Here is a 42,436-nt window from a genome sequence, read left to right on the forward strand (position 1 = left end):
TGAGGTTGCGGCGGTTGTGTGTGTCGCTGGCTGACACCACCACCTCGATCTCCTTGAAGCCCGCCCGGATCGCCCGCTCGGCGCCGCGGGTGTTGGGGATCAGCGCCGAGTAACGGACCTCGGGGTTGTGCCAGGAACGCGCCCAGACCTCGTCCGCGTCGGCCATCTGCGGTATCGCCCTCGGGTGCACGAACGACACCGCCTCGATCCGTCGCACCCCGGTGCGGGAGAGGGCGTCGATCAACCGGACCTTGTTGTCGGTCGGGATCGGCTCCTCGTTCTGCAGTCCGTCGCGGGGCGCCACCTCGCGGATCGAGACGGTGTTCGTCATGTCAGATCACCCCTTCTTGGGCTTCGCACGCATGCGACCGACGATGCCGGTGTCGTAGTCACCGGAGAGGAACTCGGCGTTCTCCAGCAACTCGGTGAAGAACGGCAGGTTGTTCTTGGGTCCGACGATCTCGAAGCCGGCCACCGCCGTCCGGGCCTTGGCGATCGCGTCATCGCGATCCGCGCCGACAATGATCAGCTTCGCCATCAGCGAGTCGTAGAACGGCGTGACGGTCGTGTCGGGCCCGTAGCCGGAGTCGACCCGGACCCCCTCGCCGGAGGGCTCGATCCAGGTCGCGACCTTGCCCGGGCCGGGCAGGAACCGCTTCGGGTCCTCGGCGTTGACCCGCAGCTCGATGGCGTGACCGGCGGTGGCGTGCACCGTCGCGGTGTCGAACGTCGGCGCCTCGCCGGACGCGATCCGCAGCTGCTCCTCGACCAGGTCGATGCCGTGGATCAGCTCGGTGATCGGGTGCTCGACCTGGAGCCGGGTGTTCATCTCCAGGAAGAAGAATTCGCCGGTCGCCGGGTCCAGCAGGCACTCGACGGTTCCCGCGTTGCGGTACCCGACGGCCTCGCCGGCCTTGACGGCCGCGGCCAGGAACCGCTCGCGCAGCTCGGGCCCCACCGCGGGCGACGGCGCCTCCTCGACCAGCTTCTGGTTGCGGCGCTGCACCGAGCACTCACGCTCGCTCAGTGCGACGACGCGGCCGTCGGCGAGGCCCAGGATCTGCACTTCGACGTGGCGTACCCGGGGGAAGTAGCGCTCGATCAGCACCGAGGGGTCGCCGAACATGCGCTCGGCGAACGCGCGGACCTTGTCGTACTCGGTGCGCAGGCCGTCCTCGTCGTCCGCGACGGCCATGCCCATGCCGCCACCGCCCGCGGCGGCCTTGACCATCACCGGGTACCCGATGGTCGCGGCGGCCTCGATCGCGGCCTCGACGGTCGCCGCCGGGTCGTGGGTGCCGGGCGCGACGGGAACGCCGGCCTCCGCCATCAGGTTCCGAGCATTGATCTTGTCGCCCATCGCGGTGATCGCGTCGGCGGACGGACCGACCCACACCAGGCCGTTGGCCTCGACGGTACGGGCGAATTCGGCGTTCTCACTGAGGAAGCCGTAGCCGGGGTGAATGGCCTGCGCGCCGGTCGACTTCGCGGCGGCCAGGATCGCCTCGGTGTTGCGGTAGCTCAGGGCCGGATTCGCCGGGCCAACGCAGATCGCCTCGTCCGCCTCGGTGACGAATGGCATGCCCTCGTCCGCCTCGGAGTAGACCGCGATCGACCGGATCCCTAGCCGCTTTGCGGTGCGGATGATCCGGCGGGCGATCTCACCCCGGTTGGCGATGAGCAGCGACTCGATCATTTCTCTCCCCTCGTACTTCCCATTCTCCGCGCCGGGGCAGGCCCTCGCCGGGCGCACGACGGTAGGGCGGAGCCGGATTCCTCTCGGGAGACTCTCGCTACCGTCCCGCGGGCCCGTCGGGCCGGGCCCGCGCCTATCTGCCGATGAGGGCGTGGGCCGTGGCCTCGCGCAGCAGGACCGCGCGGCGGCGGCGGTCGACCTCGCCACCCAGGAAGGGGGTCGAGTTCATCAGGCCGAACGCCGAATGCGCCAGCACCCGCGCCTCGCCCGCCTCCAATTCGGGGCGAAGCGTCGCCAGCACGCCCACCCACTCCTCGACGTAGAGGCGCTGCAGGCGGCGGATCTGCCGGCGCGGCTCCTCCGGCAGGCGGTCCAGCTCGTGCAGGTGCAGGGCGATCACCGCCGGGTTCGCCAGCGCGAACTCGACGTGGAACTCGATCAGATCGGTGAGCGCGGCGTGCGCGTCCTCGCGGTGCCGGCCGACCCGTTCCTTGCCGCCGTGCAGCAGGCCCTCACTGACGGGGATGAGCGCGGCCACCAGCATGGCCTCTTTGCCGGCGAAGTGGTGGTACAGGGCCGGGCCGGTCACGCCGGCGGCGGAGCCGATGTCGTCCATCGACACACCGTGATATCCCCGGGCGGCGAAGAGGCCGACCGCGATCTCGAGGATCTCGTCCCGGCGCGAGCGCCGGCGGGGGGCCGGCGGGCCGGGACGCTGCTGCTGATCTACCGTCACTCGGCAACTCTAACCCGCTGTCAAGCCGGAGCCTTAACGGCCGTTCAGCCGATTACTCCTCCTCCACGCCTTCCGTCCGGCGCAGCCGCGCCGCCTGCTCGTCGGCGCCCCGGGCCTCCAGGGCGTCGGCGAGCACCCGGGCCGCGACCTGGCGCGACGGCGCGTCCTGAGCCATCTCCCCGAGGATCGGCCAGAGCAGGTCCTCGGCCTCCTGCGGGCGGCCGGAGCGCAACAGGGCCTCGCCGTGCATCGTCGCGACCTGCTCAGCCTCGCTCCGGGCGCCGATCCGGCGCAGCCGCTCGGGCGCATCCGTGACGTACGGCACAGCCTCCGCCGCCCGGCCGCGGGCCAGCAGCAGCCGGCTCATCTCGAACCCGAGCATGGCCCGCTCCCAGATCGTGTCCGGCTGCCCGGCGGCATCGGCGGGCAGGCCGGCGTGCCTGCGCTCGGCCAGCTCGAAGGTCTCCTCGGCCGCCGCGACGTCGTCGGCCCAGTGCAGGGCCATCAACCGCCGTCGCAGCAGCCGCAGCTCACCGAGCGGATCCCCGGCGACGCGCAGGTCCTCGGCGCCGGCGCCGAACCACTCCGCCGCCTCGGCGTCGCGGTCCAGCCGAAAGAGCAGGTCGCCGCCGTTCTCGCGGATCTGACCGCGACCGGCCAGATTGTCGCCCAACCGGTCGACAAGCGTCTCGTAGAGCGCCAGCGAGCCGGCGCTGTCGCCGAGTTCACGGTAGAGACCGGCCAGCAGGAAGCGGGTGTTGTCGGCGGCCTCGTCGTGCCCGAGCCGCTCGAACGCCGCCAGGGCCTCCTCGCCCACCTCGGCTGCCTCGACGATCCGGCCCGCCTGCCGGTATGCGTCGGCCAGCTCCTGCCGGACGAACGCGCCGCCCTCGTCGAGGTCCTGCTCGGTGCAGAGGGCCACGGCCTCGACCAGGTCGTCGACGGCCTCGGCGGCCCGGTCGAGCTGGACCAGCGCCCGCCCGCGGCCGAGCCGCGCCGTCAGCGCACCCTCGGGATCGATCGCCGCGAGCACCTCGCCGAACGCCGTGACCGCCGCCTCGGGGTTCTGGGTGAGCTGTCCGAAGAGGACCGAGGCGTCGGCCAGCCGCGCGGCGGGCCCATGCTCCAGGAAGTAGGCCCGGGCCTCGGTCGCCGCGGCCAGGGCCTCCTCGATGCGGCCGGCCGCCGCCCGGTTCGAGGCGCGCCGTGCCAGGTAGAAGGCCGCCAGCCGGGCGTCGCCGGTCTCGGCCGCGGCCTGCTCCGCCCTGTCGTGCGCCTCGTTGGCCTCCGCCGGGCGGTCCTGCACGAGTTCGACAAGCGACAGCCGGGACCAGGCGGCCGCGCGCCTGCGGGCGTCGCCGTGCTCCTGCTGGTAGGCGGTGTCCGGCTCGACCAGGGCTCGGCCCTCGTCGGGCCGGCCGGCCAGGGCGAGCGAGACGCCGAGCCGGCCCCTTGCGACCGAGGCGTCGATCTCGCTGCCGGCCTCGATGAACAGGTCGATCGCCCGCCCCCAGGCCTCGGCCGTGCCCTCACGATCGTCGGCGCGCCAACGCTGGCCGCCCAGCAACATGGCCCGCCGCGCCTCGCGCATCGCATGCGGCTCGGCCTGGCCGGGGCCGCTCTCGGCGCGGCCGTGGCGGGCGTCGTAGATCGCGAGGATAGCGTCCGCGGCGTCGTCACGATCCTCGTTCTCGTGCTCCTCGGCCAGGTCGAGCAGCGCGTCCGCGTCGGCATCGGCCGGCACGTCCACCAGCGTCACCTTCGCCCCCGCCTGCGGCTTCGGCCTCGGCTCCGGCCGGCGACGGGTAGACGGCGAGAGCGGGAGCACGACGTCATACGGCTCGGCGGAGATCTCCTGTTCGATCTGCCGGCTCTGTGTCGTCGTGCCGTTGCGCGCGTCGAAGCGCAGCGCCAGGCCGGTCGCATGCGCCGCCAGTTCCTCGGCCAGCGCCGCGGCGGCGATGTCGCCCTTCTCCCGGCGATGCACGATCGTGTCGCCATGGCCGAGCGCGACGAGCCGGCGGAGCAGCAGCGCCGACGACGCGGCGAAGTTCATCCCCGCCGCCGGCGACGGCGCCCGCTCGAGCCAGTCGACGTGCCGCTGGAGAATCTCCAGTCCGCGGTGCTCGTTGCCGGTGCGCGCGCAGAACGCCACGTGGTCGCCGATGTCCCACAGATCCGCGAGGTTGCCGCGCATCAACCGGTACGACCGGCGGTGTGCGTCCGCGGCCTGCTCCAGCCGCCCGGTGCGCAGGTAGGGCACCATCAGTCCACGAAGGATCGTCTGCGGCTGCTCGTTGCAGGTGAGCCGGCCGGCCAGCACCGGCTCGGCGAGCGCGACCGCGTCCTCGTCCCGCCCCCGGCTGGACAGGTAGGTGACCTGCGACGACGGGTCGCAGCCCGCACAGTCCGAGAGGTTGTCGCGAGGCGTGGTGTTCCACCGCTCGTAGAGCGCGTCGGCCTCGTCCTCGAGACCCACGTGCCGGGCCACCACGTAGCGGTGCTTGTGCACGGCCTGCAGGCTGTGGCCGCCCTCGCGGTAGCGGCGCTCCATGTCGTCCAGCACCGCGTAGGTCCGGGCGAGCGGCACCTCCGGGAACTTCGTCAGCGCCGACACCATGTATTTGAAGTGCCAGTACAGCGTGTGCCGGCTGCGCGCGTGGAACGGCGCGGGGTCGCGGTCGAAGTCGCTCAGGCACCAGGAGAAGGTCACGAACGACTTGGCGACCTCGCCGCCGTAGGTGTAGGCGGTGGTGGCGAGGATGCGCGCCTCGTAGCCGAGCTCGCGCTCACCCAGGGCGTCGGCGTGCCGGACGACCTGCTCGATCAGGGCGATCTGCGCGGCGCCGTACGGCATCCGGTGCGCCTCGCGGAGCAGCGTCCACAGCTCCTCGATCGACCTGCTCACCTGTCCTCCCCGGGGACGGCCCGGCCCAGCAGTCCGAGGAACGACGTGTTGAGCAGCGCCGCGTCGGCCGGCCTGATCGGGTGGTAGCCGAGCAGGAGCGCCTGGCCGTACAGCGCCTCGACGGCGAGGGCCGTCAGGTCGGGATCGCCGAGCGCGGTCACCCGGCGCACGAGCGGGTTGCGGTGGTTGAGCACCAGCTGGGGCCGCTCGGGCGCCTCGGTGTCGGCGAGCGCGTCGAGCACGCCGCCCCACAGGTCGTCGGCCTTGGCGCGGGTGGCGGTGAACTCCTCGTGCAGATGCGCCGACCGGCTGACCAGATAGAGGGCGGGCAGGTTCGCCGGCTCGAAGGTGCGCACGACGACCTCGCAGCCGAGCCGGTCGAGCCGCCGCTGCGCCGCCGACAGGAACGGGCGCAGCCGCAGCTCGACTGCCGCGTCCAGGGCCTCGAACCGGGTCGCCAGGTCGGTCGGCTCCAGCCGCTCGACCTTGATCTCCCGGTCCAGCTGCGGCAGCCGTTCGATGATCTCCGCGTCGTAGGTGTAGCCGCCGTTGATCAGACCGACGTCCTGCGCGGCGGCGACCGCCGCGAGCTGCCGGAACTGGTCGGTCGTGGCCGCGTAGCGAAGGAGTCCGTGCCGGGCCCGGAACTCGGCGAGCGTGGTCTGGCCGGCGTTGGTCTCCATCGGCCACCACTGCTCGACCAGGCGCAGCATCTCGTCGTCGTGCAGGGCCAGCGCCTTGACGCCGAGGTGGTGGATGCGCAGGAACTCGGCGAGCCGCCGCGGGTCGGACGACGACAGCCGCACCAGCCAGCCGCGCAGCTGATCCGCGATGGCCTCCCGGGTGGCCTCGAGCAGGCTGTCGTCGTAGAGGGCCTCGCGGCTGGCGGTCGGCCTCAGCTCGGTGCTGTCGACGATGCAGCGGGCGAAGAACGCCCACTCCGGGAGCAGTCCCTCGACGGCCTCGGCGAGCAGCATCCGCTTGAGGTAGACGCGATGGCCGCCGCGGGTCGCGGGATTGACCGGCGTGGGAAGCACGAACGCGGCCCCGGTGAGCCCCGCCTCGGGCACGTCCAGCTCGATCACGTCGAACGGGGTGAAGCCCAGGGTCCGCTCCGCGTACGCGATCGAGGCACGGCGGCCGGCCGCCCAGGGCACCTCGCCGGCGGTGACGGCCGCGCCGTCGACGGTGACCTCGACCGGCAGGAGCGATCCGTAGAGCGTGGCGAGCTGGGTGACGGTCGCGCCGACCAGGTACATCTCGGCGCCGCGGCGCGGCAGCAGGGTGACGGTGGTGCCGGGCTCGCGGGCGGGGCCGGGCCGGACGTCGTAGCGGCCGTCGGCGTAGCCGGTCCACAGCACGGGCGGGGAGCCGGCCCGGCAGGTGTGCACCCGGATCTCATCGGCCACGAGGAAGCAGGAGAGCAGGCCGATGCCGAACTGGCCGAGGAACTCGTGGCGGACGAAGCCGAGCTCGTCCCTTTTGGAGCTGCGGCCGATGGTCGCGAGCAGCTCGTGCACCTGGGCCTCGGTGAGGCCGATGCCGTTGTCGGTGATCCGCAGGCTGCCGTCGCCGGTCGCGGCGGAGGACTCGATGCCGACCCGCCCGACGGTGGCCGGCTCGTCGTGCTGGACGGCGGTGATCGCATCGACGGCGTTCTGCAGCAGCTCGCGGACGTAGACCCGCGGGCTGGCGTAGAGGTGATGGCTGAGCAGGTCGACGATGCCCCGAAGATCAACCTGAAAGGTGTTGCTCACTTGTGGTTCTCGCCCTCCCCGTCGGCGCTGTGGTCGCTCAGGCTACAGGCAGGCTCCGACGTTTTGGAGCTGATTCCTCCGCCGCCCACCAGCGCCGGAAGACGGCGGCGGCGAGCATCGCGCCGGCGGTGTTGACGAGCACGTCGTCGATGCTGGACACCCGGCCGATCGCGAGCGCCCATTGCAGGGTCTCGATCAATACGGCCGACGCGACGGCGAGGCCGAGGATGCGCGGCATGCTCGCGAGGACGGGGAAGCGGATCGGCAGCAGGCCGAGGCCGGCGAGGACCAGCAGGTTGCCGACGATCTGGGCGAGCGCCGTGCCCGGGTCGCCGGTGAACCAGGAGGGCAGGTCGTGCAGGGGTACGAGGTCGACCGACCGCGGCGCGGGCTGCGGCGTGAAGAGCATGCCGATGAACGGCAGGGTCATGACGAGAAAGCCGACCTCGGCGAAGGCCTCGCGCGGGGTCCGGGTCCGGCGCCGCCAGAGGTACGCCACGACGCCACCGGCCGGCAGCAGCAGCGCCGCCAGGATGATCGTGGTCCCGTGGTCCCGCCAGGCCGCTTCCATGCCTGCCGACCCTAGGCGTCGGCGACAACCGGGCCGGGCTACGGGAGCTTGCCGGGCTCCGTGCCCTTGACGATGGGCGCACGGACGAGATTGCCCCACTCCGTCCAGGACCCGTCGTAGTTGCGGACCTGCGGATATCCGAGCAGGTGCTGAAGCACGAACCAGGTGTGGCTCGACCGCTCACCGATCCGGCAGTACGCGATGATGTCGTCGCCGGTGTCCAGCCCGAGCTCGTCCCGGTAGATCCTGGTGAGCTCGTCGGCCGTCTTGAACGTGCCGTCGTCGTTCGCCGCCGACTTCCACGGCTTGCTGACCGCGCCGGGGATGTGCCCGCCGCGCAGCGCACCCTCCTGCGGGTACGCCGCCATGTGGGTCAGCTCGCCGGTGTACTCCTGCGGCGAGCGCACGTCGACCAGCGGATGGCCGCTCGCGACGTGCCCGCCGACCTGGTCGCGGAAGGCGCGGATCTGGCCGTCCTCACGGACCGGCACCGGATAGTTCGCCGCCGGGCGCTCGGTGCGGTCGCGGGTCAGCTCCCGGCCCTCGGCGGCCCACTTCTGCCGGCCGCCGTCCAGCAGCCGGACATCGCGATGCCCGAAAAGACTGAAGACCCAGAGGGCGTACGCGGCCCACCAGTTGAAATTGTCGCCGTAGAAGATGATCGTGTCGTCGCGCCCGATGCCCTTGCGCTCGCACATGGCGGCGAAGGCGACGGGGTCGAGGTAGTCGCGGACGAGCTGGTCGTTCAGCTCGAGATGCCAGTCGACCTTCACCGCGCCGGGGATGTGGCCGCTCTCGTACAGCAGCACGTCCTCGTCCGACTCGACGACCACCAGGCCGGGAGCACCGAGGTGCGCGGCGAGCCACTCGGTGGTGACCAGCTTGCCGGGATGGGCGTACGCCTGCAGGTACGGCGCCGGATCGTTCTCGACTGACATGCACTCACGCTATCGCGGATAACCGGATGTTCCGGGCGGCGCTCCTACCTAGGCTGCGTTTCATGCTGTTGCGAATGTCGACGATGCTGCTCAAGACCCTGCGCGAGGAGCCGGCCGAGGCGGAGGTGCCGAGCCATCGGCTGCTGCTGCGCGCCGGCTACATCCGGCGCTCGGCGCCGGGCGGATTCACCTGGCTCCCGCTCGGCAGGCTGGTTCTGGACCGCGTGACCCGGGTGATCCGGGAGGAGATGACCGCCATCGGCGGCCAGGAGGTGGCCTTCCCGGCCCTGCTGCCCCGCGAGCCGTACGAGGCGAGCGGCCGCTGGACGGAGTACGGCGACGAGATCTTCAAGCTGCGGGACCGTCGTGGCGCCGAGTTCCTGCTCGCGCCAACGCACGAGGAGATGTTCGCCCTGCTGGTGCAGGACATGACGAGCTCGTACCGCGACCTGCCCCTGATCCTGTTCCAGATCCAGACGAAGTTCCGCGACGAGGCCCGCCCCCGCTCCGGTCTGCTGCGCGGCCGCGAGTTCCTGATGAAGGACTCCTACTCGTTCGACCTCGACGACGCGGGCCTCGGCGCGGCCTACGCCCGGCACCGGGCCGCCTACCAGCGCGTCTTCGAGCGCCTCGGCCTGGAGCACACCATCGTGTCGGCGACCTCCGGCGCCATGGGCGGCTCCGCGTCGGAGGAGTTCCTGGCGGCCGCGGAGGCCGGCGAGGACACGTTCGTGGGCTGCACCGCCTGCGCGTACGCGGCGAACACCGAGGCGGTCGTCACCCGCGCCCCCGCGGTCCCCGAACGCGAACACCCCCGGCCCACGGTGCACGACACCCCGGACACCCCGACCATCGCCTCGCTGGTCGACCTGGCCAACGAGCGCGCCCTCGACGGCCGCACCGACTGGACGGCCGCCGACACGCTCAAGAACGTCGTCTTCACCGTCCACCACCCGGGCCGGGAGGACGAGCTGCTGGCGGTCGGTGTGCCCGGCGATCGCGAGATCGACACCAAGCGCCTCGACGCCGCGCTGAGCCCGGCCACGGCCACCGTGTTCGACGACTTCGAGGCCCGTCCCGACCTGGTCAAGGGCTACATCGGGCCGCAGGGCATCAAGATCCGCTATCTGGCCGACCCGCGCGTCGCGACCGGTACCGCGTGGCTCACTGGGGCCAACGAGCCCGGCCGGCACGCGACCTCGGTCGTTGCGGGCCGGGACTTCACCCCCGGCGGCAGCGTCGAGGCCGCCGAGGTGCGGGCCGGCGACCCCTGCCCGGCGTGCGGGACCGGCGAGCTGACCATCCGGCGCGGCATCGAGATCGCGCACATCTTCCGGCTGGGCCGCCGCTACACGGACGCCTTCAAGGTCGACGTGCTCGGCGCGGACGGCAGGCCCGCGCGCCCGACCATGGGCTCCTACGGCATCGGCGTCTCGCGCGCGGTCGCCTCGATCGCCGAGCAGCATCACGACGACCGCGGCCTGCTCTGGCCGGACGAGGTCGCACCCGCCGACGTACACGTGATCGCGGCCGGCAAGGAGGGTCAGGTCGAGGCCGCCCTCGCACTCGGTGCCGCCCTGCTCGCGGAGGGCCTGCGGGTGCTGGTGGACGACCGGCCGCAGCTGTCGGCGGGCGTGAAGTTCACCGATGCCGAGCTGATCGGCGTCCGCCGGATCGTCGTGGTCGGCCGCCGCCTCGCCGAGGGGTACGGGGAGGTGCGCGACCGGCGCACCGGTGACCGGCGCGACGTTCCACTCGCGGACGTGCCGCGTGTAATCAAGGAGCAGGCCGGGTAAGCGGCCGGGAACGGCATGCACGCGGGGTTGGGGAGGCTACGACCAAATGGCGAGGACAGCGGTCGCTGATGTGATGACCCGGCGGATCGTCTACCTGCCGGGCGACACGTTGCTGGACGAGGCCGCGCAGGCCATGCGCGACCAGGCGATCGGCGATGTCGTGGTCACCGAGGGCCCGACGCTGTCCGGCATGGTGACCGACCGCGACATCGTGGTGCGGGCGATCGCCGCCGGCCTGCCGACGCGGACGACGACGCTGGCGTCGATCGCCTCCCGCGAGCTGATCATGATCGACCAGACGGCCACAGTGGAGGAGGCGGTACAGGCGATGCGCGACCGCGACGTCCGCCGGCTGCTGGTGTGCGACGCGGACCGCAACCTCGTCGGCATCCTCAGCCTGAGTGACGTGGCTCTCCTGCCGACCTCCGCGCCGCAGACCTCCACGCCGGGACGGGCGAGGCCGACGTAGGGTCGAGAACGTGAGCGACATGCCGCCCAAGCTGGCCGAGATCGTCGACGACTTCGCCTCCGCGCCGCGCGAGGTCGTGCTGGAGATGCTGCTCGAGTTCTCCGACGCCGTGCCGCCCCTGCCCGACGGCCTCAAGGGCCACGAGGGCATGGAGCAGGTGCCGGAGTGCCAGACGCAGTTCTTCCTGCGCGCCGAGGTGCGGCCCGACGACACGGTGCAGACCTACTTCGACTGCCCGCTCGAGGCGCCGACGACCCGCGCGTTCGCCGGCATCCTCGCCGAGGGGCTCGAGGGCGCGTCGGCCGGCGCGATCCTGGCGGTGCCCGACGACCTCTACAACCGGATGGGCCTGGCGAACGCGATCAGCCCGCTGCGCATCCGGGGCGGCACGGCGATCCTCGGCCGGCTCAAGCGCCAGATCCGCGAGCAGGAGGAGGCGAAGCCGTGAACATCGAGGTCTGGTCCGACGTCATCTGCCCGTGGTGCTACATCGGCAAGCGCCGCCTCGAGACCGCGCTGAGCGACTTCGGCGGCGACGTGACGATGACCTTCCGGGCCTACCAGCTCGATCCCGCTCCGGTCCCGCACCCGGTGCCGATCCGGCAGGCCCTGGAGGCGAAGTTCGGCGGCCCCCAGCAGGCCGAGCGGATGTTCGCGCACGTCACCGCCATCGCCGCGGCGGACGGCCTGACCTTGAACTTCGACCGGGCGATCGCCGCCAACACGTTCGACGCCCATCGGTTGATCGCCTGGGCCGCCACCCAGGAGTTGCAGCTCAGCATGATCGAGACGCTGCAACGGGCGCACTTCACCGACGGCATCGACCTGGGCTCGCAGACCGAACTGGCCCGGCTCGCCGGCTCGATCGGCCTCGACGGTCAGGCCGCGCTCGCCTACCTGGCGACCCCGGCGGGCACCGACGCGGTGAACGCCGACCTGGCCGAGGCCCGGGAGCTGGGCATCACCAGCGTGCCGACCTTCGTGGTCGACCGGAAGTTCGCGATTCAGGGCGCACAGGAGCCGGCCGTGCTGCGCTCCGCCCTCGACGAGATCGCCCGCCGCGAGGCCGTCGACGCCCCTCGATGAGGTTCCACGTGAAACGTCATCGACGAACCCGACTGTCCCGCCGCATTGCGATCCGCTGCGCCGGATCCAGCCCGTGCTCGGCCTCCTCGGCCATGAGCCGGACCAGCTCGGGCCCGCGCTCACCGGGGTCGAGGGTGACGAAGCCGATCCGCTCGTAGTAGGGCCCGTTCCACGGCACGCCGCGGAACGTGGTCAGGGTCAGCGCGCCCAGCCCTTGCCCGGCCGCCCAGGCGTCGACGTGGTCGATCAGCCGGCGGCCGATGCCGCGGTGGGCGTACGAGGGCAGCACGCTGACCTGCTCGATGTGCGCCAGCCGGTCGACCAGCATGACCAGGACGAACGCGATCGGGGTGTCCGCGTCGTCGACGAAGACCCAGCTACGACCGGGCCGCAGAAACTCGGCGAGGGCCTCGGTGCTGGGAACCGGATGGTCGGCGATGTCCGGCATCCCGACGTCGCGGAAGAGCTCGCCGGCCGCCAGCTCGATCCGCTGGATGACGGTCAGATCGGCGGGCCGGGCCGGCCGGATGTCGTTCATGCCCCGAACGCAACCAGCCCGGCCCGAAACCGTCCAGGGAATTAGCGGACGTCAGGCCTCGCGGGCCAGGCCCTCGATGACCTCGGCGCCCGGCAGCGCGCCCAGCGCCGGCCCCGGAATGGCGATCTTGCTGTGCCGTACCCCGGACCCGATGATCACGTGCGGCATCGCGACCACCCGGGCGTCGACGAGCACCGGCCACGACGGCGGGAGCCCGATCGGCGTGATTCCGCCGTACTCCATGCCGGTGTGCCGTACCGCGTCGTCCATCGGCGCGAAGCTGGCCTTCCGTGCGTCGAGGTGGCGCCGCACGACCCCGTTCACGTCGGCGCGGGTCGTCGCGAGGACGACGCAGGCCGCGTACCGGGTGACCTCGCCGCGGCGTCCGGCGACGATCACGCAGTTCGCCGACTCCTCGAGGCGTACGCCGTACGCCTCGCAGAAGGCGGCCGTGTCGGCCAGGTCGGCGTCGATCGGCGCGACCATCACCTGGTCGCGGTCGATCAGAGCCTCGGCGGGCCACACCTGCAAGGCGGCCGCGACCGGCGCGGCGAGCAGGTCGGGCCGGGAGGTCGCGGGATCGAGCTTCAGGGTTCCGGGCACGCCCGTCATCCTCCCCCGAGAGCCCTCCCGCCAACCATCCGAGTCACCCCGTTCCCTAAGTCCAGGTGTGATCTTGCCGAACTTTCCTTAGATGTGGAGGAGAGACGCAACCCGCGGGTGGGTACCGTCAGCGGCCTCGCACTGCTGGCCGGCGGCACGGCCATCGCCGCCGTGGCCGGCGACACCACGATCTTCTCCACCACCCTGCTCGGCCTGCTCGCGGCCGGAATGGGCCACGCGCTGCTGACGGAGATCCGGCGCCAGGCGCGCCGGCGATCGCTGGGCGGCTGGGCCGTGCAGGACACCGTCAACTCGGTGCTGCTCGCATGCCTGGCGGCGGGCGCGCTGATCGTGACGGTCCTGGCCGTGACCCCGCCGATGGCCCGGGCCGTCGGCCTCCTGCTGACCATCGGGTACGCCGTGAGCTGCGTCTACTTCATTCGGGAACGCCGTCGGGCAATAGCCGCGCTGGCCACCGACTCGACTTCCGCGCCCTCCGAGTCCGCTTGACGCACGAGACCTCAACGCCTCCGGGGGCGCGCAGGCTTCCCTCCACGCCTCTGGGCGTTGGCTCACGAAACGGTCGTGGTCAGCGACTTGAATGCGGTGTCCAGCTTGACGTCCCACTCGGTGCCGGCGGCGTCACGGACCTCGACCTCGTAGGCGACGCCCGGGTCGTCCCCGGCGTCGATGTCGGTGACGGTGCCGCCACCGACGGCCGCCAGGGCCGCCTGCCCGGCCGAGGAGCGCTGGTCCGCGGTCAGCACCAGGTCATCGCCGTCGGGGGTGTCGGGGGTGTCGACGTGCTGGCCGATCACCTTGAGGTCCGCGTCGAGGACGACCTCGACCTCGGTACCGTCCGGCTTGCGGATCTCCACCTCCCAGGCGGGCTCTCCGGGCTCGTCGCCGGCGTCGATGTCGATGACCGTCCCGCCGCCGACTGCCCGCATGGCGGCGGCAGCAACCCGGTCGTGGTCTTCACCCCGCGCGTCGGCGTTCGCGGCGGTGGCCCAGACCCCGCCGCCGGCGGCGAGGACGGCGATGACGCTGGTGGTGACGATGACGCGCTTGCTGCGGAGCTTGGCGGTGTTCACGGGAATCGCTTCCTTCCGGTCTGTGAACCTGCTTGCCGGCCACAGCCTGCGGGTTCGTCCCTGAACCCCCGCTGAACGCGGCTGAAGATCCGTTCAGACCGGGATCCGTACGGTGAAGCGGGCGCCGCCCAGGGCCGAGGTTGAGACGGCGACCGTCCCGCCGTGCGCGGCGACGATCTCCTTGACGATCGCCAGGCCGAGTCCGCTGCCGCCGGCGTCACGGGCGCGGGCCTCGTCGAGCCGGACGAAGCGGTCGAAGACCCGCTCGCGCTGGTCCGCGGGGATGCCGGGACCGTCGTCGTCGACGGTGAGCTCCACCGCGCCGCCGGTCTCGCGGACGCCGACGGCCACCGCCGCGGTGGCGTGCCGGACGGCGTTGTCCGCGAGGTTGCGGACCACCTGGGCGAGCGCCGCCGCGTCGCCGCGGACCCGGCCGGCGCCGACCCCGGCGGTGTCGACGGCGACGCCGGCGCGGGCGACGCGCCGGGCCTCCGCCAGGGCCAGATCGTCGACGTCGACGTCGGCGCGCGCCTGCCGAGCCCCGCCGTCGTCCGCCCGGGTGAGCAGCAGCAACTGCTCGACGAGGCGTTGTAGGCGGGCCGACTCGGCCAGCACGGTCTCGGCGAGTTCGCCTTCGGGCAGGGCGCCGGGGTGCGCCTGGGCGACCTCGGCCACCTGGCGGATGCCGGCAACCGGCGAGCGCAGCTCGTGCGAGGCGTCGGCGACGAACTCGCGCTGCCGGTCCCGGCTGTCCTGCAGCCGGGCCAGCATCCGGTTCATGGTCCGGGCCAGGCGGCCGATCTCGTCGCCGGGGCGCGGCTCGGGCACCCGGCGGTCCAGCCGCTCCCCGGTGATCTCCTCGACCTCACGCCGGATGCGTTCCACCGGGGCGAGGGAGCGGGACACCACCACCCAGGTCGTGCCGCCCACCAGCAGGACGAGCACCGGCAACCCGACGAGCAGCGGGGTGACGAGCGCGGCCGTGGAGTCGTCGACCTCCTCCAGGGAGACGGCGACCGAGACCCGGTACCCGTCGTCGTCATCGGTGACCACCAGGTAGGGGTGGTCGGCGCCGGGCAGCCGCACCTCGTCGGCGGACCTGGTGGGCAGCGGCACCGAGGACCGGACGACGGCGCCGTCGGGCCCGGTCACCTGCCAGACCTGCTCGTCGAGGTCGAGGTCGTCGTCCGGCTCCACCGCCGCCAGCGACCCGGCCGACGCCTGCGCGATCAGGTCCGACGCGCGCTGCTCGGCGCTGCTCTCCAGACCGTCGCGCAGCGACTCGCGGACCGTCGCCACCAGCAGGAACGCGCCCGCGGTCAGCGCGAACGCCACCACCAGGACGGCCGCGGCCGTGGTGCGCACGCGCACCGACGAGGCACCCGGCCACCGCTCAGCCACCGTCGCTGCCCAGCCGGTAGCCGGCACCGCGCAGGGTCTGGATCGCCGCGCGGCCGAACGGCCGGTCGATCTTGTTACGGAGGTGGCGGATGTAGACCTCGACGATGTTCGGGTCGCCGGCGAAGTCGTCGTCCCACACCGCGTCGAGGATCTGCCGCTTCGACACCACGTCGCCGGGGTGCCGGAGGAGAAAGGCGAGCAGCGAGAACTCCCGGGCGGTCAGCTCGACCTCGGTGCCGCCGCGCCAGACCCGGCGCGCCGCCGGATCAAGCCGGAGGTCGCCCACCTCCAGCTGGGTGGGCCGTTCGCGCGCGCCGCGCCGCGTCACCGCGCGCAGGCGTGCCACGAGCACCGGGAAGGAGCACGGCTTGGTCAGGTAGTCGTCGGCGCCGGTGTCGAGCCCCTCCACCTGGTCCCACTCGCCGTCCTTGGCGGTGAGCATGAGGATCGGCGTCCAGTCCTTCTCGGCGCGCAGCGCCGCGCAGACCTGGTAGCCGTTGATCCCGGGCAGCATCAGATCCAGCACGATCGCGTCGTACCGGTTCTCCCGGGCCAGCCACAGCCCGTCGGTGCCGTCGTGTGCCACGTCGACGGCGAAGCCCTCCGCCTCGAGCCCGATCCGCAGGGACCGGGCGAGGCGCTGCTCGTCGTCCACGACGAGTACCCGCATCGCACTCCCTCCGGAAGGGTCGCCGACCGCCATCCTCGCGCATCCGTCCTGAACCCACGCTGAAGCGGAGACCTGCCGGGAGAGTCGGGCCAGCCTTCGGTTCGGGCCTAGCCTTCGAGTCGGGCCTAGCCTTCGACTGGGGCCTAGCCTTCGAGCAGGGGCAGCGCGACGATCATCGGCGGGATCGGCACGCCCGGCCCGTCCGGGCTCACCTCGGGCAGCGGCACCCAGTCGAGGCCGACCGGCAGCGGCCCGCCGACGTGCGCCCCGAGCTGCGGCTCCCCGTCGGCCACCGTCACCGCGAAGACCGACGTCATCCCCGACGGGTACGGCGTGTCCAGCAGAAAGCGCGCCTCCTTCACCACCAGGCCGACCTCCTCGAGCACCTCGCGCCGGACCGCGTCCTCGGGTGTCTCGCCGGGGTCGATGCCGCCGCCCGGCAGCGTCCACCATTCGCGGTTGCCGTCGCGCAGGCTCCGCTCGTGCACCATCAGTACCCGGCCGTCCCGCACGATGATGGCCGCGGCTCGCTTCCGTCCACTCACGAGTGAAGGCTAGCTGCCTCACCGTGGCCGCAAGGTCACGGGGAGCCGACAGCGACATCGACGGCGGGTGCACGCATGGACCCGAGAACGATCAATGCCTCGTCGCGGACAAATCGCCGCCGAGCTTCGCGCCGAGCGGCGCCCGGCCGGGGTCGCGTCGGGACTACTCAGCACCCAAATGCCGGTCTGGAGGCCGCGGAATCAATCGCGCAGCCGGCCGGCCGGCTCGGTTTCCATAGCGTCTCGGTTCGGGGCCCGGTTTCCGCACCCCTGAAGCCGGTGCCGGTCACACGCTGCGCAGCACCCGCTCGAACCTTTCCGGTCGCATCGGGCGCGCATGGTCGCGGCGACTGTCAGCGAGTGCCGCCAATACCATTGCGCGCTCCCGTTCCGGGAGAATCCCCGCGAATGGGGATGTCTCCCGCAATTCAACCGCGTATGCGGCGGACGACGTGAGCGCTTCGAGCACCGCCTCGACCCCCTCGTCGAGCACGGCGTCCCACCGGTCGAGCCACTCCCACGCCCGGCCCACGGGATGCATCCGCCGCAGCCGCCGCAGGTTGATCTCGGCCGCCGCCATCACCGCACGCGGGTCCCGGACCAGCCGGCCCGCGACCGCTCGATGCAGCCACAGCTTCTCGAGCTGCTCCCGGTTCATCCTCGGGCGGATCAATGCCTCCACGTCGCAGCGGCGGATGCGCCGCTGCTGGTTGATCGTGACGTACGGCAGCAGCCCGCGCAGGCAGAGGTCGGCCACGCGCGCCCGCGACGAGCGCAACAGCACGGCGGCCTCGCCGGTCGTCAGCAGCTCTCGGGTGCGCATCGCCACACGTGGATATTGACGTTCCACCGAACCCTGACGCAACAACCGAACGGCTCTTGACTCTTTCACGATCGCGGCGCGGAGATCATCCGGGCGGTGACTTCGTCACGCGTGCGGACCCACGGTGACGGGACCGATGATCAGCTCCGCCCGCCCCTCCAGGATCTCGGCGATCCGCTCGGCCTCGGCGTCCAGCAGCCGCCGCTGCCGCGCGCCGAGCCGCGCGAACGGCTCGACCGTCACCGTGATCCGGCGGCCCGACCTGCGCTGATGCCAGACGCCCGCGACGACCCCGTCGACCAGCAGCGCCGGCACGTTGCCCGCCTGGCCGTTGGTCAACGCCCGCTCGGCCGCGCGCCCGGGAAACAGGATCGCCCGGGGAAAACACCCGATCAGGTACGCGTCGAAGTACGGCAACAGCCGCACTGGGCCGTACCCGCGCTCCTCGAACGTGGTGTCGCCCAGCGCGACCCAGGCCTCGACGCCGTCGAAGTCGACCGGCTCGATCATGCCCGCGAAGCGGGCGAAGAGCTCCGCCGCCCAGGCCGGCGAGGCGCCCAGCCAGCGCGCGAAGTGTGCCGGGGTGGCCGGCCCGTAGGCCCGCAGATACCGGGTGACCAGCGCCGGGAGCGCCTCCTCGGCGGGCGCCGGCCGAAAGCCGGCATGCCGCCGCGCGGGACTCATATACGTGGCCCGGCGCGCGCGGTCCGGCCCGAAACACATGGCGCCGCGATGCATCGCCGCGGCCTCCGCCTGCCGCCAGCGCGGCCACAGGTCCTGGAACGCCGGCATGACCCGCTCTCCCGCCCAGGGCCCGGCACGCTCCACGATCGCCGCCGTTAACTCGTCCACGGTCAACGACGTGTCCGCCGCCGCGACCGCATCGGCGATCGCGGCGATCACCTGGTCGGTCTGTGTGCCGGTCATCCGTACCCCGGGCGCGAACGGACCCGGGCCGGTCGGCACGGCCTGCAACGCACCCGTCCACATCGAGAGATCCGCGGCCGCCAGCAGGTGCACCGTCCCACGCGGACCGCGCGACTTGATCAGTGACTGGTTTGCCCAGAGGGCGTCGCGGACGCCGGCCCGGGTCACGCCGCCGGTCCGGATGCCGATCGACACCTCGGCCGCGGACATCACCTGTGCGTGGATCCCGAGCGCACCGGCGGCGGCCGCGGCGGGGTCGCCGGCCCGGTCGACCTCCGTGAGGTGGTGCCGGGCGAGCCGCCGGGCGGACACTTCGTCCCAGGTCATCCGCACTTGTGTCACCGTACGCGGCAGGCGGTGCCCGCGTCCGGGACGGCGAACGGCCGGAATCGCGATCGACCCGCGCCGAAGTCGCCGTCTAGGGTCGCCCGATGACCAGCCTCGAGTGGCTCCACGAGCGGCACGCCACCGCGCTGCTGCGTTTCGAGCGGGAGAACCGGGCGTTCTTCACACGCTCCGTGCCGGACCGGGGCGACGACTACTTCGCCGGCTTCGCCGCGCGTCACGCGGAGTTGCTCGCCGAGCAGGCCACCGGGCTGATCCACCTCCACGTCCTGGTCGACGGGCACGGCGCCGTGCTGGGCCGCTTCAACCTCGTCGACGTCGCCGACGGCAGCGCCGAGCTGGGCTTCCGGGTGGCCGAGCGGGCGACGGGGCGGGGACTGGCGACCGACGGCGTGCGCCGGGTCATCGAACTCGCCGCAGACGACTACGGCCTGCGCACGCTGGTCGCCTCGGCCGCTCTCGACAACGCGGGCTCCCTCGGCGTGCTGCGCCGTACCGGCTTCACCGCGGTCGGCGAGGTGACGCTCGACGGACGCCCCGGCCTGCGGCACGTCCGCTTGCTGACCCGCGCCTGCTCAGAGCGGTGAACCCGGAGATGCCGGGCCGATCTACAGTGTGGATCTCGGTCCGCCCGGCGGAAGGAATGCTCGATGGAGGTTGCGATCGCGCGCCGAAGCGTCGCGCATCGACGCCCGGACGACTACGCGCTCTCCCCCGTCCGGGGCACCCGGCCGGCGACCGGCCGGGCCACCGCTCTGGTCGAGTGCGAGCACTGCGGGCAGGCGGTGCGGTGCAAGGTCTACAGCGTGGAGGACACCCATCGGCTGCGTGCCCGCTGGCGGCTGGTGACACGCCTCTGCGTGATCGCGGTCGTCGCCATGCTCGTGGCGGACACGATCACGATCGCCGGCCTCATGCCGGACAAGCCGGCCTCCCAACCGGTGGCGATCCTGCTCGGCCTCTCCTCTGTCGCGATTGCCGGGGGTGTCCTGCTGGCCATCCGTGCGCACCGACTCGCACGGGAGGACGACGGCGTGCGCCTGGCCTGGTGGTTCGGCCCGCACCGCCTGCGCTGGACCTCGACCCTGCCGGACGACTGATCGGCGGAGCCCTGAGGCAGTCCGGATCTTCCGGCGAGAAGCCCATCGCCAGGATCGCGTAGCGGCCGGCCGCCGCCAGTTCCAGGATCCCGGACCTGCCGGATGGTGCCGCGTTCAGGCCGATTCCGCCGTACTGGCCGTCGTCGTACCGGCCGGTGCTGTCTTCGGCGCCCAGTCGCACGATCACCGGAGCCAGCAGCGCGCCCGCCACGGCGACGATCGCACCGCCGAGGTAGCCCCACCGCGTGGACCGGTGGCCGCGCAGCCGGCTCGTTCAGCGGACGGCGAGTCGCTGTCCTGACCGGCTTGCCGTTGCTCCTCGATCCTGCTTCCCCGCCGAGATCGCCCGGTTCCGCCTGAGCCGCCACCCGGGCGTGGCCGGTCAGACTCAGGATTGGCGGCTCGCCTGACCTACGGTCTTCGGGCGAGGCGAGGCCGGAGGCGTCACCGGCAGGCGCCTCGCTGGCCGCGTCTGGCACCGCACGGCTCCCGTCGGCGCGTCAGCGGTTGCCGCCCCGGAAGATCCGCAGGAAGAACAGGAACACGTTGAGGATGTCGAGGAAGATCGACGCCGCCAGCAGCGGCGCTGACTCGACGTCGGAGGAGCGCCGCAGCCGCTGGAAGTCGAACATGATGAAGCCCGCGAAGATCACCAGGCCGAGCACGGAGTAGATGAGGGACCCGTACGGGATGTTCACGAAGATCAGCACGATGCCGAAGACGAGCAGGGCCACCAGCGCCCAGAAACACACCCGGGCCAGCGCCGTGAGGTCGCGGCGGGTGGCGTAGCCAGCCGCGCCGAACGCGGCGACGAACAACGCTGTCGCGGCGCCGGCCTGCCAGAGCGCCTGCGGGTCGGTGCTGGCGTAATAGACCAGCGTCGGCGCGATCGCCACCCCCATCAGCAGGCCGAATGCCGCGAGCAGCCCGACCGTCGTCTGCCGCGATCGGCGGACGGTGAACTGCATGGCGATCAGGGCGGCGAACGCCGCGAGGTACGCGACGAAGGCAAGGCCACCGGGAAGGTTGCGACCGAGATACGCGCCAAGGGCGAACAAGCCGGTCGTCGCCGCGACGTAGGCCATCGTCTGCGCAAACAGGGTGTGGCCGCGGTCGCGGGCGGCAACCCCTGCCGGGCGGTACGCATAAGTGTCGTCCATCGGAGTCCCCTGTGATCGAGTTGGTATGACCACCACTCTGAACCCGCGCGACCACGCGGACACCCTTCGCCAGGGGTGATCCTCACCCGGGGATCGGCGCGGGGCTGGCGTCTCGGGAGTGGGCATCGACTGGGCGGACAACCTCTGACTTCCGGCCCGAAATGCCGGAAAGGCGCTCCGGAAGGTCGCCGCCATCGCTCGCCACGGCGGCGACCTGCCGGGGCCGGTACGGGTGACGCTTCCCGGCGGCGAGGAGTGCGCCCGCTCATGCCCAGCTGCTCGGCGCGCTCCAGCAGTCACCGGAGCAGTCCGGGACTACCTCCGTTCGGCGGGGGAGATGACCCGCTCCACCGGCCAGCACAACCACCACCGCGGTCGCGGGTCGCGGCCACCCGGCCGACACACCGCACGCTCCTGCAGTCGACGTCCGCGGCCCAGCCATGCCGCGACCGGCCTGGCATCGGCGGGAGTACCCGCCCGTCGAGGTGGAAATGCTCGACTCATGTCGGGCCGCCCGGTCCGACGTGAGGTGCCGCTGCTGGTCACCACTACGTTCGGGAACCCATTCACCGACAAAGGTGGTCAGGTGAGCTCCACCTTGGATACCTACGTGCACGGGTGGCCGCGCGTGGAGCGGCGGTGGGGATCGTCGGCGAGGCGCTCAAACCGGTCGCTCCGGCCCGGATGTGGGCCTACAGACCTTGGCCTTGGGTTTGGCCTGGTCAGATGCAACAAGAAGTGGAGCCCAGGGGACTCGAACCCCTAACCCCCGCCTTGCAAAGGCGGTGCTCTGCCAGTTGAGCTAGGGCCCCCGGTGGGTGGTGCTAGCGCAGGTCGGGCGCCGTGGTGGCCTCGTGCCAGAGGGCGCGCTCGTCGCTGGAGGCCTTGACCTTCTTGACGATCAGGGCGGCCGCGCCGACGACACCGGCGAGGATCAGGAGCTTCTTCAGCATGGCTGGATCCCCTTAAATCTGCGGCGGAGGACGTGCATGGTGGGGCTAGCTGGAATCGAACCAGCGACCTCAGAGTTATCAGCTCTGCGCTCTAACCGACTGAGCTATAGCCCCGTGACAGCGACACGAAGATTACCGTATCGCGTCGCGGTCCCCCAAATTGGGGGCGGCCGCCGTGTCAGGCACGGCGGCCGCAACCGGGAGTCGTGCGGTCAGTCGCGCTCGGCGAGCGTCAGCTCGATGCCACCGACCAGGTCCGCGCAGACGTTGTAGATGAAGGCGCCCAGCGTGGCCAGCGCGGTGAAGAGCACCACGTTGACCGCGCCGATCAGCATCGAGGTGCCGATGACGCCCCACGCCGTGATGCGGAAGCCGCCGCCGTCGGCCGCCGCGTCCGTGCCGCCGCTCGCGTTCACCAGGCTCTGCAGGCTGGTGTTGACCTCCTGCCAGACGCCCATGGCGTCCAGCGACAGGTAGAGCACCGAGGTGGCGACGACCACGACGATGAACAGGACCACCGACACGGCGAAGGCGAACTTCATCACGGACCAGGGGTCGATCCGCTTGAGGTTCAGCCGGGCGCGGCGCGGCCCGCGGGCCGCGGCCGACGTGACCGCCGAGCGCGCGGAGCGGACGGCCTCCGACACCCGTGCGGCACCGACCGCGGCCGAGCCGCTCGCGGCCGCCGCGGCCGAGGGCCGCTTGGGTGCCTCACCGGCACGCTGAGGGCCCGCGCCGGGCTTGACCGGCGGCATTACCCCCGTGCGCCCGGACTGGGCGGCCTGGCCCGGTGCGGCGGCTCCGCCGCTCGTGCCCTTCGTGACGATCGGCACGGATGCTGACCCCTTCGCCACCGAGGGGCCGGCAGGGCGCTTCGGTTCGGCCTGTCCGTCGCCTTCCGCGGTCGGCTCTCCGGGCGGCGGGGTCATGCCCGGCGCACGGGTGAACTTCGGCTGGGACGGGGCATCGGCAGGTACCGCCGCGCGGCCAGCGGTCTCACGACCGGCCGAAGTGGCGCCGTCCTTCTTCGGCTCCTCTTCGACCGGAGTTGCCGAGGATCCCGGGCCCCCCGACTTCGCCTGTGTCTCCGGCATCAACTAGTCCTGTTCGTCAGGCTCGTCGGCATTGCGAGCAAGCGCCACGATGGTTACACCTTCTGGGAGGTCCATCAGCTTGACCCCCATTGTGTTCCGATCCCGCGTGCGCCGTACAGGCTTCACGGGAGTCCGGATGACACCACCATTGCTGGTGATGGCAAATAGTTCATCCTCCGGGTCGATCACGAGCGCTCCGACGAGACCGCCACGACGTTCCGTGATCTTGGCGGTCAGCACGCCCTTGCCGCCTCGACCCTGCACCGGATACTCCTCGATCGGCGTCCGTTTCGCATACCCACCGTTCGTGGCGACCAAAACGTCCATGCCTTCACGAACCACCTCCATTGCGAGGAGCTGGTCGGCTTCGCTGAAGCGCATGCCGATGACACCGGAGGTCGCCCGCCCCATCGGGCGCAGCGCCTCGTCGGTGGCGTTGAACCGGATGGCCTGCGCCTTCTTCGAGACCAGGAGCAGGTCGTTCTCCGGCGCGGCCAGTGTGGCGCCCACCAACTCGTCATCCTCCCGCAGGTTGATGGCGATGATGCCACCGCTGCGGTTGGAGTCAAATTCCTCGAGGCGGGTCTTCTTCACGAGGCCGTTCTTGGTGGCGAGCACGAGGTAGGGCTCGACCTGGTAGTTCGGGATCTGGATGACCTGGGCGATGTGCTCGTCCGGCAGGAAGGCGAGCAGGTTGGCGACGTGCTGACCCTTTGCTACCCGGTTGGCCTCGGGCAGCTCGTACGCCTTGGCCCGGTAGACCCGCCCCTTGTTCGTGAAGAACAAGATCCAGGAGTGCGTCGAGATGACGAAGAAGTGGCTGACGATGTCGTCCTGGCGCAGCGAGGCCCCGCTCACGCCCTTGCCGCCGCGCCGCTGGGACCGGTACAGATCGACCTTCGTGCGCTTGGCGTAACCGGTACGTGTGATGGTTACCACAACGTCCTCGCGCGTGATGAGGTCCTCCATGGAGACCTCACCGTCGAACGGGATGATCTGGGTCTTCCGGTCGTCGCCGAAGCGGGACACGATCTCGGCCAGTTCCTCCGAGACGATCGCCCGCTGCCGCTCCGGCTTGGCCAGGATGTCCTTGAGGTCGGCGATCTCGATCTCGATCTTGGCCAGCTCGTCGATGATCTTCTGCCGCTCCAGCGCCGCCAGGCGCCGCAGCTGCATGTCGAGGATCGCGGTGGCCTGGATCTCATCGACCTCGAGCAGCTGCATCAGGCCCTGGCGCGAGTCCTCGACCGTCGGCGAGCGCCGGATCAGGGCGATCACCTCGTCGAGCATGTCGAGGGCCTTGACCAGGCCGCGCAGGATGTGCGCGCGCTCCTCGGCCTTGCGCAACCGGTACGCGGTGCGCCGGCGGATGACCTCGATCTGGTGGTCGACGTAGTAGCGGATGAACTGGGCCAGGTTCAGCGTGCGGGGCACGCCGTCGACCAGCGCCAGCATGTTCGCGCCGAACGTCTCCTGCAGCTGCGTGTGCTTGTACAGGTTGTTCAGCACGACCTTCGCGACCGCGTCGCGCTTGAGGACCAGGATCAACCGCATTCCGGTACGCCCGGACGACTCGTCCCGGATGTCCGCGATGCCGGTGAGCTTGCCCTCCTTGACCAGCTCCGCGACCCGCTCGGCGAGGTTGTCGGGGTTCACCTGGTACGGCAGCTCGGTGACCACGAGGCAGGGCCGGCCGCGGGCGTCCTCCTCGACCTCCACGACTGCGCGCATCCGGATCGACCCGCGACCGGTGCGGTAGGCGTCCTGAATCGCCTGCTGACCGACGATCAGCCCCCGGGTGGGGAAATCGGGTCCCTTGACGATCTCCAGAAGCGCCTCGAGGGTGGTGGCCTCGTCCGCCTCCGGGTGGTCCAGGTACCACTGGACGGCCGCGGCGATCTCCCGCAGGTTGTGCGGCGGGATCTTGGTCGCCATGCCGACGGCGATGCCCTCGGAGCCGTTGACGAGCAGGTTGGGGAACCGCGCCGGCAGGATGCTGGGTTCCTTGGTCCGGCCGTCGTAGTTGTCCTGCATGTCGACGGTGTCCTCGTCGATGTCACGCAGCATGTCCATCGCCAGCTGCGAGAGCTTCGACTCGGTGTACCGCATGGCGGCCGGCGGGTCGTTACCCGGCGAACCGAAGTTGCCGTTGCCGTCGATCAGCGGGTAGCGCAGCGACCACGGCTGACCCATCCGGACCAGGGCGTCGTAGATCGAGGAGTCGCCGTGCGGGTGGTAGTTACCCATGACGTCGCCGACGACGCGGGCGCACTTGACGTAGCCGCGGTCGGGCCGGAAGCCGGCGTCGTACATCGCGTAGAGGATCTTGCGGTGCACAGGCTTGAGGCCGTCGCGCACGTCGGGCAGGGCGCGACCGACGATGACGCTCATCGCGTAGTCGAGGTACGAGCGCTGCATCTCGACCTCGAGGCCGACCGGCTCTACGCGCTGGCTCACTCCGCCGCCGGCAGGATCGTCCTGCGGTTCCTCGGCGGGGATCTCGGGAGTATCCGTCACAGTTAACCCTTACTGACGTTCGAACCCGACAAACGGCGTCGAGCTACGCATTTCGCTGTGGATAACGCTGTGGAAAGCAGTGAATCGCTGTGCATAACCCGAGGTGAGCGACGTCGGGTGACGCCGCTCACCAGGGATCAGATGTCCAGGAAACGCACGTCCTTGGCGTTGCGCTGGATGAACGAGCGCCGGGCCTCCACGTCCTCACCCATCAGGACGCTGAACAGCTCGTCCGCGGTCGCGGCGTCGTCGAGGGTCACCTGACGCAGCGTGCGCGTCGCCGGATCCATCGTCGTGTCCCACAGCTCGTGGAAGTTCATCTCGCCGAGACCCTTGAACCGCTGGATGTCGTCGGGCTTCGCGTTCGGCTTCTTCTGCTGGCGCAGCGCGACCAGGCCGTCCCGCTCACGATCGGAGTAGGCGTACTGGGCGTCGTCGCCGCGCTTGTTCCACTTAATCTTGTAGAGCGGCGGGGCGGCCAGGTAGACGTGGCCCTGCTCGACCAGCGGCCGCATGAAGCGGAACAGCAGGGTGAGCAGCAGCGTCTGGATGTGCTGGCCGTCGACGTCGGCGTCCGCCATCAGCACGACCTTGTGGTAGCGCAGCTTGGCGATGTCGAAGTCGTCGTGGATGCCGGTGCCCAGCGCCGTGATCAGCGACTGGACCTCGTTGTTCTTCAGCACCCGGTCGATCCGGGCCTTCTCCACGTTGAGGATCTTGCCGCGGATCGGCAGGATCGCCTGGATCTGGCTGTCCCGGCCCTGCTTGGCCGAGCCGCCGGCCGAGTCGCCCTCGACGATGAACAGCTCGGAAACCCGCGGGTCGGTCGACTGGCAGTCGGCCAGCTTGCCCGGCATCGAACCGGACTCGAGCAGCGACTTGCGCCGGGCCAGCTTGCGGGCCTGCTGCGCGGCGATGCGCGCCCGGGCCGCCTGCGAGGCCTTCGTGATGATCTGCTTCGCGTCGGCCGGGTTGCGGTCGAACCAGTCCGCGATCTGCTCGTTGGCGATCTTCTGGACGAAGCCCTTCATGTCCGTGTTGCCGAGCTTCGTCTTCGTCTGGCCCTCGAACTGCGGGTTGGCCAGCTTCACCGAGATGATCGCGGCCAGGCCCTCACGGATGTCCTCGCCGGAGAGCTTCTCGTCGCTCTTGAGGAACTTCTTCTCGGCGCCGTAGCGGTTGACGATGCTCGTCAGCGCGGCCCGGAAGCCCTCCTCGTGCGTGCCGCCCTCGTGGGTGTTGATCGTGTTGGCGAACGTGTAGACGGACTCGCCGTACGACTCGTTCCACTGCATGGCGACCTCGACGGCCATGCCCTGGTCCTTGGCCTCGGACTCGAACTCGATCACCGACTTGTGGATCGGGGTCTTGGTGTTGTTGAGGTGGCGCACGAAGTCGGCGATGCCGTTCTCGTACATGAAGGTGACCTCGCGGGCCTTGCCGTCCTCGTCCACGTGCTCCGGGCGCAGGTCGACCAGGTTGATCGTCAGGGCCTTGTTGAGGAAGGCGTACTCCTGGATCCGGCGGTAGATCGTCTGCCAGTCGAACTCGATGGTCTCGAAGATCGTCGGATCGGGCCAGAACTGGACCTTCGAGCCGGTCGTCGAGGTGGCCTCGCCCTTCTCCAGCGGGCCGGGCTTGGAGGCGTTGTAGTGCTGCCGGTAGACGTTGCCGGACTTGTGGATCTCCACGAACATCTTGGTGGAGAGCGCGTTCACCACGGAGACGCCGACACCGTGCAGACCGCCGGAGACCGCGTACGCCTTGCCGTCGAACTTGCCGCCCGCGTGCAGGACGGTCAGCGCGACCTCGACGCCCGGCTTCTTCAGCTTGGGGTGCAGGTCGACCGGGAAACCGCGGCCGTTGTCGGTGACGGAGACGCCGCCGTCCGGCAGCAGGACGACGTCGATGGTGTCGCAGTGACCCGCGAGCGCCTCGTCGACGGCGTTGTCCACGACCTCCCAGACCAGGTGGTGCAGGCCTCGCTCGCCCGTGGAACCGATGTACATACCCGGACGCTTGCGGACCGCCTCGAGGCCTTCGAGCACGGTGATGGACTCGGCACCGTATTCCTGCTTCTTCTCTGCCACCCTCGGCCACTTTCTCGCACCGGCCCGCGTTACGGGCCGGACACGGGGTTGGCGGGCAGTCGGCAGCGGTCGGCGGGCAGGGCGAACCACAGGCGACGAGCCGCGGAGATCAGGCGGACCACCGGTGGAACCGAGCGCGCCGGTCGCCGCGGTCAGCCCGCGGATCGTGATCGGCTGGAAAAATCGCGTAGCGTGACGGTGTACCGCCACGGGATGGACTTTCCCGGTCGCTGCCGATTCTACTCCGTCCGAGCGAGTTATAGAGGGTCCGGCACCCTCGTCCGGGTACCTCAGATTGCCGTAGCGCGATTGAGGGGCGCTCCCACGAGTCCCCCTACACGGAATGCGGCCCCCTCGCAACGGCGAACCGTTCGGCGCCCGGGCTCCGATGCGCACCCGCGGGCAGCCGGGCCACGCGCTGCGACACTGCCTAACCACGGCAGGCGGCGGTGTCGTAACCTCGCCCGCGCGGGCCGGAACACGGCCATGAGGGCCCGCAGCCGGCAGTCGAGGAGAGGTGGGCCCCCATGGCGCTGGACAAGGGGCTGGACAACGTCGCCGTGCACTGGCCACGGACGAACCGGTTCTACGACCCGGTGGCTCCCGCCGAGTTCGTCGACTTCGGCGCCGTCGCCGACGCGCCGGACATCGCCGCGCCCACCGGTGCCCTCGCGCTGCACATCGCCAAGACCGGCACGGTACGGGCGACCGCGTACACGGAGCTGGTGGATCTGCTGCTGGGGCTGGAGGGTGTCCTCTACGCCACCGACGCGGCGGCCGAGGACGAGGACCCGGTCATCGACCCGGACGGCTGCGCGTGGATCGCCGGCGGGCTGGAGCGCTTCGTCGAGGGCCACCAGGAGCACGGCGACCTGGTCACCTTCGACAGCGTGGCGAGCGTGATGCGGGCCGCCGTGGCGGGTGGGCGCCTGGCCGAGCAGCAGCTGCGGTGGCTGGACCATCGGCTCGCGGCGCTGCGCGACGACGCCGGGAACGCGCCGCACTGGAGCTTCGCCCGTACCGAATTGGCGGTTTTGTCGGGCTTTTACCGGCGCTGCGCCGAGCGTGGCTTCGCGGTCTTCGCCGACTACTGACCGGGTTTGCTCAGCCGTACGTGTCGCGCGGGCCGCGGCCCTGCACCCGGCGCGGGCCCTTGTTCCACGAGGGTGCCGCCGGGCCGTGGATGTTGAGCTTGGTGACCACGTTGTGGCCGACCTCGGCGGCGATCCGCTTGAGCAGATTGCCGGCGAGCAGCCGCAGCTGGGTGGCCCAGGCCGTCGACTCCGCTTCGACGGTCAGCACGCCGGCGTCGAGCTTCACCGGGCGGCTGTGCTGGGCGATGTCCGATCCGACGACCTTCTCCCAGGCGCCGAAGACCGTCGCCTCGGCGGCCGGCTTCTGCCAGCCGCGCTGCTTCATGATCCGCTCGAGCACCGCGCCGAACAGCTGCGGGTCGCGCGGGTCGGGGCCGGGGCCGGAGTAGCCGCGCAGGCGCCGGCCGGTGCCGTCGCCGCTCCCGGTGCGGCGCCGCGGTGCCTGCTGGGCCGCGCGGCGCTTGGCGAGGGCCGCGTCCAGCACGGCACGGGCCAGCTCCGGGCCGGGCGTGGCGGCGGCCTCCGCGCCGGAGCCGGCGGGCGGCGGGCCGGACGCGCTGCCGCCGGCGGGGCCGCCTTCCTTGCCGGACCGCGCTGCCTTGGCGGATCGGGGGCGGGATCCGGAGGTACCCCTGGCGGTCGCTGGCGGCTCCTCCGCCGGTCGCTCAGCCACGGGCCACCGTCCCTGCTCCGACGTCGTAGCGGATCCCTCGCAGGGCCGCGGGCACATCCTCCGGCACCGCGCAGGTGACGAGCAACTGCGTCGCGTCCGAGACCAGCGCCGCCAGCCGTTCCCGGCGGCCCGAGTCGAGCTCGGCGAAGACGTCGTCGAGCACCAGCACCGGCTCGATGCCGTCGGCCCGCAACAGGTCGTACGCCGCCAGCCGCAGGGCAAGCGCGAACGACCAGGACTCGCCGTGGCTCGCGTACCCCTTAGCGGGCAGCTCACCCAGCGTCAGCGAGAGATCGTCGCGGTGCGGGCCGACCAGGGTGACCCCGCGTTCGATCTCGTTCTGGCGGCGCTCGGCCAGCGACGCCAGCAGGGCCTGCTCGAGCTGGGGACGATCGGCGGCGAGCGACTCGCCGAGCCGCGACGTGTACGCGATCGAGGCCGTCGACCGGCCGGCCGCGACCGCGTCATAGGCCTTGGTCAGGTGCGGCCCGAGGGCCGCGACCAGGTCGAGCCGGCCGGCGAGCAGTTCGGCGCCGTGCTGCGCCAGGTGCTGATCCCAGACCGCGAGCGTCGAGAGATCCTGCCCCCGGGTACCACCGACCTTGCGCGTCAGGTACGCGGTGCGCAGGAGAGCGTTGCGCTGCTTGACGACCCGGTCGTAGTCGGCGCGCACCCCGGCGAAGCGGGGCTGCCGCGCGACGAGCAGGTCGTCCAGGTAGCGGCGGCGCTCGCCGGGGTCGCCGCGGACCAGCTCGAGGTCCTCGGGCGCGAACAGCACCATGCGCAGCGCGCCGAGGACCTCGCGGGAACGGCGGACCGGCGACCTGTTCAGCCTGGCCCGGTTCGCCCGGCCCGGCACGATCTCCAGCTCGACCAGCAGCTCACGGCCATCATGGACGATCTCGCAGCGAATGACCGCCGAGCTCGCACCCGCCCGGACCAGCGGCGCGTCGGTGGCCACCCGGTGACTGTCCAAGGTGGCCACGTAGCCCAGCGCCTCGACGAGGTTCGTCTTGCCCATGCCGTTCTGGCCGACCAGCACGGCGGTGCCGGGATCGAAGTCGACGGCCACCCGCTCGTACGAACGGAAGTCGGTCAACTCGACCCGGCGTACGTGCATCTCAGCCGACGACGGCGTGGCCACCGAACTGCTGGCGCAGCGCGGCCACCGCCTTCATGGCGGGAGAGTCGGTCTGCCGCGATTCGAAGCGAGCGAACAGCGAGGCCGCGATGACGTGCAGCGGAACGGCGAGCCGGACAGCCTCGTCGACCGTCCAGCGCCCCTCGCCGGTGTCCTCGGCGTAGCCCTTCAGCTTGCCCAGCTCCGGGTCGCCGTCCAGGGCGCGGTCGAGCAGGTCCAGCAGCCACGACTTGACGACGCTGCCCTCCCGCCAGCTCTTGATCGCACCGGGCACGTTGTCCACGTACTCCGATGCCTCGAGCAGCTCCCAGCCCTCGGCCAGGGCCTGCATCATGCCGTACTCGATGCCGTTGTGGACCATCTTGGTGTAGTGGCCGGCGCCGACCGGGCCGGCGTGCACGAAGCCGTACGGGCCGGCCGGCTTGAGCGCCTCGAAGATCGGCATGCAGTGCGCCACGTGCTCGGCAGCGCCACCGACCATCAGCGCGTAGCCGTTCTGGTTGCCCCAGATGCCGCCGGACACCCCGCAGTCGAGGTAGCCGATGCCCTTGGGCGCCAGCCGGGCGGCGCGCGGCTGGTCGTCGGTGAACTTGGAGTTTCCACCGTCGATGATGATGTCTCCGGACGACAGCAGATCGCCGAGCTGATCGATCGTGCTCTCGGTGATCTCGCCCGCGGGGACCATGGTCCAGATCACCCGCGGCGCCGCGAGTTTCCCGACCAGTTCGGCGACGCTGGCCACGTCGGAGATGTCGGGGTTGCGGTCATAGCCGACGACCTCATGCCCAGCGGAACGAATCCGCTCGCGCATGTTGCCGCCCATCCGGCCGAGACCGATGAGGCCGAGCTGCATGGTGTCCCCCTAGGTGTTGGCTCTACCAGCCCAGTATCAGCGTGTTACGCGGATGGGCATGATCAGATAGCGGTATCCCGGCACGATTTCGCCGTCTTCCGCTGCGGGGGAGATCACAGCAGGCTTGAAGGCGTCGACGAACGAGAGCACGGCGGTCTGAGCGCCGAGGTTCTGCAGGCCGTCGATCAGGTACTGCGGATTGAAGCCGATCGTGAGCGGCTCGCCGGTGAAGGTCGCCTCCATGGCCTCGCTGGCCCGCGCCTCCTCCGTGCCGCCGGCCTCGACCACCAGACCGTCCTCGCCGAAGCTGAGCAGCACGGGGGTGGTGCGCTCGGCGACCAGTGCGACGCGGCGGACGACCTCGACGAGCGCGGAGACGCTCACCCGCGCCTCGGCGTTGTGGTTCGCCGGGAAGAGCGAGCGCACCGGCGGGTAGTTCGCGCCGTCGAGCAGGCGGCTCGTCGTCCGGCGGGTGCCGCCGGCGAACCCGATCATGCCCTCGCCGGCGTTGCCCTGTGCCAGCGCGAGGGTGACCTCGCCACCCAGCGGGCCCATCGTCTTGGCGGTGTCGTTCAGCGTCTTCGCAGGTACCAGCGCGTTCAGGCTGATGTCCGGGTCGTCCGGGCTCCACTCGAGCTCGCGCATCGCGAGGCGGTAGCGGTCGGTGGCGAGCATCGCCATCGACGTGCCGTTCAGCTCGATCCGGACGCCGGTCATCATCGGCAGCGTCTCGTCGCGACCCGCTGCGATGGCCACCTGCTGAACGGCGGCGGCGAACGTCTGCGCGTTGACCGTCCCGGCGCTGGACGGCATGTCCGGCAGGGTCGGGTAGTCCTCGACCGGCATCGTCGGCAGCGTGAAGCGCGCGCTGCCGCAGACCAGTTCGAGATGCGCACCGACGGCCGCGATGTCGACCGGCTTGTTCGGCAGTGCCTTGGTGATCTCGGCGAGCAGGCGGCCGGAGACCAGGGCGGCGCCGTCGGCGTCGGCCTGCACCTCCACACTCACCTGACTGGAGACCTCGTAGTCGAAGCCCGACACGTGCAACCTGCCGTCGGTAACCCGCAGCATGACGCCGGCGAGCACCGGCACCGACGGGCGGCTCGGCAAACTCTTCGCCGTCCACGCCACGGCGTCGGCGAGTGCGTCTCGCTCCACCCGGAACTTCATGCCATGCCCTCCGCGTCACTCTTCCTCGACGAACCAACTTCGGATGTGCTGGTGGCGCCCACTGAACTGTATGGCTCGGGTCAGCGGTGCGTGCGCCCGACCCCGGTGCTGCGAAGTGAGCCAGGGGTGGTTCGAGGCGGCAAGCCGCTCATCCACACCTTCCACAACGCTGATGATTGCTTTTTGTTGTCTCAGAGAAATATCTAGTCGTCTTCATCGGTCCTGTGCAAAGTGTGGAGAACTCTTGTTTGCGCAGGCCAGCAGGTTATCCACCGGTGATTCACAGGTGGAAAACCAGGGTACAAACCCCGGGTTGCGTCCACAGTCGCCGACCCGACGGCGGTTGTCCACCGTTGTCCACCGGCTATCCACCGGTTATCCACCGGGTTTGTGCCCAGCCCTGGGGATAACGCCGGAACGCTACCGGCTCGTCGTCCCCAGAACCTTCAACAGGAAATCCACACCCGTCCACAGGCTGTGGGTTGGGTGATCACGGTCAGTGTCTGTCCACATCGATTTCCCCAGGGCTCATCCACATCTGTGGGGAACGGCGTCGACGGTTGTCCACCGCTGGGGATAACTACCTGTGAACGCCTGTGAACTTCTGTGGATAACGTTGGCACGCTCCGGTGCCGTCGCGACGGTGACACGAACGGGTGGGGAAAACTCCTCGGTTCGAGGCCCGTGCGGGGCGGTCCACGCTCCTGTAGGGACAGCGGCGACCATCGCGGACAGTCCGCCGCCGAGCTCGGTGGCGCGTCACCCCACCAACAACCGCAGCGACAACAACCGGTGGCAGCGGCGGTGGGCGGCGCGAGCAGCAGTGGTTGTCGCGGCTGGCGGTGAGCAGCGGGCGGCAGGCTGGTTGTGGCGGGCGGTGAGCAGCGGCGGTTTGTGGCGGGCGGCGGCGGGCAGCGGCGGGCAGCGGGCAGCGGCGCCGGCGGATAGGCGGACAGGCAGACAGGCCGGTAGCGACGGCGGCAGCGCCGTCGGCAGCGTTGGCAGCAGCGGACGGCAACAACGGCGACAGGCAGCAGCGACGGTTGGAACCAACGAGGGGCCGCTGCGGGCAGCGACCATCGACGGCGGTGGCGGGCCGACGATGGTGGCGGCGACAGCGGGCGGCGGTGGGTAGCAGCGGCGACAGCGAGCAGCGGTGGCGAGCAGCGGGTGGCAGGGCTGGTTGTGCCGGGCGGTGAGCGGCGCGCGGCAGCGGTGGTTGTGGCGGGCGCCGTGGCGGGTGGTGGCCGTGGGGGTGGTGGCGGCCGCAGCGGCCATGCACCTGGCCGACGACGGCCACCCGAACTTTTACTGGCCGACGACGGCCGAGACCATGCGGCGGGGAAGGCAGCGGTGGCGGTGGGTAGCAGAAGCCGAGAGCCGGCGGCTTCTGCTAGGACAAGAACTGCGATGGCGGCGGTAACAGAGTCGGTGGTGTCGGCGACAGCAACTGGTGAAGGCGGCAGCACCGGCGACGGAAGGTGTCGCCGCCCGGCACGGGCGCTGTGACGGATCTTGCAGGGCGTTGGTGCGGAGCTCACCGCTTCTGTGCAACGTCCGATGGTGGCGAATTCCGGCCGCCGAGTTCGGCGGTGCCGACTGCTGGGTGACACGCCTAGAACATTGGCGAGACGGGGGTGGGGACAGCCTCCGCAGTCGACGCTCGTGGGAATCACGCAAGCATCGGATGCCGCGACCCGCTCGCGTGCCGAGTGCGCTCGCCGGCGACTCAACCCGGCATCGACAGTGGCGCCCGGGTGCACAGGGGACTGCAGCGGTGCCGTGAGCGGTGGCGGCGACCTGGAGCGACAGCGACTGCAAGCGGCGACTGCAGGGGGCGACTGCAGGGGGCGACTTCAGGGGGCGACTGCAGGGGGCGGCTGCAAGAGCGGCGACGGCGACGGCGAGTCCGCATTGGCGTTGCGACTGATTATGTAGGTGTCGGGTGTGTAGCGCACCGTTCTATCAGGGGTTCCGCTGGTGGCGGGTTCGGCCACCGAGTTTCAGCTGCGTTGATGGGCCGTTGGAACGCCAGATGGTGCGGGTCTCGACATCGTGTCCTCGGCAACTTGGCAAGGCTGACTGGCCCGCCTGGGTGGACGGCGGTTTCGACGTCGGCGTCGAGCGCGGGAGCGTCGCCGCAGGTTGCGATCACTTACCGCGCCGCTGCCACCGCCGACATCGTTGCTGCCACCGCCCCCTCCGCGATGCCCCCGCCGCGGCCCTTCTGTTGTGCCGCCACCACCACTGGCGTCGATCAACTGCCGCTGTTCCAGGTCGCAACCGGTCTCGGTCGGTGTGACGATCGCTATCGCCCGCCGCCGCTGTCCCAGTCGCCGCCACGAGCACCGCGGTCGCTGTCGCCGCCACCATCGTCGGCCCGCCACCGCCGTCGATGGTCGCTGCCCGCAGCGGCCCCTCGTTGGTTCCAACCGTCGCTGCTGCCTGTCGCCGTTGTTGCACCCGCTGCTGCTGCCCGCCACCCGCCGCTGCCGGCACCCGCCGCTGCCCGCCACCCGCCGCTGCTGCCACTGCCACCCGCCGCTGCCGCCACCCGCTGCTGCTGCCCCGCCGCTGCCGCTGTCGCCGCCCGCTGTCGCCGCCCGCTGTCGCCGCCCGCTGTCGCCGCCCGCTGTCGCCGTCCGCTGTCGCCGGCGCCACCCGCCGTTGCTGCTGTCGCCGCCGGTTGCTGCTCCTGCCCCTGTCGATGCCGTTGCAACGCCGCCGTCGCCGTTGCTGCTGCCGTTGCCGCGGCCGTTGCAACCCCGTCGCTGCTGTCGCCGTCGCTACCCGCTGCTGCTGTCGCCCGTCGGTGCAACAGCGCCGCTGGTGCCGCCGCACGGTCTCCGGGAGCGTTGACCTGTTGAAAGTCCTCCTGGCCGTCGTCTCCGGGGTGCACGGCGGCTGGCTGCTGCCGGCCCCGCGCCCCCTGCTGCCGCCGCCGGGGCTTATGCGGTAGCTGCAGTCGTTGGCCGTGCCGCCGTGCCCGGGATTGGGTTGGCTGATGGCCGGCGGGTTGGCTGCAACCGGTCGGTGGGCCCTTGGCGGTTCGGGTTGGGGGCGTTCGGGAGGTGGGCGACTTTCGCGCGTTGGGTGGTGCGGTGCCGTGGGCGTGGGGATTGAGTTGCGGTCTGGCCGGCGGGGTGTCCCGCGGGCGGAGGGGTCGCGGCCCGGGCCGGTGGGGTGTCCGGCGCGGTGTTGCGTTTGTGGGGGGCTGTGGGCGTACGGAAGGGTCAGGTGTTTTGTTTGATGCGGTTGGTCAGTTCCGCGATCTGGTTGTAGAGGGAGCGGCGCTCGGCCATGTGCTGGCGGATCTTGCGGTCCGCGTGCATGACGGTCGTGTGGTCGCGGCCGCCGAAGGCCTGGCCGATGCGGGGCAGGGAGAGTTCGGTCAGTTCGCGGCAGAGGTACATCGCCACCTGGCGGGCGTTGACCAGGACGCGGGAGCGGGAGTGGCCGCGGAGGTCTTCGAGGCTCACGCCGAAGTAGTCGGCGGTCGAGACCATGATCTGGTCCGCGGTGATCTCCGGGCCGGCGCCGTCGGGCATGAAGTCGCGGAGTACCTCTTCCGCCAGCGAGAGTTGCACCGACGAGCGGGTCAGGCTGGCGAAGGCGGTGACGCGGATGAGGGCGCCCTCGAGTTCGCGGATCGAGTTCGAGACGCGGGAGGCGATGAACTCCAGGACGTCGTCGGGGGCGTACATGCGCTCCTGCGCGGCCTTCTTCTGCAGGATGGCGATGCGGGTCTCGAGGTCCGGCGGCTGGATGTCGGCGAGCAGGCCCCACTCGAACCTGGTGCGCATGCGGTCCTCGAGCGTGGCGAGCTGGCGCGGTGAGCGGTCCGAGCTGATCACGATCTGCTTGTTGGCGTTGTGCAGGGTGTTGAACGTGTGGAAGAACTCCTCCTGCGTGCGCTCGCGGTTCTCCAGGAACTGGATGTCGTCGATCAGCAGGATGTCGACGTCGCGGTAGCGGCGCTGGAAGGCCTGCGTCTTGTCGTCGCGCAGGGAGTTGATGAAGTCGTTGGTGAATTCCTCGGTGGAGACGTAGCGGACCGAGCGGGCGTGGCCGAGCGTCGTCGCGTAGTGACCGATCGCGTGCAGCAGGTGCGTCTTGCCGAGTCCCGAGCTGCCGTAGATGAACAGCGGGTTGTAGGCCTTCGCCGGTGATTCGGCGACGGCTACCGACGCGGCGTGCGCGAAGCGGTTCGAGGAGCCGATGACGAACGTCTCGAACATGTACTTCGGGTTCAGCCGGTTGCCGTCGTTGCCGCCCGGCCGGCGGTCGCCAGACTGGCCGCGCATGTCCATCGGGGCCCGGCCGGGGCCGTTGTCGCCGCCGTGCCGCATCTGCACGGTGTCGTCGCGGCGGTCCTGTCCGAGCAGCGCCGGCCGGTCGTCGGGGCGGCGCTGGTTGTCCCGCAGCTGTGCCGGGTCGGTGGCCATCCGGTGGCCGCCCGGATCGTTCGACGGGTCCGCGAAGTGCGGCATCTGACGCGGGGCCTCGCGGCGCTGCGGCTCCGGATCGGTGCGGGTGGGCGCCTGGGTCTTTGGGTCCTTCTGCTCCGGGCCCGGGGATTTCGCGGGCTCAGGCTGCTGCGGCAGCGGCGCGGCGAACAGCGCGTCCTGGCCGTCGCGCGGGTCGCGGCCCGCCTGCCCGGGGCGCGGGAAGGGCGCCTGCGCCGAACCGGTCGGACCGTCCGCCGACTCGTAGTTCTGCTCGTACTGGTCGTCGAACGTCTGGGGGTAGCTCTCCGGGTGACCGAACGAAGGCGCCTGGGGATAGCGGTCCGGGTAGGCCGGCGGCTGCTGCTCCGCGTAGTGCTGCTGCTGGTCGGCGTAGTGCGCCGGCGGCTGTGTCGCCGGCTCCGGCGGTGGCGTGCCGTAGACCGTGCCGGGGCGGCCCGTGCCGTCCTCCGGCGGGCGCACGGTCACGGCGACCTGGATCGGCCGGCCCAGCCTGCGCGACAGCGCCTCGGTGATGGCCAGCCGCAGCCGGGACTCGATCACGTCGCGGGTGTAGGTGTCGGGCACGGACAACAGAGCGGTGTCCTCGACTATGGCGCGCAGGCGGGTGAGCCGCAGGTACGCACGCTGCTGAGCGGACGCGATCTCGTCCGCCAGCTCGTCCGTCGCAGCGGTCCACACCCCGCCAAGGTCGACCGTATCGGCCACCGCCGCGCCACCCCCATCGCCATCGGTTCCCCGGTGGCCTTGTCCGGCTTCCGCCGTTCTTGCCTGTCGTCGCCCGTAGGGGCGACGGACCGGCTTCCCCCAACCCAGCACATTCAACCTGTTGAACGTGCGCGGCGGCGCCGGCTATCCACAGGTTATCCACAACCTGTGCACTTGTCGGCGGTCGCTCCCCGGCCGGATGGTCGGCAGACTTCCCGGAGCCTGTGCTGGCGCGGGAAAACAGGCTCACCGTGCCGAACGATTTACCGCCTCGTCCGGTTTTGGCCAGCTCGACGCGGTATGCGAACAGCGCTGAAGACCAGCAAACGGGCACGCTAACAGCGCGGCCGCTCTTGCATCAACCGCCGGTACCCACCCCGGGGCAGACCTGGCACGAAAAGATTCACTCCGTGCGCAGAATGACCGGCCTCGGTGACGCAGCGCAGCGGGAGCGGGATCTGTCGGCGTGCCGACCCGGTGATGGTTGACCACCGTAGTGGCGCTGCGTAGGGTCGGGCGGTTGCTCCGCCGCGCTCTGCTAAAGTGGCGTCTTGCAGCTTTGATGCCCCCTGGACGCCTGCGGGTCGTCCGACGAAGACGGAGTTCTGACGTGAGCAAGCGCACCTACCAGCCGAACAACCGCCGGCGCGCCAAGACCCACGGTTTCCGGCTGCGCATGCGCACCCGTGCCGGTCGTGCCATCCTCGCTACCCGTCGCGCCAAGGGCCGCGACAAGCTGTCGGCCTGAGCCGAAGCTGGTCGGGCCGGATGCCCAGGTAGTCGTGCTGGCCGCGGCGCAACGACTGCGGCGTAGCACCGACTTCGCCGCAGCGGTTCGCGGTGGTCGCCGGGCAGGCCGCGGCACGGTGGTTGTACACCTACTTCTCGATGAGCCGGCGCAAGCCTCCACGGCGCGCGCCGGCTTCGTCGTGTCCAAGGCCGTTGGCAACGCCGTCGTGCGCAACAAGGTCCGGCGTCGGCTGCGCCACCTCGTCCGTAGCCGCCTGACCGACCTGCCCGACGGCAGCCTGCTGGTGGTCCGCGCGTTGCCCGCCTCGGCCTCCGCGTCCTTCCAGACGCTCGGCACAGACCTGGACGCCGCCCTCGCGGCCGCGCGGTCGCCCCGGCGGCGGCGATGACCACGCCACGCGGGCCGGTCGCCCGGGTGCTGACGTGGGGCGTCGTCGCGTACCGTCGTTACTTGAGCCCGGCACTGCCGGCCCGCTGTCGGTTCTACCCCTCGTGCAGCGCGTACGCCCTGGAGGCGCTCGCGGTGCACGGCGCTCTCCGAGGGACCGCCCTGGCGATCTGGCGGCTGTTGCGCTGCCACCCCTTCCACCCTGGCGGGTTCGATCCGGTGCCTGACCCGATCCGTCACCGTCCTGCTGATGTGACTGGAGCATGAATTGAGTCTCGACTGGATCTACTACGCCATTTCGTGGATCCTCCTCCGTTGGCATGCGCTGTGGGACGCCATCGGCATCCCCGAGACCCGGGTGCTGGGCACCAACTGGTCGTGGATCCTGGCGATCGTCTTCCTGGTGGTGACGCTCCGGATCATCCTCTTCCCGGTCTTCGTCAAGCAGATCAAGTCCCAGCGGGCGATGCAGGCGCTGCAGCCCAAGGTCAAGCTGCTGCAGGAGAAGCACAAGGGTGACCGGGAGACGCTCCAGAAAGAAATGATGGAGCTGTACAAGGTCGAGAAGGCCAACCCGCTCATGGGCTGCCTCCCGATGTTCCTGCAGATCCCGGTCTTCCTCGGCCTGTTCCACGTCCTGCGCCGGCTCTCGCCGGACAACACCCAGAAGACCCTGTACGGCTGGACCGCCGAGCAGTTCGACAGCGCCACCCGCGCGGCGCTGTTCACCGCGCCGCTGCCGTCGAAGTTCGGTTCCTCCGCCTCAGAGCTCGCGGCCCTCAACGCGAACGGCGTCACAGTCAAGATCGTCGCCGGCATCCTGGTGCTGATCATGATGGCGACCACGTACCTCACCAGCCGCCAGATGATCCTCAAGACCGGCTGGGCCGAGGACCCGCAGCAGAAGATGATCCAGCGCCTGATGCTGTACGGCATCCCGCTCTCGCTGCTCGTCTCCGGCGCGCTGTTCCCCATCGGCGTGGTCATCTACTGGGTCACGAACAACCTCTTCAGCCTGGCCCAGCAGCAGTGGGTGCTCCGCAAGTTCCCGCCGCCGCCGATGGCCGACGGGAAGACGGCCTCGTCGGCCCGCCCCACCGGCTCGTCGGCCAAGTCCGGCGCCAAGGGCCCGCAGAGCCCGGTGCAGAGCGGCCGCACCGGCGGCCTGTTCGGCCGCAAGTCGGCCGCCGAGCCGGAGCCGAAGAGCCCGGTCGTGGACACCAAGGCGCTGGCGCCCAAGCCCGGCGCCAAGCCGGTGAACCCCAAGAAGGGCGCCAGACCCGCCAACAAACCGCAGGGATGACGCAGCCGCGGCCCGGGTCAGCCCCGGGCCGCGTGCGCCCCTGACGGCGTGGCGACAAGACCTCCCCGCGCCGGTCTGCCCCTAGGGCACCGACGCGGGAAACAGCGGACCGAGCAGGTCCGGCCCGAGTGAGTACGGAGATGAGACCGTGACCGACACCAGCACTCCCAGCGCAGAGCAGTCCTCCGAGGAGACCGCTTCCGCCACCGCCGCGGAGTCCGCCGGTACCGAGGAGACCAAGAAGTCGGAGTCCGCCACGACGGATTCCGACCTGTTCCGGCAGAGCGAGATCGCCGCCGACTACGTGGAGGGCCTGCTCGACATCCTCGACTACGACGGCGACATCGACGAGCTCGTGTCGGCGGGCCGCCCGATGGTCGAGGTCGTCGGCGGCCGGCTGCAGCCGCTCGTCGGCCAGCGCGGCGCGACGCTGGAGGCGCTGCAGGAACTGACCCGCCTCGCGATCTTCCGGGCGACCGGCTCGCCGAGCCGGCTGCTGCTGGACATCGGCGGCTACCGGGCGACGCGCCGCAAGGAACTGACCGCGGTGGCTCGCAACGCTGTCGAGAAGGTCAAGGAGCACGGGGACGCCGTTCGGCTGGAGCCGATGTCGGCGTTCGAGCGCAAGTGCGTGCACGACGTGGTCAACGCGATCCAGGGCGTGCAGAGCGAGTCCGAGGGCGTCGAGCCGAGCCGGCGCATCGTGGTTCGGCCGGCTGACTGAGCTATGACCGACCCTCGCTCCGGCGCGGGTGACGACGGCCCGGGTGAAGTCGTGCCCGGGCCGCCGTTGTCTCCGCTGCCTTCATCTGTTCCTCCGTCTTCATCTGTTTCTGCCGGTGGGCCTGGGTCGTCGGTTTCTGGGTCGTCGGTTTCTGGGTCGTCGGTTTCTGGGTCGTCGGTTTCCGGGCCGTTGGATTCCGGGTCTGCAGTTTCCGGGTCTGCAGGTTTGTCCGTTGATCCGCCGGCCGGGTATCTGGTTGCGGCCGAGCGGGTCTTTGGCGATCGGCTTCCCCTGGCCGTGCGGTATGCGGAGTTGCTGGTTACCGACGGCGTGGTGCGTGGGCTGATCGGTCCGCGTGAGGCCCCCCGGGTGTGGGAACGCCACCTGATCAACTGTGGTGTTATGTCCGAGACGATCCCTATCGGCGCTTCTGTGATCGACGTGGGGTCTGGTGCCGGTTTGCCCGGTATCGTGCTTGCAGTGGCCCGACCTGATCTCACGATCACCCTGGTCGAGCCGCTGGCACGACGAACCGCTTTCCTGTCCGAGGTGGTGACCGCGCTCGGGCTCGACGCGACCGTAACGGTCGTCCGGGGCCGCGCGGAGGATCTCGTCGGCGGGCCCCCCGCCGCCGCCGATGTCGTCACCGCGCGCGCGGTCGCGCCGCTGGACCGGCTCGCCGGTTGGTGCCTGCCCCTCGCCGCTGTCGGTGGCCGGCTGCTGGCGCTCAAGGGCGCCTCGGCCGCGGAGGAGGTGGCGGAGCACCGCAAGGCGATCGCCCGGCTGGGCGGTGCCGAACCGGTTGTCCGGCTCTGCGGGGAAGGGCTGATCGATCCGCCGACGACCGTCGTCGAGATCGTGCGGGAACGCGCCGTCGTGGCAACAAGGCCGAGGACGTCCGGAAGGGCGGCCGACCCGGGCCGCTCCACCGGCACCGCCGGCGGCCGCGGCTCCGGGAAGAGGAGATCGCGGAGGGGATAGATGGTCAGGCGGGGCGTGCGGAAGCGAACGGGGAAACTCCCACGACCCACTCGAGGCTCCGGGAGGGGTGACCTTCCGGAGGAGCGGCGCAGTCCCGTCCAGGAGCAGTCCCGACCGGAATCGGACGCCGCCGGCTCTCCGCCTCGTCAGGCTCGCCCCTCTCCCCCTCCCTCTTCTCCTGGCTCAGGCCGGGCCCGTGCCGGGGCGGACTCCACGCCGGTGGGCAGGGTCGACTCGTCTCGGGCCACGCCGGGTCCTGTCGCGCCTGGTTCTGTCGCGCCTGGTTCTGTCGCGCCTGGTTCTGTCGCGCCTGGTTCTGTCGCGCCTGGTTCTGTCGCGCCTGGTTCTGTCGCGCCTGGTTCTGTCGC

39 protein-coding genes and 2 tRNA genes (1 of these 41 running past the window's edge) are annotated in these 42,436 nt (G+C 70.9%); 14 read left to right on the top strand and 27 right to left on the bottom strand.

Going from position 1 to position 42,436, the window contains the following annotated elements:
* From AB0B58_RS12975 to AB0B58_RS13005, 7 genes are all read right to left on the bottom strand, one after another.
* Positions 1-331: the 5' end (the start) of a hydroxymethylglutaryl-CoA lyase gene (locus tag AB0B58_RS12975; protein ID WP_360222258.1), read on the bottom strand. It extends 551 nt beyond the left edge of the window; only the first 331 of its 882 coding nucleotides appear in the window; the start codon lies at positions 329-331; its stop codon lies beyond the left edge, outside the window.
* Positions 332-337: 6 nt separating this feature from the next.
* Positions 338-1,696: a biotin carboxylase N-terminal domain-containing protein gene (locus AB0B58_RS12980; protein ID WP_360222261.1), complete on the bottom strand. Its 1,359-nt coding sequence runs from the start codon at positions 1,694-1,696 to the stop codon at positions 338-340.
* A gap of 133 nt (positions 1,697-1,829) precedes the next feature.
* Complete coding sequence (locus tag AB0B58_RS12985; RefSeq protein ID WP_360222264.1) at positions 1,830-2,432, bottom strand: helix-turn-helix domain-containing protein; 603 nt, start codon at positions 2,430-2,432, stop codon at positions 1,830-1,832.
* A gap of 52 nt (positions 2,433-2,484) precedes the next feature.
* Positions 2,485-5,340 carry a tetratricopeptide repeat protein gene (locus tag AB0B58_RS12990; RefSeq protein WP_360222267.1) on the bottom strand — a complete coding sequence of 952 codons (2,856 nt, stop codon included), beginning with the start codon at positions 5,338-5,340 and terminating at the stop codon, positions 2,485-2,487.
* Positions 5,337-7,097, bottom strand: coding sequence for an HSP90 family protein (locus AB0B58_RS12995; protein WP_360222270.1), 1,761 nt, complete (start codon positions 7,095-7,097; stop codon positions 5,337-5,339). Before AB0B58_RS12995 ends, AB0B58_RS12990 begins: the two co-directional genes overlap by 4 nt.
* A 37-nt stretch (positions 7,098-7,134) precedes the next feature.
* Positions 7,135-7,668: a VanZ family protein gene (locus AB0B58_RS13000; RefSeq protein ID WP_360222273.1), complete on the bottom strand. Its 534-nt coding sequence runs from the start codon at positions 7,666-7,668 to the stop codon at positions 7,135-7,137.
* A gap of 38 nt (positions 7,669-7,706) precedes the next feature.
* Positions 7,707-8,606, bottom strand: coding sequence for a sulfurtransferase (locus tag AB0B58_RS13005; RefSeq protein WP_360222276.1), 900 nt, complete (start codon positions 8,604-8,606; stop codon positions 7,707-7,709).
* A 62-nt stretch (positions 8,607-8,668) separates the two neighbouring features.
* Here AB0B58_RS13005 and AB0B58_RS13010 point away from each other — a divergent pair, with 62 nt between their 5' ends.
* From AB0B58_RS13010 to AB0B58_RS13025, 4 genes are read left to right on the top strand one after another with little or no spacing between them, the layout of a single operon-like run.
* On the top strand, positions 8,669-10,402 hold the full coding sequence (locus AB0B58_RS13010; RefSeq protein WP_360222279.1) for a proline--tRNA ligase: 1,734 nt from the start codon (positions 8,669-8,671) through the stop codon (positions 10,400-10,402).
* Positions 10,403-10,448: 46 nt separating this feature from the next.
* The gene (locus AB0B58_RS13015; protein WP_360222282.1) at positions 10,449-10,871 is read left to right on the top strand and encodes a CBS domain-containing protein; all 423 of its coding nucleotides are present in this window, start codon (positions 10,449-10,451) and stop codon (positions 10,869-10,871) included.
* Positions 10,872-10,881: 10 nt separating this feature from the next.
* Positions 10,882-11,319, top strand: a complete 438-nt coding sequence (locus AB0B58_RS13020) for a SufE family protein (RefSeq protein WP_360222285.1) — start codon at positions 10,882-10,884, stop codon at positions 11,317-11,319.
* Complete coding sequence (locus AB0B58_RS13025) at positions 11,316-11,957, top strand: DsbA family oxidoreductase (protein WP_360222288.1); 642 nt, start codon at positions 11,316-11,318, stop codon at positions 11,955-11,957. Before AB0B58_RS13020 ends, AB0B58_RS13025 begins: the two co-directional genes overlap by 4 nt.
* Before the next feature lie 16 nt (positions 11,958-11,973).
* Here the strand turns inward: AB0B58_RS13025 and AB0B58_RS13030 are convergent, their stop codons facing one another.
* Positions 11,974-12,495: a GNAT family N-acetyltransferase gene (locus AB0B58_RS13030; protein WP_360222291.1), complete on the bottom strand. Its 522-nt coding sequence runs from the start codon at positions 12,493-12,495 to the stop codon at positions 11,974-11,976.
* Positions 12,496-12,546: 51 nt separating this feature from the next.
* On the bottom strand, positions 12,547-13,107 hold the full coding sequence (locus tag AB0B58_RS13035; protein WP_360222294.1) for a YbaK/EbsC family protein: 561 nt from the start codon (positions 13,105-13,107) through the stop codon (positions 12,547-12,549).
* An 84-nt stretch (positions 13,108-13,191) separates the two neighbouring features.
* Here AB0B58_RS13035 and AB0B58_RS13040 point away from each other — a divergent pair, with 84 nt between their 5' ends.
* Positions 13,192-13,608 (top strand): hypothetical protein, encoded by a 417-nt coding sequence (locus AB0B58_RS13040; RefSeq protein ID WP_360222297.1) that lies wholly within the window; start codon positions 13,192-13,194, stop codon positions 13,606-13,608.
* A gap of 62 nt (positions 13,609-13,670) precedes the next feature.
* Here the strand turns inward: AB0B58_RS13040 and AB0B58_RS13045 are convergent, their stop codons facing one another.
* The 6 genes from AB0B58_RS13045 to AB0B58_RS13070 all read right to left on the bottom strand — a co-directional run bounded on the left by AB0B58_RS13045 (position 13,671) and on the right by AB0B58_RS13070 (position 18,885).
* Positions 13,671-14,192, bottom strand: a complete 522-nt coding sequence (locus AB0B58_RS13045; protein ID WP_360222300.1) for a PepSY domain-containing protein — start codon at positions 14,190-14,192, stop codon at positions 13,671-13,673.
* 93 nt (positions 14,193-14,285) lie between these two features.
* Positions 14,286-15,593, bottom strand: coding sequence for a HAMP domain-containing sensor histidine kinase (locus AB0B58_RS13050; protein WP_360222303.1), 1,308 nt, complete (start codon positions 15,591-15,593; stop codon positions 14,286-14,288).
* Positions 15,586-16,263 (bottom strand): response regulator transcription factor, encoded by a 678-nt coding sequence (locus AB0B58_RS13055; protein WP_360222306.1) that lies wholly within the window; start codon positions 16,261-16,263, stop codon positions 15,586-15,588. Before AB0B58_RS13055 ends, AB0B58_RS13050 begins: the two co-directional genes overlap by 8 nt.
* A gap of 143 nt (positions 16,264-16,406) precedes the next feature.
* Positions 16,407-16,808 (bottom strand): NUDIX hydrolase, encoded by a 402-nt coding sequence (locus tag AB0B58_RS13060; protein WP_360222309.1) that lies wholly within the window; start codon positions 16,806-16,808, stop codon positions 16,407-16,409.
* 286 nt (positions 16,809-17,094) lie between these two features.
* A complete protein-coding gene (locus AB0B58_RS13065; protein WP_360222712.1) occupies positions 17,095-17,631 on the bottom strand; it encodes a helix-turn-helix domain-containing protein in 537 nt (178 codons plus the stop codon).
* 105 nt (positions 17,632-17,736) lie between these two features.
* Entirely contained in the window at positions 17,737-18,885 is a 1,149-nt protein-coding gene (locus AB0B58_RS13070) for a winged helix DNA-binding domain-containing protein (protein ID WP_360222312.1), read from the bottom strand.
* Positions 18,886-18,989: 104 nt separating this feature from the next.
* Between AB0B58_RS13070 and AB0B58_RS13075 the strand changes: the two genes are divergently transcribed.
* Entirely contained in the window at positions 18,990-19,490 is a 501-nt protein-coding gene (locus AB0B58_RS13075) for a GNAT family N-acetyltransferase (RefSeq protein ID WP_360222315.1), read from the top strand.
* Between the two features lie 63 nt (positions 19,491-19,553).
* Positions 19,554-20,003, top strand: coding sequence for a hypothetical protein (locus tag AB0B58_RS13080; protein WP_360222318.1), 450 nt, complete (start codon positions 19,554-19,556; stop codon positions 20,001-20,003).
* 500 nt (positions 20,004-20,503) lie between these two features.
* Here the strand turns inward: AB0B58_RS13080 and AB0B58_RS13085 are convergent, their stop codons facing one another.
* The 7 genes from AB0B58_RS13085 to gyrB form a co-directional block, all read right to left on the bottom strand.
* Entirely contained in the window at positions 20,504-21,163 is a 660-nt protein-coding gene (locus tag AB0B58_RS13085; RefSeq protein WP_360222321.1) for a Bax inhibitor-1 family protein, read from the bottom strand.
* A 739-nt stretch (positions 21,164-21,902) separates the two neighbouring features.
* A tRNA-Ala gene (locus AB0B58_RS13090) sits at positions 21,903-21,975 on the bottom strand.
* A 12-nt stretch (positions 21,976-21,987) separates the two neighbouring features.
* On the bottom strand, positions 21,988-22,116 hold the full coding sequence (locus AB0B58_RS13095) for a DLW-39 family protein (protein ID WP_360222324.1): 129 nt from the start codon (positions 22,114-22,116) through the stop codon (positions 21,988-21,990).
* A 37-nt stretch (positions 22,117-22,153) separates the two neighbouring features.
* Positions 22,154-22,230, bottom strand: a tRNA-Ile gene (locus tag AB0B58_RS13100).
* 98 nt (positions 22,231-22,328) lie between these two features.
* Positions 22,329-23,210: a DUF3566 domain-containing protein gene (locus AB0B58_RS13105; protein ID WP_360222327.1), complete on the bottom strand. Its 882-nt coding sequence runs from the start codon at positions 23,208-23,210 to the stop codon at positions 22,329-22,331.
* Between the two features lie 3 nt (positions 23,211-23,213).
* On the bottom strand, positions 23,214-25,709 hold the full coding sequence (gene gyrA / locus AB0B58_RS13110) for a DNA gyrase subunit A (protein WP_360222715.1): 2,496 nt from the start codon (positions 25,707-25,709) through the stop codon (positions 23,214-23,216).
* Positions 25,710-25,864: 155 nt separating this feature from the next.
* On the bottom strand, positions 25,865-27,817 hold the full coding sequence (gyrB, locus tag AB0B58_RS13115; RefSeq protein WP_360222330.1) for a DNA topoisomerase (ATP-hydrolyzing) subunit B: 1,953 nt from the start codon (positions 27,815-27,817) through the stop codon (positions 25,865-25,867).
* Positions 27,818-28,344: 527 nt separating this feature from the next.
* Between gyrB and AB0B58_RS13120 the strand changes: the two genes are divergently transcribed.
* Positions 28,345-28,911 (top strand): hypothetical protein, encoded by a 567-nt coding sequence (locus AB0B58_RS13120; protein ID WP_360222333.1) that lies wholly within the window; start codon positions 28,345-28,347, stop codon positions 28,909-28,911.
* Between the two features lie 10 nt (positions 28,912-28,921).
* On the opposite strand, the gene AB0B58_RS13125 is transcribed toward AB0B58_RS13120, so the two are convergent.
* The 5 genes from AB0B58_RS13125 to dnaA all read right to left on the bottom strand — a co-directional run bounded on the left by AB0B58_RS13125 (position 28,922) and on the right by dnaA (position 37,922).
* Entirely contained in the window at positions 28,922-29,407 is a 486-nt protein-coding gene (locus AB0B58_RS13125; protein WP_360222718.1) for a DciA family protein, read from the bottom strand.
* A gap of 169 nt (positions 29,408-29,576) precedes the next feature.
* A complete protein-coding gene (gene recF / locus AB0B58_RS13130; protein WP_360222336.1) occupies positions 29,577-30,704 on the bottom strand; it encodes a DNA replication/repair protein RecF in 1,128 nt (375 codons plus the stop codon).
* 1 nt (position 30,705) lies between these two features.
* The gene (gene gnd / locus AB0B58_RS13135; RefSeq protein ID WP_360222339.1) at positions 30,706-31,578 is read right to left on the bottom strand and encodes a phosphogluconate dehydrogenase (NAD(+)-dependent, decarboxylating); all 873 of its coding nucleotides are present in this window, start codon (positions 31,576-31,578) and stop codon (positions 30,706-30,708) included.
* A gap of 36 nt (positions 31,579-31,614) precedes the next feature.
* Positions 31,615-32,748 (bottom strand): DNA polymerase III subunit beta, encoded by a 1,134-nt coding sequence (gene dnaN / locus AB0B58_RS13140; RefSeq protein ID WP_360222342.1) that lies wholly within the window; start codon positions 32,746-32,748, stop codon positions 31,615-31,617.
* A 3,233-nt stretch (positions 32,749-35,981) separates the two neighbouring features.
* Positions 35,982-37,922 carry a chromosomal replication initiator protein DnaA gene (gene dnaA, locus AB0B58_RS13145; RefSeq protein WP_360222345.1) on the bottom strand — a complete coding sequence of 647 codons (1,941 nt, stop codon included), beginning with the start codon at positions 37,920-37,922 and terminating at the stop codon, positions 35,982-35,984.
* A gap of 610 nt (positions 37,923-38,532) precedes the next feature.
* Between dnaA and rpmH the strand changes: the two genes are divergently transcribed.
* From rpmH to rsmG, 6 genes are all read left to right on the top strand, one after another.
* Positions 38,533-38,670 carry a 50S ribosomal protein L34 gene (gene rpmH / locus AB0B58_RS13150; RefSeq protein ID WP_184998313.1) on the top strand — a complete coding sequence of 46 codons (138 nt, stop codon included), beginning with the start codon at positions 38,533-38,535 and terminating at the stop codon, positions 38,668-38,670.
* Between the two features lie 34 nt (positions 38,671-38,704).
* Positions 38,705-39,061, top strand: coding sequence for a ribonuclease P protein component (gene rnpA / locus AB0B58_RS13155; protein ID WP_360222349.1), 357 nt, complete (start codon positions 38,705-38,707; stop codon positions 39,059-39,061).
* Positions 39,058-39,327 carry a membrane protein insertion efficiency factor YidD gene (yidD, locus tag AB0B58_RS13160; RefSeq protein WP_360222352.1) on the top strand — a complete coding sequence of 90 codons (270 nt, stop codon included), beginning with the start codon at positions 39,058-39,060 and terminating at the stop codon, positions 39,325-39,327. The genes rnpA and yidD overlap by 4 nt, the downstream gene beginning before the upstream one ends.
* Before the next feature lies 1 nt (position 39,328).
* Complete coding sequence (gene yidC, locus AB0B58_RS13165) at positions 39,329-40,363, top strand: membrane protein insertase YidC (RefSeq protein ID WP_360222355.1); 1,035 nt, start codon at positions 39,329-39,331, stop codon at positions 40,361-40,363.
* Positions 40,364-40,511: 148 nt separating this feature from the next.
* Positions 40,512-41,087 (top strand): R3H domain-containing nucleic acid-binding protein, encoded by a 576-nt coding sequence (locus tag AB0B58_RS13170; protein WP_354722592.1) that lies wholly within the window; start codon positions 40,512-40,514, stop codon positions 41,085-41,087.
* 225 nt (positions 41,088-41,312) lie between these two features.
* Positions 41,313-42,068 (top strand): 16S rRNA (guanine(527)-N(7))-methyltransferase RsmG, encoded by a 756-nt coding sequence (gene rsmG / locus AB0B58_RS13175; protein WP_360222359.1) that lies wholly within the window; start codon positions 41,313-41,315, stop codon positions 42,066-42,068.
* Positions 42,069-42,436: the final 368 nt, after the last annotated feature.

Origin of the sequence: Actinoplanes sp. NPDC049118 (genome assembly GCF_040648555.1) — a bacterium.
In the GTDB taxonomy this organism is placed as follows: Bacteria; Actinomycetota; Actinomycetes; order Mycobacteriales; family Micromonosporaceae; genus Actinoplanes.

Bases quoted from the DNA above. Each gene is read 5' to 3' on its own strand.
- AB0B58_RS13030 (WP_360222291.1), bottom strand. From the start codon at position 12,495: ATGAACGACATCCGGCCGGCCCGGCCCGCCGATCTGACCGTCATCCAG.
- AB0B58_RS13085 (WP_360222321.1), bottom strand. From the start codon at position 21,163: ATGGACGACACTTATGCGTACCGCCCGGCAGGGGTTGCCGCCCGCGAC.
- gnd (WP_360222339.1), bottom strand. From the start codon at position 31,578: ATGCAGCTCGGCCTCATCGGTCTCGGCCGGATGGGCGGCAACATGCGC.
- AB0B58_RS13080 (WP_360222318.1), top strand. From the start codon at position 19,554: ATGGAGGTTGCGATCGCGCGCCGAAGCGTCGCGCATCGACGCCCGGAC.
- AB0B58_RS12980 (WP_360222261.1), bottom strand. From the start codon at position 1,696: ATGATCGAGTCGCTGCTCATCGCCAACCGGGGTGAGATCGCCCGCCGG.
- AB0B58_RS13005 (WP_360222276.1), bottom strand. From the start codon at position 8,606: ATGTCAGTCGAGAACGATCCGGCGCCGTACCTGCAGGCGTACGCCCAT.
- dnaN (WP_360222342.1), bottom strand. From the start codon at position 32,748: ATGAAGTTCCGGGTGGAGCGAGACGCACTCGCCGACGCCGTGGCGTGG.
- recF (WP_360222336.1), bottom strand. From the start codon at position 30,704: ATGCACGTACGCCGGGTCGAGTTGACCGACTTCCGTTCGTACGAGCGG.
- AB0B58_RS13010 (WP_360222279.1), top strand. From the start codon at position 8,669: ATGCTGTTGCGAATGTCGACGATGCTGCTCAAGACCCTGCGCGAGGAG.
- AB0B58_RS13015 (WP_360222282.1), top strand. From the start codon at position 10,449: ATGGCGAGGACAGCGGTCGCTGATGTGATGACCCGGCGGATCGTCTAC.
- yidD (WP_360222352.1), top strand. From the start codon at position 39,058: ATGACCACGCCACGCGGGCCGGTCGCCCGGGTGCTGACGTGGGGCGTC.
- AB0B58_RS13035 (WP_360222294.1), bottom strand. From the start codon at position 13,107: ATGACGGGCGTGCCCGGAACCCTGAAGCTCGATCCCGCGACCTCCCGG.
- AB0B58_RS13120 (WP_360222333.1), top strand. From the start codon at position 28,345: ATGGCGCTGGACAAGGGGCTGGACAACGTCGCCGTGCACTGGCCACGG.
- AB0B58_RS13055 (WP_360222306.1), bottom strand. From the start codon at position 16,263: ATGCGGGTACTCGTCGTGGACGACGAGCAGCGCCTCGCCCGGTCCCTG.
- AB0B58_RS13095 (WP_360222324.1), bottom strand. From the start codon at position 22,116: ATGCTGAAGAAGCTCCTGATCCTCGCCGGTGTCGTCGGCGCGGCCGCC.
- AB0B58_RS13065 (WP_360222712.1), bottom strand. From the start codon at position 17,631: ATGCGCACCCGAGAGCTGCTGACGACCGGCGAGGCCGCCGTGCTGTTG.
- AB0B58_RS13070 (WP_360222312.1), bottom strand. From the start codon at position 18,885: ATGACCTGGGACGAAGTGTCCGCCCGGCGGCTCGCCCGGCACCACCTC.
- AB0B58_RS13105 (WP_360222327.1), bottom strand. From the start codon at position 23,210: ATGCCGGAGACACAGGCGAAGTCGGGGGGCCCGGGATCCTCGGCAACT.
- AB0B58_RS13075 (WP_360222315.1), top strand. From the start codon at position 18,990: ATGACCAGCCTCGAGTGGCTCCACGAGCGGCACGCCACCGCGCTGCTG.
- AB0B58_RS13000 (WP_360222273.1), bottom strand. From the start codon at position 7,668: ATGGAAGCGGCCTGGCGGGACCACGGGACCACGATCATCCTGGCGGCG.